General features: G+C 70.2%; 62 protein-coding genes and 1 tRNA gene (2 of these 63 running past the window's edge). 42 read left to right on the forward strand and 21 right to left on the reverse strand.

Going from position 1 to position 53,518, the window contains the following annotated elements:
• Positions 1-38: the 3' end of a hypothetical protein gene (locus G495_RS0106260; RefSeq protein WP_028587105.1), read on the forward strand. It extends 166 nt beyond the left edge of the window; the window shows 38 of its 204 coding nt (coding positions 167-204); its start codon lies off the left edge, out of view; it ends in the stop codon at positions 36-38.
• A 174-nt stretch (positions 39-212) separates the two neighbouring features.
• Here G495_RS0106260 and G495_RS0106265 read toward each other — a convergent pair whose 3' ends face one another.
• From G495_RS0106265 to G495_RS0106295, 7 genes are all read right to left on the reverse strand, one after another.
• Complete coding sequence (locus G495_RS0106265; RefSeq protein WP_028587106.1) at positions 213-1,295, reverse strand: glycosyltransferase family 4 protein; 1,083 nt, start codon at positions 1,293-1,295, stop codon at positions 213-215.
• Positions 1,286-2,401: a glycosyltransferase family 9 protein gene (locus G495_RS0106270; protein ID WP_051445125.1), complete on the reverse strand. Its 1,116-nt coding sequence runs from the start codon at positions 2,399-2,401 to the stop codon at positions 1,286-1,288. The genes G495_RS0106265 and G495_RS0106270 overlap by 10 nt, the downstream gene beginning before the upstream one ends.
• Positions 2,398-3,471, reverse strand: coding sequence for a glycosyltransferase (locus tag G495_RS0106275; protein ID WP_028587108.1), 1,074 nt, complete (start codon positions 3,469-3,471; stop codon positions 2,398-2,400). Before G495_RS0106275 ends, G495_RS0106270 begins: the two co-directional genes overlap by 4 nt.
• A gap of 54 nt (positions 3,472-3,525) precedes the next feature.
• Positions 3,526-4,176, reverse strand: coding sequence for an HAD family hydrolase (locus tag G495_RS0106280; RefSeq protein WP_051445126.1), 651 nt, complete (start codon positions 4,174-4,176; stop codon positions 3,526-3,528).
• Complete coding sequence (locus G495_RS0106285; protein WP_028587110.1) at positions 4,173-5,084, reverse strand: phosphoglycerate dehydrogenase; 912 nt, start codon at positions 5,082-5,084, stop codon at positions 4,173-4,175. The genes G495_RS0106280 and G495_RS0106285 overlap by 4 nt, the downstream gene beginning before the upstream one ends.
• 75 nt (positions 5,085-5,159) lie before the next feature.
• A complete protein-coding gene (locus tag G495_RS0106290) occupies positions 5,160-6,050 on the reverse strand; it encodes a DMT family transporter (protein ID WP_028587111.1) in 891 nt (296 codons plus the stop codon).
• Positions 6,051-6,095: 45 nt separating this feature from the next.
• Positions 6,096-6,773: an LOG family protein gene (locus G495_RS0106295; RefSeq protein WP_035251156.1), complete on the reverse strand. Its 678-nt coding sequence runs from the start codon at positions 6,771-6,773 to the stop codon at positions 6,096-6,098.
• 128 nt (positions 6,774-6,901) lie between these two features.
• On the opposite strand from G495_RS0106295, the gene G495_RS0106300 reads away from it, so the two are divergent.
• Genes G495_RS0106300 through miaA form a run of 4 tightly spaced genes read left to right on the forward strand, consistent with a single transcriptional unit; the run spans position 6,902 to position 10,498 of the window.
• The gene (locus G495_RS0106300) at positions 6,902-8,509 is read left to right on the forward strand and encodes an MBL fold metallo-hydrolase RNA specificity domain-containing protein (protein ID WP_028587113.1); all 1,608 of its coding nucleotides are present in this window, start codon (positions 6,902-6,904) and stop codon (positions 8,507-8,509) included.
• A complete protein-coding gene (gene rsmD, locus G495_RS0106305) occupies positions 8,509-9,078 on the forward strand; it encodes a 16S rRNA (guanine(966)-N(2))-methyltransferase RsmD (protein ID WP_028587114.1) in 570 nt (189 codons plus the stop codon). Before G495_RS0106300 ends, rsmD begins: the two co-directional genes overlap by 1 nt.
• Positions 9,057-9,587: a pantetheine-phosphate adenylyltransferase gene (coaD, locus tag G495_RS0106310; protein WP_028587115.1), complete on the forward strand. Its 531-nt coding sequence runs from the start codon at positions 9,057-9,059 to the stop codon at positions 9,585-9,587. Before rsmD ends, coaD begins: the two co-directional genes overlap by 22 nt.
• Complete coding sequence (gene miaA / locus G495_RS0106315) at positions 9,584-10,498, forward strand: tRNA (adenosine(37)-N6)-dimethylallyltransferase MiaA (RefSeq protein WP_028587116.1); 915 nt, start codon at positions 9,584-9,586, stop codon at positions 10,496-10,498. Before coaD ends, miaA begins: the two co-directional genes overlap by 4 nt.
• A 199-nt stretch (positions 10,499-10,697) precedes the next feature.
• On the opposite strand, the gene G495_RS17935 is transcribed toward miaA, so the two are convergent.
• Positions 10,698-12,005: a calcium/sodium antiporter gene (locus G495_RS17935; protein WP_051445127.1), complete on the reverse strand. Its 1,308-nt coding sequence runs from the start codon at positions 12,003-12,005 to the stop codon at positions 10,698-10,700.
• A gap of 248 nt (positions 12,006-12,253) precedes the next feature.
• Here G495_RS17935 and G495_RS17940 point away from each other — a divergent pair, with 248 nt between their 5' ends.
• The 3 genes from G495_RS17940 to G495_RS0106330 all read left to right on the forward strand — a co-directional run bounded on the left by G495_RS17940 (position 12,254) and on the right by G495_RS0106330 (position 14,963).
• Positions 12,254-13,318, forward strand: coding sequence for a hypothetical protein (locus G495_RS17940; protein WP_035251158.1), 1,065 nt, complete (start codon positions 12,254-12,256; stop codon positions 13,316-13,318).
• A 53-nt stretch (positions 13,319-13,371) separates the two neighbouring features.
• A complete protein-coding gene (locus G495_RS20270; RefSeq protein WP_156939599.1) occupies positions 13,372-14,322 on the forward strand; it encodes a hypothetical protein in 951 nt (316 codons plus the stop codon).
• A gap of 77 nt (positions 14,323-14,399) precedes the next feature.
• Positions 14,400-14,963, forward strand: a complete 564-nt coding sequence (locus tag G495_RS0106330; RefSeq protein WP_028587117.1) for a CDP-alcohol phosphatidyltransferase family protein — start codon at positions 14,400-14,402, stop codon at positions 14,961-14,963.
• Between the two features lie 119 nt (positions 14,964-15,082).
• Here G495_RS0106330 and G495_RS0106335 read toward each other — a convergent pair whose 3' ends face one another.
• Positions 15,083-15,283 carry a twin-arginine translocase TatA/TatE family subunit gene (locus G495_RS0106335; RefSeq protein ID WP_028587118.1) on the reverse strand — a complete coding sequence of 67 codons (201 nt, stop codon included), beginning with the start codon at positions 15,281-15,283 and terminating at the stop codon, positions 15,083-15,085.
• Positions 15,284-15,484: 201 nt separating this feature from the next.
• Between G495_RS0106335 and G495_RS0106340 the strand changes: the two genes are divergently transcribed.
• The 12 genes from G495_RS0106340 to G495_RS17960 all read left to right on the forward strand — a co-directional run bounded on the left by G495_RS0106340 (position 15,485) and on the right by G495_RS17960 (position 23,268).
• Positions 15,485-15,862 carry a hypothetical protein gene (locus G495_RS0106340; protein ID WP_028587119.1) on the forward strand — a complete coding sequence of 126 codons (378 nt, stop codon included), beginning with the start codon at positions 15,485-15,487 and terminating at the stop codon, positions 15,860-15,862.
• A 37-nt stretch (positions 15,863-15,899) separates the two neighbouring features.
• Complete coding sequence (locus tag G495_RS0106345; RefSeq protein WP_156939600.1) at positions 15,900-16,751, forward strand: hypothetical protein; 852 nt, start codon at positions 15,900-15,902, stop codon at positions 16,749-16,751.
• Positions 16,752-16,753: 2 nt separating this feature from the next.
• Positions 16,754-17,458 (forward strand): HAD family hydrolase, encoded by a 705-nt coding sequence (locus tag G495_RS17945; RefSeq protein ID WP_051445129.1) that lies wholly within the window; start codon positions 16,754-16,756, stop codon positions 17,456-17,458.
• A gap of 72 nt (positions 17,459-17,530) precedes the next feature.
• Entirely contained in the window at positions 17,531-17,821 is a 291-nt protein-coding gene (locus G495_RS0106355) for a YggT family protein (RefSeq protein WP_028587121.1), read from the forward strand.
• Between the two features lie 10 nt (positions 17,822-17,831).
• Positions 17,832-18,338: a DivIVA domain-containing protein gene (locus G495_RS0106360; RefSeq protein WP_028587122.1), complete on the forward strand. Its 507-nt coding sequence runs from the start codon at positions 17,832-17,834 to the stop codon at positions 18,336-18,338.
• A 55-nt stretch (positions 18,339-18,393) separates the two neighbouring features.
• Positions 18,394-18,633, forward strand: coding sequence for a DUF167 family protein (locus G495_RS17950; protein ID WP_028587123.1), 240 nt, complete (start codon positions 18,394-18,396; stop codon positions 18,631-18,633).
• Between the two features lie 56 nt (positions 18,634-18,689).
• The gene (locus tag G495_RS0106370; RefSeq protein WP_028587124.1) at positions 18,690-18,917 is read left to right on the forward strand and encodes a hypothetical protein; all 228 of its coding nucleotides are present in this window, start codon (positions 18,690-18,692) and stop codon (positions 18,915-18,917) included.
• A 1-nt stretch (position 18,918) separates the two neighbouring features.
• Complete coding sequence (gene ilvB / locus G495_RS0106375; RefSeq protein ID WP_028587125.1) at positions 18,919-20,616, forward strand: biosynthetic-type acetolactate synthase large subunit; 1,698 nt, start codon at positions 18,919-18,921, stop codon at positions 20,614-20,616.
• Positions 20,617-20,629: 13 nt separating this feature from the next.
• On the forward strand, positions 20,630-21,109 hold the full coding sequence (ilvN, locus tag G495_RS0106380) for an acetolactate synthase small subunit (protein WP_028587126.1): 480 nt from the start codon (positions 20,630-20,632) through the stop codon (positions 21,107-21,109).
• Positions 21,110-21,249: 140 nt separating this feature from the next.
• Positions 21,250-22,239: a ketol-acid reductoisomerase gene (gene ilvC / locus G495_RS0106385; protein ID WP_028587127.1), complete on the forward strand. Its 990-nt coding sequence runs from the start codon at positions 21,250-21,252 to the stop codon at positions 22,237-22,239.
• A gap of 229 nt (positions 22,240-22,468) precedes the next feature.
• Entirely contained in the window at positions 22,469-22,762 is a 294-nt protein-coding gene (locus tag G495_RS17955; protein ID WP_051445130.1) for a type II toxin-antitoxin system TacA family antitoxin, read from the forward strand.
• On the forward strand, positions 22,759-23,268 hold the full coding sequence (locus G495_RS17960) for a GNAT family N-acetyltransferase (RefSeq protein ID WP_051445131.1): 510 nt from the start codon (positions 22,759-22,761) through the stop codon (positions 23,266-23,268). Before G495_RS17955 ends, G495_RS17960 begins: the two co-directional genes overlap by 4 nt.
• 16 nt (positions 23,269-23,284) lie before the next feature.
• Here the strand turns inward: G495_RS17960 and G495_RS0106400 are convergent, their stop codons facing one another.
• Entirely contained in the window at positions 23,285-24,235 is a 951-nt protein-coding gene (locus G495_RS0106400) for a hypothetical protein (RefSeq protein ID WP_028587128.1), read from the reverse strand.
• Between the two features lie 416 nt (positions 24,236-24,651).
• Here G495_RS0106400 and G495_RS0106405 point away from each other — a divergent pair, with 416 nt between their 5' ends.
• From G495_RS0106405 to G495_RS0106430, 6 genes are all read left to right on the forward strand, one after another.
• On the forward strand, positions 24,652-26,868 hold the full coding sequence (locus G495_RS0106405) for a SulP family inorganic anion transporter (RefSeq protein ID WP_028587129.1): 2,217 nt from the start codon (positions 24,652-24,654) through the stop codon (positions 26,866-26,868).
• Between the two features lie 80 nt (positions 26,869-26,948).
• Positions 26,949-27,737: a dimethylarginine dimethylaminohydrolase family protein gene (locus G495_RS0106410; protein ID WP_028587130.1), complete on the forward strand. Its 789-nt coding sequence runs from the start codon at positions 26,949-26,951 to the stop codon at positions 27,735-27,737.
• 16 nt (positions 27,738-27,753) lie between these two features.
• On the forward strand, positions 27,754-27,918 hold the full coding sequence (locus G495_RS22005; RefSeq protein ID WP_169734358.1) for a hypothetical protein: 165 nt from the start codon (positions 27,754-27,756) through the stop codon (positions 27,916-27,918).
• A 70-nt stretch (positions 27,919-27,988) separates the two neighbouring features.
• On the forward strand, positions 27,989-28,810 hold the full coding sequence (locus G495_RS0106420) for a transporter substrate-binding domain-containing protein (RefSeq protein WP_028587131.1): 822 nt from the start codon (positions 27,989-27,991) through the stop codon (positions 28,808-28,810).
• A gap of 135 nt (positions 28,811-28,945) precedes the next feature.
• Complete coding sequence (locus G495_RS0106425) at positions 28,946-29,956, forward strand: amino acid ABC transporter permease (protein ID WP_028587132.1); 1,011 nt, start codon at positions 28,946-28,948, stop codon at positions 29,954-29,956.
• A 1-nt stretch (position 29,957) separates the two neighbouring features.
• Entirely contained in the window at positions 29,958-30,689 is a 732-nt protein-coding gene (locus tag G495_RS0106430) for an amino acid ABC transporter ATP-binding protein (RefSeq protein ID WP_028587133.1), read from the forward strand.
• 90 nt (positions 30,690-30,779) lie between these two features.
• Here the strand turns inward: G495_RS0106430 and G495_RS0106435 are convergent, their stop codons facing one another.
• Both G495_RS0106435 and G495_RS0106440 read right to left on the reverse strand, forming a co-directional pair.
• The gene (locus G495_RS0106435; protein WP_028587134.1) at positions 30,780-31,346 is read right to left on the reverse strand and encodes a hypothetical protein; all 567 of its coding nucleotides are present in this window, start codon (positions 31,344-31,346) and stop codon (positions 30,780-30,782) included.
• 26 nt (positions 31,347-31,372) lie between these two features.
• Complete coding sequence (locus G495_RS0106440) at positions 31,373-31,735, reverse strand: PilZ domain-containing protein (protein WP_028587135.1); 363 nt, start codon at positions 31,733-31,735, stop codon at positions 31,373-31,375.
• Positions 31,736-31,902: 167 nt separating this feature from the next.
• Here G495_RS0106440 and G495_RS0106445 point away from each other — a divergent pair, with 167 nt between their 5' ends.
• Positions 31,903-32,148, forward strand: coding sequence for a hypothetical protein (locus G495_RS0106445; RefSeq protein WP_028587136.1), 246 nt, complete (start codon positions 31,903-31,905; stop codon positions 32,146-32,148).
• A gap of 8 nt (positions 32,149-32,156) precedes the next feature.
• Here the strand turns inward: G495_RS0106445 and G495_RS0106450 are convergent, their stop codons facing one another.
• Entirely contained in the window at positions 32,157-32,591 is a 435-nt protein-coding gene (locus tag G495_RS0106450; protein ID WP_028587137.1) for a thioredoxin family protein, read from the reverse strand.
• Positions 32,592-32,682: 91 nt separating this feature from the next.
• On the opposite strand from G495_RS0106450, the gene G495_RS0106455 reads away from it, so the two are divergent.
• A complete protein-coding gene (locus G495_RS0106455) occupies positions 32,683-32,961 on the forward strand; it encodes a hypothetical protein (RefSeq protein WP_028587138.1) in 279 nt (92 codons plus the stop codon).
• 18 nt (positions 32,962-32,979) lie between these two features.
• Positions 32,980-33,186 carry a hypothetical protein gene (locus G495_RS0106460; protein ID WP_028587139.1) on the forward strand — a complete coding sequence of 69 codons (207 nt, stop codon included), beginning with the start codon at positions 32,980-32,982 and terminating at the stop codon, positions 33,184-33,186.
• Between the two features lie 80 nt (positions 33,187-33,266).
• On the opposite strand, the gene G495_RS17965 is transcribed toward G495_RS0106460, so the two are convergent.
• A complete protein-coding gene (locus G495_RS17965; RefSeq protein WP_051445132.1) occupies positions 33,267-34,181 on the reverse strand; it encodes a LysR substrate-binding domain-containing protein in 915 nt (304 codons plus the stop codon).
• A gap of 98 nt (positions 34,182-34,279) precedes the next feature.
• On the opposite strand from G495_RS17965, the gene G495_RS0106470 reads away from it, so the two are divergent.
• Together G495_RS0106470 and G495_RS0106475 are read left to right on the forward strand one after the other, a co-directional pair.
• On the forward strand, positions 34,280-34,675 hold the full coding sequence (locus G495_RS0106470; RefSeq protein WP_028587140.1) for a carboxymuconolactone decarboxylase family protein: 396 nt from the start codon (positions 34,280-34,282) through the stop codon (positions 34,673-34,675).
• Complete coding sequence (locus tag G495_RS0106475; protein WP_028587141.1) at positions 34,660-35,145, forward strand: NHL repeat-containing protein; 486 nt, start codon at positions 34,660-34,662, stop codon at positions 35,143-35,145. Before G495_RS0106470 ends, G495_RS0106475 begins: the two co-directional genes overlap by 16 nt.
• 198 nt (positions 35,146-35,343) lie before the next feature.
• Here G495_RS0106475 and G495_RS0106480 read toward each other — a convergent pair whose 3' ends face one another.
• Positions 35,344-35,625 carry a hypothetical protein gene (locus G495_RS0106480; protein ID WP_028587142.1) on the reverse strand — a complete coding sequence of 94 codons (282 nt, stop codon included), beginning with the start codon at positions 35,623-35,625 and terminating at the stop codon, positions 35,344-35,346.
• A gap of 305 nt (positions 35,626-35,930) precedes the next feature.
• Here G495_RS0106480 and G495_RS17970 point away from each other — a divergent pair, with 305 nt between their 5' ends.
• Positions 35,931-36,881: a hypothetical protein gene (locus tag G495_RS17970; RefSeq protein ID WP_051445133.1), complete on the forward strand. Its 951-nt coding sequence runs from the start codon at positions 35,931-35,933 to the stop codon at positions 36,879-36,881.
• 107 nt (positions 36,882-36,988) lie between these two features.
• The gene (msrB, locus tag G495_RS0106490) at positions 36,989-37,582 is read left to right on the forward strand and encodes a peptide-methionine (R)-S-oxide reductase MsrB (RefSeq protein WP_084457939.1); all 594 of its coding nucleotides are present in this window, start codon (positions 36,989-36,991) and stop codon (positions 37,580-37,582) included.
• Between the two features lie 89 nt (positions 37,583-37,671).
• On the opposite strand, the gene G495_RS0106495 is transcribed toward msrB, so the two are convergent.
• Positions 37,672-39,390 carry a SulP family inorganic anion transporter gene (locus G495_RS0106495; RefSeq protein ID WP_245588380.1) on the reverse strand — a complete coding sequence of 573 codons (1,719 nt, stop codon included), beginning with the start codon at positions 39,388-39,390 and terminating at the stop codon, positions 37,672-37,674.
• 713 nt (positions 39,391-40,103) lie between these two features.
• On the opposite strand from G495_RS0106495, the gene G495_RS17975 reads away from it, so the two are divergent.
• Both G495_RS17975 and G495_RS0106505 read left to right on the forward strand, forming a co-directional pair.
• A complete protein-coding gene (locus tag G495_RS17975; protein ID WP_245588381.1) occupies positions 40,104-41,933 on the forward strand; it encodes a methyl-accepting chemotaxis protein in 1,830 nt (609 codons plus the stop codon).
• A gap of 191 nt (positions 41,934-42,124) precedes the next feature.
• Positions 42,125-42,697, forward strand: a complete 573-nt coding sequence (locus G495_RS0106505) for a hypothetical protein (RefSeq protein ID WP_028587145.1) — start codon at positions 42,125-42,127, stop codon at positions 42,695-42,697.
• Positions 42,698-43,059: 362 nt separating this feature from the next.
• Here G495_RS0106505 and G495_RS0106510 read toward each other — a convergent pair whose 3' ends face one another.
• The 3 genes from G495_RS0106510 to G495_RS0106515 form a co-directional block, all read right to left on the reverse strand.
• Positions 43,060-44,235, reverse strand: coding sequence for an FprA family A-type flavoprotein (locus G495_RS0106510; RefSeq protein ID WP_028587146.1), 1,176 nt, complete (start codon positions 44,233-44,235; stop codon positions 43,060-43,062).
• A gap of 468 nt (positions 44,236-44,703) precedes the next feature.
• A complete protein-coding gene (locus tag G495_RS21645; protein WP_156939602.1) occupies positions 44,704-45,765 on the reverse strand; it encodes a DUF3644 domain-containing protein in 1,062 nt (353 codons plus the stop codon).
• 124 nt (positions 45,766-45,889) lie between these two features.
• A tRNA-Ser gene (locus G495_RS0106515) sits at positions 45,890-45,985 on the reverse strand.
• A gap of 381 nt (positions 45,986-46,366) precedes the next feature.
• Between G495_RS0106515 and G495_RS0106520 the strand changes: the two genes are divergently transcribed.
• Complete coding sequence (locus tag G495_RS0106520; RefSeq protein WP_169734359.1) at positions 46,367-46,921, forward strand: hypothetical protein; 555 nt, start codon at positions 46,367-46,369, stop codon at positions 46,919-46,921.
• Between the two features lie 225 nt (positions 46,922-47,146).
• Here G495_RS0106520 and tadA read toward each other — a convergent pair whose 3' ends face one another.
• A complete protein-coding gene (gene tadA, locus G495_RS0106525) occupies positions 47,147-47,635 on the reverse strand; it encodes a tRNA adenosine(34) deaminase TadA (RefSeq protein ID WP_245588382.1) in 489 nt (162 codons plus the stop codon).
• A 64-nt stretch (positions 47,636-47,699) separates the two neighbouring features.
• The gene (locus G495_RS0106530) at positions 47,700-48,509 is read right to left on the reverse strand and encodes a phosphoribosylformylglycinamidine synthase subunit PurQ (protein ID WP_028587149.1); all 810 of its coding nucleotides are present in this window, start codon (positions 48,507-48,509) and stop codon (positions 47,700-47,702) included.
• Between the two features lie 311 nt (positions 48,510-48,820).
• Here G495_RS0106530 and G495_RS0106535 point away from each other — a divergent pair, with 311 nt between their 5' ends.
• The 6 genes in view from G495_RS0106535 to lptB are tightly spaced (at most 4 nt apart) and all read left to right on the forward strand, a layout consistent with a single transcriptional unit that may run on beyond the window.
• Positions 48,821-50,476 carry a CTP synthase gene (locus G495_RS0106535; protein ID WP_028587150.1) on the forward strand — a complete coding sequence of 552 codons (1,656 nt, stop codon included), beginning with the start codon at positions 48,821-48,823 and terminating at the stop codon, positions 50,474-50,476.
• A 3-nt stretch (positions 50,477-50,479) separates the two neighbouring features.
• Positions 50,480-51,307 carry a 3-deoxy-8-phosphooctulonate synthase gene (gene kdsA / locus G495_RS0106540; protein ID WP_035251164.1) on the forward strand — a complete coding sequence of 276 codons (828 nt, stop codon included), beginning with the start codon at positions 50,480-50,482 and terminating at the stop codon, positions 51,305-51,307.
• The gene (locus tag G495_RS0106545) at positions 51,288-51,821 is read left to right on the forward strand and encodes a KdsC family phosphatase (protein WP_051445135.1); all 534 of its coding nucleotides are present in this window, start codon (positions 51,288-51,290) and stop codon (positions 51,819-51,821) included. Before kdsA ends, G495_RS0106545 begins: the two co-directional genes overlap by 20 nt.
• Positions 51,818-52,387, forward strand: a complete 570-nt coding sequence (gene lptC, locus G495_RS0106550) for an LPS export ABC transporter periplasmic protein LptC (protein WP_028587153.1) — start codon at positions 51,818-51,820, stop codon at positions 52,385-52,387. The genes G495_RS0106545 and lptC overlap by 4 nt, the downstream gene beginning before the upstream one ends.
• Positions 52,388-52,391: 4 nt before the next feature.
• Positions 52,392-52,937 carry an LptA/OstA family protein gene (locus G495_RS0106555; protein ID WP_051445136.1) on the forward strand — a complete coding sequence of 182 codons (546 nt, stop codon included), beginning with the start codon at positions 52,392-52,394 and terminating at the stop codon, positions 52,935-52,937.
• Positions 52,938-53,518, forward strand: the 5' portion of a protein-coding gene (gene lptB / locus G495_RS0106560) for an LPS export ABC transporter ATP-binding protein (protein ID WP_028587155.1). It continues 142 nt past the right edge of the window; only the first 581 of its 723 coding nucleotides appear in the window; its start codon is at positions 52,938-52,940; its stop codon lies off the right edge, out of view. It abuts the gene before it with no gap.

Below are 53,518 nucleotides of genomic sequence, written 5' to 3' on the forward strand. Positions count from 1 at the left end.
CGGGCCGCGTGTTTGCCGACGGGGAGACCCAGGCCTAGCCAGCCGGATTCCTTTCTTTTTTGTTGTGTCGCGACGCGCGAAGGCCCCGGCCCCGGTTCACCGGGGGGCGGGGCCTTTGTCGTCGCGGCCCGGGGAGCAGGGCCGCCGGGCGCCGGGGCAGGCCGCCCCGCAGGCTGGCCGAGCGGGGCGCGGGCGGCGGCTGCCGCCCGGGGCTAGACGCGCGCGGCGAACCCGCGCCGGGCCAGCAGCTCGTTGTAGACGGTCACGCTGTTGGCCAGCTTGGTTTCCAGGGTGAAGCCCCCGGCCTTGGCCGCGCTGGCGCGCCCGAACACGCGGCGCAGTTCCGGGTCCGCCGCCAGCTTGGCCATGGCCCGGGCGATGGCCCCGGGGTCGGCGGGCGGCACCAGCAGCCCGTTGTCGTCGATGAGCTCGGGCACCCCGCCCACGTCGGAGCCTACCACAGGCAACCCGAAGAACAGCGCCTCCAGCAGCACGTTGGGCATGCTTTCCGAGAGCGAGGGCAGGAAGAAGACGTCCATGACCTGGAGATGGTCGGCCACGTTTTCCACGCGCCCGGTGAAGGCCACGCGCCCGGCCACGCCCAGTTCGGCGGCCAGGGCGTCCCAGCGCCCGGCCCGCGCCCCGACCACCACCAGTCGCGCTTCCAGGCCCTGGCCCACGGCCAGGGCGAAGCCGCGCAGCAGATGCTCCACGCCCTTGACCGGCTTGTCGCCCGCCACCGAGCCCAGCACCAGCTGCCCCGGGGCGATGCCCAGGGCCGCGCGCATGGCGTCGCGCGGGGTTTGCGGCACGACGCGCGCCCGGGGGATGCCGTTGGGCACCACCGCCGTGCGCCGGGCGGACAGGCCCACCGAGCGCAGCACCCGCGCGCAGGCCCGGGAGTTGACCGTGAAACAGTCCATGCCCGGCGACCAGTATGGCAGGGGGTTGCCGGGCCGGTAGACCACGCCCCGGTAGCCCAGGCACACGCAGCCCCGGGCGCGCCAGAAAAGGCTCCACCAGGCCAGGGCCTTGTTGGCCCGGTTGTGGAAGGCGTGGACGATGCAGGGCTCGCCCCGGGGCGGCAGGGCCGCGGCCACGGCGGCGCGCCAGTCCCCGGGCCGGGGCGGCAGGCGCCGCCAGTCCAGGTCCTGGTCCAGGTCGGCGATCTGCGCGTCGTGGGGCACGAAGAAGGCCAGCTCGTGCCCGCGTCCGCACAGGCCCCGGGCCAGGTACATGGCCTGGCGCGTGCCGCCCGACAGCGACGAGGACGAGGTCAGGAAGATCAGGCGCATGGGGCCTTGCCTCCCTCGGGCTGCCCCAGGCGGGCCAGGAGCGCGGGCAGCACGGCCTCGGGGGCCAGGTCCGTCAGGCAGCGGGTGTACCCCAGGGGGCAGGTGTTCTCGTTGCAGGGCTGGCAGTCCAGGCCCAGGCGCAGGTCGGCGTGGTCCGGCCCCGGGAAGGTCCAGGCCGGGCTGGTGGAGCCGAGCACGGTCAGGGTCGGGGTGCCCACGGCCACGGCCATGTGCCGGGGCGCCGAGCAGTTGCCCAGGTGCAGCCGGGCCCGGGCGATACAGGCGGCCATCTCGCGCAGGGTGAGCATCCGCCCGGTGACCACGCAGGCCGGGCTGCCCGCTGCGGCGGCCACGGCCTCGGCGTCGGGCCGCTCGCCCGGGCCGTAGAGCACCAGGAAGCGCAGGGCCGGATTGTGGGCCGCAGCCAGGGCCACGAGCCGCCCGAAGTGCGCGGCGGGCCAGCGCCGGGTGTCGCGGCGGTGGGTGGGGTCCACGGTGATGAGGGTATGCTGCGGGCCGATGCCGTGCTCGGCCAGGATGGCGTCGGCCCCGGCCAGCTCCTCGGGTGCGAGGTGCAGGCGCGGCGCCTCGCCGTTCCAGGCGATGCCCAGGGGCCGCAGCACGCTGGCCTTGGTCATGGCCGCGTAGCCGCCCAGGGGGCGCACGGTGTGCGTGTACAGCCAGCCGTTGTACCACGGCGCGCTGTACGACAGGCGCACCTGGGGCCCGCCCGGGGGCGGGAAGAGCCGCGCCAGGGCCACCACCCAGCGGATGCGCGGCAGCTGCTGGAAATCCACCACCAGATCGTAGCGGTTTTTGGCCACGTCCAGGTAGAAGCGCAGCTGCGCGCGCAGGTCGCGGTGGGCCTTGCGGTCCACGGCGTGGACGCGCGCGATGTCCGGGTTGCCCGCCACCACTGCCACGGCCTTGGCCTCGGTGAGCAGGTCGATTTCGGCTTGCGGAAAGCGCTGGCGCAGCAGGTGGATGGCCGGGGTGGCCAGCAGCACGTCGCCGATCTGGCGCAGCTGGCAGACCAGGATGCGCCGCACGCGGGCGGGGTCCAGGTCGATGCGGGCGGTGGGTGCGGCGGTGGTGTCGGGGCTCATGGCCTGCGCATCTCCCGGATGAAGTGCTCGAATTGCGTGGCCCGGGCCTCCAGGGAATGCACGGCGGAAAACCACTGCCAGACCCCGGCGCGCAGGGCGCCCAGGGCCGCGTCGTCCAGCCCCAGCAGGGCGTCCAGGGCCTGGGCCAGCCCCTCGGGCCCCCGGGCCACGGGCACCAGGGTCCGGTCCAGGGGCGGCAGGTGCCCGGGCCAGGCCTCGCTGATGCCGCCCACATCGCGGGCCACGGGCGCCAAGCCCCGGGCCATGGCCTCCAGCAGCGTGTTGGGCAGCCCTTCGGACAGGGACGGCAGGCAGAAGATGTCGGCCTGGTCCAGCACCGTGCCCACGTCGGCCACAAAGCCGTGCCAGGTGACGCGCCCGGCCAGGTCCAGGCTCTGGGCCAGGGCCTTGAGGGCCGCCTCGTCGCAGCCCGTGCCCGCCACATGCAGCCGCACGTCGCGGCCCTGGTCGGTGAGCAGGCGCAGGGCGCGCAACAGGTCGGCGTGGCCCTTGTCGGGGTTGAGCTGGCTGGTGACGGCGATGGCCCGGGGCCTGCGCGGGGCGGGCGGGGCCTGCGGCGCCGGGGCCTTGCCCGTGGGGATGACGGTGATCTCCCCGGGGCGCAGGAAGCTCATTTCGGCCAGCAGGCCGTCCTTGATGTCCTGGCAGGGCACCAGCAGGGCCGGGCGCGTGAAGCGGTGCGTGCGGCGGACCTTGGGCGTGTCGCGCATGTCGCGCGGCAGGCCCACGCGGTGCACCACCGGCACCCCCGTAAGCCGCGCGGCCACCCCGGCGATGCGCAGGTCCTTGCCGACGTTGGCCACCAGGGCGTCCACGGCGTTGGCCCGCAGGAAGCGCGCGAAGCGCCACACGCTCACGGGGTTGTAGTCGAAGCCGAACCAGCCCGGGCGCGCGTTGAGGCCCAGGGCCAGGGCGCGGTCCAGGAACGGGCCGGGGCGGGCGAAGATCCAGGTCGTGTGGCCCCGGGCGTCCAGGGCGCGGCACAGGTCCAGGGTCCAGGCCTTGACCCCGCCGAAGCGGCGTGTGGCGTTGACGAAGGCGATGTTCATAGTTCTTCAGGGGCGGGGAGGGCCGGGACGGCGGCTGCGCCCGGGCGCTCCCGTTCAGCCCAGGCTTGCGATGTATCCGGGCAGGCCCGTGAGGTCCGCCATCCAGACCACGGGCTCGGGGAAGGGCCCCACGCCCAGGAAGCGCGTGCCCACGGCCCGCGCGGCGGCCAGGTCCGTGTTTGCGTCGCCGATCATCAGCACCCGCGCGGGGTCCGCGCCCTCGGCCTGGACGATGCGGCGCAGCACCTCGGCCTTGGCGGGCGGCGCGCCGCAGATGGCCTTGAAGCAGCGGGCCAGGCCCATGGCCCCCAGCACGGCGTCCAGCTCGTACTGCGGCGCGCCCGAGGCCACGTACAGCGGCCAGGTGGCGTGGTGGGCCTCCAGGAATTCGCGCGCGCCGGGCAGGGTCGGGGTGCGCAACAGCTCCTGCATGGCCAGCTCGGCGAAGCGCCGGTCCAGGGCGGCGGATTCCTCGGGCGTCACGGAGCGGCCATGGAATTTCTGGTAGAAATGCTCGAACTTGACGTAGCGCGACACCCCGGCGTGCTCGACGTGGTAGGCCCGGACGTAGGCCGAAGCCTCGGGGCCGAGGTCCTCGAAGAGCCGCCCGAAGGTCGTGGTCTTCAGGGGCATGGAATTCAGGATCACGCCGTCGAAGTCGAAGACGATGACGTCCAGGGCCGAGCCCCGTGCGGTGGCGGTCATGGCTGTGCCCCCAGGGCGGTCAGCAGGTTGCGCACGGCGTCGGCCTCCATGCGCACCCGGCCCTCGCGGGCGTAGGAGCCGATGTGCGGGGTCAGGATCACGGTGTCCAGCCCGCGCAGGGGCCCGGTGTAGGGCTCCTGGTTGAAGCAGTCCACCGCCGCGCCTGCCAGGTGGCCCGAGTCCAGGGCCGCGAACAGCGCGTCTTCGTCCACCAGCCCGCCGCGCCCGCAGTTCACCAGCCAGGAGCCCGGGCGCATCCGCGCCAGCTCGGCGGCGCCAAGGACCGCGCAGCCGCCCTCGGGCTTGGAGCAGTGCAGGGTCACGATGTCGGCCCAGGCCAGCAGGTTGTAGAGCGGCAGGCAGGGCGTGGTGGGGCAGGTGGGCCGGGGGTCGAAGCTGGCCACCTCGCAGCCCACCGCACGCAGCAGCTCGCCTGTGGCGCGGCCGATGCGCCCGTAGCCGATCACGCCCACGCGCTTGCCCGCCAGCTGCCAGCCCATGCGCTTCTTCCACGTGCTGGCGCGCAGCTCGCGGTCCATGCGCGAGACGTTGCGCAGCAGGTCCAGGATCAGGCCCAGGGTCAGCTCGGCCACGGCCAGGGTCGGGCCCTGGGGCGTGCTGAGTACGGCCACGCCGTGGGCCTCGCACCAGGCCAGGTCCACGTTGTCCAGGCCCACGCCGCAGCGCGAGATGGCCGTAAGCTCCGGCAGCTGGGCGAGCACGGCGGCGCCCAGGTCTTCCGTCCCGGCGACCACGCCCGCGCAGCCCGCCAGCAGGGCCACGGTCTCCTCGGGGCGCAGCTTGCGGCCGTGGGGGTTGGTCACGATGTCCACGCCCGCCCGGGCCAGCAGGTCCAGCGGCTCGGAGCCGTAGGCGGCGAAGGACGAGGTGGTGATGGCGATTTTCATGACGGTCCTTGTTGCGGTGAAAGGTCGTTCGGCCCGCCTTGGTACCAGAAACCGGCGCGGCCCACAACGCCGGGCTCAGGCCCCGGTGCGGCGTCCCCCCGTCTGTTGCAGGGCGATGCCCGCCACGATGAGCCCGAGCCCGGCCAGGGTCGAGGGCAGGATGGCCTCGCCCACCAGGGTGCTGATGAGGAACAGCGACAGGAAGGGCGACAGGAAGATCAGGTTGCCGACCTTGGCCGTGCTCTCCGACAGGCGCAGGGCCGTGAGCCAGAGCACGAAGGTTACGCCCATCTCGAACACGCCCACGTAGGCCGCCCCGGCCAGGGCCCGCCAGTCGGTCACCACAGGGTCGGAGAACACCAGGGTGGCCGCCAGCACGTAGAGCGTGCCCCAGGCGAAGTTGGCCGCCAGCCCGGCCACGGGGTCGCGCGTGTCGCGGGTGTTGAGGATCCAGTACAGCGCCCAGATCACCGTGCTGCCCAGGGCCAGCCCCACGCCCAGGGGGCTGGTGAAGCGCAGGGCCAGGGGCTCGCCCTGGGTGGCGATGCAGACCACCCCCGCGTAGCTGACCAGCAGCGCCGCCACCTGGCGCCCCCCCAGGCGCTGGCCCAGCAGCGGCACCGAGAGCAGCGACAGGGTCACGGCCCAGGTGTAGTTCAGGGGCTGGGCCTGCTGGGCGGGCAGCAGGTCGTAGGCCGAAAACAGCACCACATAGTAGAGGAAGGGGTTCATGAACCCCAGCCCGGCGGACACCAGCCACTGGCGGCGGCCCATGGCCGCGAGCAGCCCCAGGCGCCCCTGGGCCGCCAGGATGAGCAGCAGCGTGGCCAGGGAAAAGACGCAGGACCACAGCAGCAGCTGCAACGGGTCCATGACCCGCAAAGAGAGCTTGAAGGCCGAGGCCACGGTGGACCACAAGAGCACCGTGGCCAGGCCGTAGAGGGTGGCCCTGGTCTGCCTGCGCATGGAGACTCCGCCTTCGCCGGGCCGGGCCCGGGTCCGCCGCCGGTGCTACACGATGACGTGGCGCTTGATGTAGGAGACCACCTCGTCGGGCGTGTCGCGCACGGTGATGAGGTCCAGGTCGGCCTCGCCCGCGAAGCCGTCGGCCACCATGCGCTCCTTGAGCCAGTCCAGCAGCCCGCCCCAGTACGCGCTCTTGTACAGCACGATGGGGAAGTGCTTGATGCGCCGGGTCTGGATGAGCACCAGGGCCTCGAACAGCTCGTCCAGGGTGCCGAAGCCGCCGGGCATGGCCACGTAGGCCGTGGCGTACTTCACGAACATCAGCTTGCGCACGAAGAAGTAGCGGAAATCGACCTTGGTGGTCAGGTACTCGTTGGTGGCCTGCTCGAAGGGCAGGTGGATGTGCAGGCCCACGGACTCGCCCCCGGCCTCGAAGGCGCCCTTGTTGGCGGCTTTCATGAGCCCCGGCCCGCCGCCGGAAATGACCGAGAAGCCCGCCTGCACCAGCTTGGCGGCGATCTCTTCGGTGTCCTTGTAGAGCGGGTCTTCGGGCTTGACGCGCGCCGAGCCGAAGATGGACACGCCGTTGGATATCTCGCTCATGGCGTCGAAGCCGTCCACGACCTCGGCCATGATCTTGAACAGCCGCCAGGATTCGCGCATGGACAGCTCGTCGATGAGAAACTGCTTCTTGTCGGGCACGGGCCCCTCCTTGGGGAGCATGAGATTCTTTACAGGACTGGTCCGCGTTGGGTAAAGGAAATGGTTCGCCCGGCCCTGATAGCCTGTTTTTCCCCGCGAGGGAACCACCCCGCCGCCGCCCGGGCCCCCCAATCCAAGGAGAACCCTGCATGAAAATTCAGTTTCTCGGCGCCGCGCAAACCGTGACCGGCTCCTGCCACATGATGGAGACCGCCGGGCACCGCTTCGCGGTGGACTGCGGCATGCACCAGGGCAACGCCGAGATGGAGAAACGCAACTACGACACCTGGAAATACAAACCCAAGGACGTGGAGTTCTTCCTCGTCACCCACGCGCACATCGACCACTCCGGCCTGCTGCCGCGCATGGTCAAGGAGGGCTTCTCGGGGGCCATCTACTGCACCCCGCCCACCCGCGACCTGCTGGAGATCATGCTCGAAGACAGCGCCCACATTCAGGAGATGGAAGCCGAATGGCGCAACCGCAAGCGCCAGCGCTACGGCACGGAGCTGACCACCCCGCTGTATACCGTGGCCGACGCCCGCCGCGCCGTGGAGCTCATCCGCACCGTGGAGTACGACACGGCCTTCGAGCCCTTCCCGGGCATGACCGTCAACTATCGCGACGCCGGGCACATCCTGGGCTCGGCCTTCATCGAGCTGAGCGTCAAGGAGAACGGCGGCGGCTTCAAGGCCGTGTTCTCCGGCGACCTGGGTCGGCCCGACCAGCTCCTGCTTCAGGACCCGGCCATCATCAAGGACGCCGACTACCTGTTCATCGAGTCCACCTACGGCGACCGCGACCACAAGGACGAGTCCACCAGCCGCGACGAGCTGGCCCAGGCCATCGCCTACGCTTACGGCAACAAGGAGAAGGTCATCATCCCGGCCTTCGCCGTGGAGCGCACCCAGGAGGTGCTCTACAGCCTGAACCTGCTGCGCCGCGAAGGCCGCCTGCCCGAAGACATGCCCGTGTTCGTGGACAGCCCCATGGCCATCCGGGCCACGGAGGTCTTCCGCAAGTATCCGAAGTACTTCGATCATCAGACCAACGAGATGATCCGCAACGGCGACGACCCGCTCAAGCTGCCCAACCTCAAGTACACCCTGTCCACCACCGATTCCCAGGCCATCAACGAGCGCGGCGGCCCGGCCATCGTCATCTCGGCCAGCGGCATGTGCAACGCGGGGCGCATCAAGCACCACCTGCGCCACAACCTCTGGCGCCCGGGGGCGGCGGTGGTCTTTGTGGGCTACCAGGGCCGGGGCACCCCGGGCCGCAAGATCGTGGACGGCGCCCAGACCATCCGCCTGTTCGGCGAGGACATCGCGGTCAAGGCCAAGGTGTTCACCATCGGCGGCTTTTCGGCCCACGCCGGGCAGAGCGAGATTCTGGCCTGGCTCACGCACTTCACCTCGCGCAAGATGAAGGTCTTCCTGGTCCACGGCGAGCAGATGAAGCAGCGCATCCTGGCCAAGCTGATCCGCGAGCGCTTCGGGCTGGACGTGCATATCCCGGACTACCTGGAAGTCTGCACCATGGTTCCCGGCCAGCCCCTGGAGGCCGTGGTGGACAAGGAAGCCGCCACCCCGCGCATCGACTGGGCCTTCCTGCTCGGGCAGACCGAGGCCCAGCTCGCCAACCTGCGCGGGCGCCAGGAGGCCATCGAGGGCCGCCCCTGGCTGGACCAGACCGAACTGCGCGACCGGCTGCTGGAGATCAACAAGAACCTGATGACCCTGGTTTCCGAGGCGTGATGCGCCTGATCAGCGGCCAGTTCGGCGGGCGCGAGGTGCGCTCGGTGTCCGGCCCGGGGTATCGCCCGGCGACCTCCAAGGTCCGCCAGGCGGTGTTCTCCATGCTCGAGGCCCGGGGCGTGCTCTGGCCCGGGCTGCGCGTGCTCGACCTGTTCGCGGGCACGGGCAGCCTGGCCCTGGAAGCCCTGTCGCGCGGGGCGGCGTTCGCCGCCTTCGTGGAGAAGAACCGCAAGGCCGCCCTGGCCATCCAGGGCACCCTGAAGGATCTGGGCCTGGGGCCGGAGCGCGCCCGGGTCCATGCGGCGGACCTCTTCGCCCTGCTCAAGGCCCGGCCCGAGGCGCCCTTCGGGCTGGTGTTCATCGACCCGCCCTACGGCCAGGGCCTGCTGCTGCCCGCCCTGGACCTGGCCCTGGCAAACGGCTGGGTGGCGCCCGGCGCCGTGGTGCTGGCCGAGGTCGAGGCCCGGCTGGGGCTGGACCCCGGCGCCGCGCACCCGGCGCTTGCGCCGCTGACCGACAAAACCTACGGGCAGACGAGGATTGTGGCATGGACAAGCTCTGCTGCGTGACGGCGATCTATCCCGGCAGCTTCGACCCGCTGACCAACGGGCATGTTTCCATCGTGCGCCGGGGGCTCAAGCTGTTCCAGACCGTGGTGGTGGCCGTGGCCCGCGACTCGGGCAAGACCCCGCTGTTCACCCTGGACGAGCGGGTGGCCATGATCCGCGAGGTCTTCAAGGGCGAGCCCCGCGTGCAGGTGGACAGCTTCACCGGGCTGTTGGTGGACTACGTGGCGCGCCGGGGCGCCGGGGCCGTGCTGCGCGGCATGCGCGCGGTGTCCGACTTCGAGTACGAGTTCCAGCTCGCGCTGATGAACCGCCGCCTGCACCGCGACATCGAGACCGTGTTTTTGATGACCGACTACAAATGGATGTACATCAGCTCCTCGATCATCAAGGAGGCCGCGCGCCACGGCGGGAACATCCAGGGCCTGATCCCCAACGCGCTGGTGCCCGAGGTCTACAAGAAGTTCGCCGAGCTGGAGCGCCAGCGCCAGGAGAACCCCGGACCCCCATGAGCACCGCCCTGATCTGCGTGCCCGGCCCCACGGGCGCGGGCAAGACCGGGGCGGGCATCGCCCTGGCCGAGGCCCTGGGCGGCGAGGTGGTCAACTTCGACTCGCGCCAGCTCTACGCCGATTTTCCCGTCATCACCGCCCAGCCGACCCCCGGGGAGCGCGCCCGCTGCCCGCACCTGCTCTACGGCCTCTTGGGCCTGACCCAGACCATGACCGCCGCCGCCTACGCCGAACTGGCCCTGGAGACCGTGGCCGGGGTCCGCGCCCGGGGGCGGGTGCCCATCCTGGTGGGCGGCACGGGGCTGTACCTGCGCTGGCTGCTGCAACCCATGGCGCCGATCCCCGACATCCCCGAGGCCGTGCGCCGGGGCGTGCGCGAGGACTGCGCGCGGCGTGGCGCGCCCGCCCTGCACGCCGACCTTGCGGGCATGGACCCGGCCCTGGCCGCGCGCCTGCACCCCAACGACAGCCAGCGCGTCATGCGCGGGGTGGAGGTTTTTCTGGCCTCGGGCAGGCCGCTGTCGCAGTGGCAGGCCCTGACCCCGCCCCCGCGCGACCTGCGCGTGCTCAAGCTCGGTGTGGGGCTGGACCTGGACGAACTGACGCCGCACCTCGTGCGGCGCATCGGGCTGATGCTCGACGCCGGGGCCCTGGACGAGGCCCGGGCGGCCATGGCCGTGAACGCCGACCCCGCGGCCCCGGGCTGGACGGGCATCGGCTGCGCCGAATGCCTGGCCCACCTGCGCGGCGAGCTGGACCTGGAGCAGTGCGTACGGCAGTGGGGCGCCAACACCCGGGCCTACGCCAAGCGCCAGTTGACCTGGTTTCGCGCCGACGCGGACATCGCCTGGCACCGCCCCGGGGAGCACGCGGCCATGATCGCCGCCGCGCGGCGTTTCCTGGACGCCTGAAGCTCCGGGACGCTGGATGCATCCCTGGTGCGCGCCGCGCGGGGCTTCCCGGGCGACTGCGACCCCGGGAAAGGCCTTTCCGGGGCTTCAGAAAGTCTGGATAATCATTAGGATATTTTAAAAAGTCTGCAAATTTAGGCTGTTGCCGTGCGGGTGGGCCGGGAGGGCCCGGGCTGCGGCCTGCGGGCGCGTTGGGGGCTCAGGAATCGCCCTTCGGGCCCTTGATCCGCGCGCGCAGCATGGCCCAGCGGGCCTTGAGGCGCTCCAGCAGGGCCCGGGCCCAGGCGAATTCGCTGGCCAGGATGACCAGCCCCAGGGCCATGGCCGCCAGCCCCGGGCCGGGGGTGACCAGCATGACCACCCCCGCCAGGAGCACCAGCGTGCCTGCGGCCAGCACCGCGATCTTGCGCAGGGCCTGGCGCGTTCCGGCCTCCAGGGTATGCAGGGCGCCCAGGCTCTGCCCCAGGGCCAGGATGTAGACCAGCCCCGTGGCCGCCAGGGCCGTGGCCAGGGCGTGCTCCTGCACGGCCAGCCCCCAGCCCTGGCCGAGGTCCATGGCGATGCGCGCGGCCAGATAGGCCCCGAAGAAGAGGGTGAACAGCAGGCCCTCGGCACGGCTGATGGTCGCGCCGGTGACGAACACCGGCAGGCAGACCAGGGCGGCGGCGACCATCACCGGCAGGTCGAAGGCCGCCTGGGGCGGCAGCACGGCGGTGCCCGCCGGGGCGGCCAGCCCTGCGGCAGCCAGCACCACCAGGATGTTGAACAGGTTGCTGCCCACCACGTTGCCCACGGCCAGGTCGCGTTCGCCCTTGAAGGCCGCCAAGGCCGAGGTTGCCAGCTCGGGCAGCGAGGTGCCTGCGGCGGCCACCGTGGCGCCGATGAGCGCCTCGGACACGCCCATGTCCGCCGCCAGGGCCGCCGCCGCGCCCACGAAGGCGTTGGCCCCCAGGCCGAGCAGAGCGATGCCGCCCGCCGCCATCAGCCCGGCCAGGGTCAGGGCCTTGGCCCCGCGCGGCGGCGGGGGCGCCGTTTCGAGGACCATTTCGGGCAGGGCGCCCGGGCCCAGGGTGCTGCGGCGCAGCAGGGTCAGGGTGTAGAGGGCCATGCCCGCCAGGAGCAGGGCGCATTCCCACGGCGCCAGCGCGCCGTCGGCCAGGGCCAGCCAGCAGGCCAGGGACGCGGCGATCATCACCGGCACGTCGAAGCGCACCACCTCGCGCTCCACGGCCAGGGGCGCGATGCAGGCCGAAATGCCCAGCACGGCGAAGACGTTGAAGATATTGCTGCCCAGCACGTTGCCCGTCGCCAGGGCGAAGCGGCCTTCCAACCCCGCGCCCACGCTGACGAACAGCTCCGGCGCGCTGGTGCCCAGGGCGACCACGGTCAGCCCCGTGACCAGGGGCGAGAGCCCGGCGGCCAGGGCCAGGCGCGAGGCGCCGCGCACCAGCAGCTCCGCTCCGATGAGCAGGACCGTCAGCCCGAGAACCAGGATCAGCCAATCCACAGGTTGCCTCCATGCCGCACTCAGGGTTGTGCTGCCCATGATGGGCATTTCCCGCGTCCGTGGCAAGGCCGGGGTGCCCCGGTCCGCTGGCCAGGGTCCGGGCCTTGCGCCCGCCGGGGCAAAGTTCCGGAGCGCCCGGCGCGGGTTGTGCTTGCACTCCCGGGAAATCGTTGCGAGAACAGGGCGCGGCGCGGGCTCCGCAGCGGGCCCCGCGCACCGCGTCGTGCCACTACCCGAGGAGCATCGCCATGCCCAGCGTCCTGCGGGCCGCCCTGGCCTGTGTTTTCGCCCTGTCCGTCCTGCTGGCCCAGGCCGGGGGCGCCCGGGGGCAGCAGCCCCCCGCCGCCGAACCCGCGCCCCCCGCGCCCGTTCCGGCGCTCTCCCTGCCTGCGCCCCCGGCGCCCGCTCCCGCCCTGCCCGCGCCCCCGGCGCCCGGGTTCGCGGCGCCGCCCGCCGCCGGCCTGCCCGTGCCGCAGGGGCCCTACCAGGAGCAGTCCCCCGCCGGGGTCATCGACTGGGAGGCCGGGACGGTCACGGCCCGGGGCCAGGGCGTGGCCCCGGCGGGGGTGGACGGCCAGGAGCAGGCCCAGGCCCTGGCCCGGCGCGCGGCGACCATGACCGCCCGGCGCAGCCTGTTCGGCCTGCTGTGCGACATGCAGATCGACTCCGCCAGCACGGTGTGCATGGCCATGAACGCCGATGGGCGCGTGGCCGCGCGCGTGCAGGGGCTGGTGCAGAACTCGCACCTCGTGGACGCGGCCCCGCTGCCCGATGGCCCGGTGGTGGTCACGGTGGACCTGGGGCTGCGCGGGGCGCTGGCCGACGCGCTGCTGCCCCCGGCCTCGCGCTTCGGGGCCAGGGCCGGGGCCGCCGCCCAGGCACAGCCCGCCCCCGGTGCCGCCCCGGCCCCCGGGGCCGAACCGGGCGCCACCCCGGGGCCGGAGGCCGATGCCCCGCCCGCCGAACCCATGGCGCCGTACACCGGACTGGTGGTGGACGCCCGGGGCCTGGGCGCGCGCCCGGCCCTTGTGCCGCGCCTGGTGGACGGCCAGGGCCGCGAACTGTACGGCCCGGGGTCCGTCAGCCGCGAGCTGGCCGTGGGCAGCGGGCTGGCCGTCTATGTCCGCGACCCGGGCACGGCCGTCGCCCATTCGCGCGTGGCGGGCAACCCCCTGGTGCTCAGGGCCCGCGCGGCCAGCGGCCCGGGCCGCACGGACCTCGTGCTGCCCGACGAGGCGGCCGAGGGGCTGCTGGCCCTGCCCGAAGCCGCCCGGCTGCTGGCCCAGGCCCGGGTGCTGCTGGTGCTCGACTGAGGCCCTGCGGGGCGGGTTCCCTTTTGCGGGCAAAGGGTGTACTGGCGAGCATCATGAGCAGCGCACGAATCCCCCGTTTCCTGATGGCCTGTTGCGTCGCGGCCCTGGCCGTGGCGCTGTCCTGGAGCCTTGCCCCGGCCCGGGTGGTCGAGGTGCCGTGGGCCCCCGGCGGCGAGGGCGACGGCCCGCACACCCGCGAGCAGGCCCGCGAGGCCGCTTTCCGCAACGCCGTGCTGGCCGAGGCCCTGGACCTGTTGCCCGGCGCGCTGTCCGTGCCGCGCCAGGAGCTGTTGCGCCAGTACCTGCTGCCGCGCGCGGCGGACTATGTGCAGAGCTACGCCGAGGCCGGTTCGGCCCAGGCCGGGCCGGGGGCCGCCATGGCCGCCCCCGGGGGGGGCTCGGTCCTGCGCCTGGACGTGACGGTCAACCGCCCGGCCCTCAAGCGGACCCTGCAACGCATGGGCACCTATTACACCGTGCGCGGCGCCCGCGAGTACGACTTGGCCCTGGCCAGCGGGGCGGGCGGTGCCCTGGACGAGGTCGCCCGGCTTCAGGAGCTTTCGGGCCTGACGGTGCGCCGGGGCGCGACGCCGCTGCTGACCCTGTCCTCCGACGGCCCGTCGGCGGGCTGGGGCGGGCGCCTGGAGCAGGGCGGCCAGACCTGGGCCGCCACGGGCGCCGACCTGGCCACGGTCTGGTTCGAGCTGTGGGGGCACTATTTTTCCGGCCCCGGGGCCGGTGCCGGAGTGGTGGACCAGGTGCCGCTGACGGTGCGCGGCTGGTCGTCCACCGACGGCGTCAAGGCCTTCGACGCCGAGCTGGGCTCCTGGGACGGGCTGGTGGAAAGCCGTTCCCTGGTGCGGGTGCTGCTGCTGCCCGAGGGCGTGGCCGGAGTCTGGACCGTGCGCTCCCTGAGCCCCGACGCCCTGGCCCGCAAACTGGAGCAGACCCTGCCCGGGCGCGGGCTGACCTGGGAAGGCCTGCCGGGCCGCACCAGCCCCTGACCGAGGCCCCCGGTGCGGCGCGAGGGCAATTCCCGCGCCACTGCTGCAAACCCTTGCCCCTCTGACCGAGGCCCCCGGTGCAGCGCGAGAACAACTGGACCATCCCCAACATCCTGACGGTGTTCAGGATTCTGCTCACCCCGGTCTTCGTGATGAGCTTCATCGCCGGGCATGTGCAACTGGCGCTGCTGGTGTTCACCCTGGCCGGGGTGACCGACGCTCTGGACGGCGCCCTGGCGCGCATCCTGCACCAGCGCACCCGCCTGGGGGCCATGCTCGACCCCCTGGCCGACAAGGTGCTCATCGTCACCGGGTTCTTGTGCCTGGGCATCGTGGGCTGGGCGCCCGACTGGCTGGTGGTGCTGGTTATCAGCCGCGACGTGATCATCGTCGGCGGGCTGGGGGTGCTGCATTTCTGGGGCGTGGACGTGCGCGCCACCATCCGCCCCAGCCCCCTGAGCAAGGTCAACACCACGGCCCAGCTGGCCTTCCTGTTCATTGTCCTGGCGGGGCAGGCGCAGTGGTTCGCCGTGCCCCGGGTGGAGCTGGGCGTGGTGGCGCTCATCAGCATCCTGACGGTGTTTACCGGGGTGAGCTACGTCATGCGCGGGCTGGCGCTGTTCCCCAGCCAGGAGGACTGAGCCGCGCGCCCCGGGGCTCCGCGGGGCATGCGGACGGAAAAACCCGGCAGCCAGAGGGCTGCCGGGTTTTTTCGTCCGTCGCAAGGTGCGGGGAAAGCAGAAGGCGGGGCGCGGGGCCGCTAGTCCTTCTTCTTCTCCTCGGTTTCGTCCTTGGCCTTGGGGGTCACGTCTATCTCGTCGGGCTGGGTGGTCGCCTTCTTGAAGTTGCTGATGGCCTTGCCCAGCCCGCCGCCGATCTCGGGCAGCTTCTTGGCGCCGAAGATCACCAGCACGATGAGCAGAATTATGATCAATTCGCCAAAGCCCGGGGTGCCGAACATCATGGGTGAGACCTCCACTTGGGTGTTGGTTGGCGTATACACTCGCCCCGGGGGCAGGTCAAGGCGCGCCCGGGTCGGCGCGGGAAAAAGCGGCTTGCTATTTTAGGAGAATGTGGGAGGATTCCCCCCTCCGGGCCGCCGGGGGCGCCCGGGAATCCGGGCGCGGCCCGCCCGCCCGCAGACCACGACCGCGCGACGATCATGACTGCACCCATCCGGCGCCTGCCGGGAAACGAATGCCGCCATTTCGCCGGGGGGCGCTGCCTCTTCGAGGAGCGGCGCAACCCGGGCTACAACCGCAGCTGGCAGTGCCGCGTCCTGCTGCAGTGGGAGGCGTGCTACGACGACTTCCTGCTGCGGGCCGAGGCGTTCCGCCTGGAGGCCGCCAGCGCCGCCGGGCTCTGGGAGCGCCGCGTGGAGCGTCTGGTGGCCCAGGCGCCGGACTGCGCGGAGTTCCGCCGGGGCGGCGGCTCCGCCACCGGATGCGCCAACGCGGTTGGCGAACTGTGCCTGCTGCGGCTGCCCCAGTGTCCGGGCCGCTGCAGGCATTTCGCGCTCTGCCCGGAGGCCGGAGCGTGACGGCCCCCCGGCCCGCAACCCGCAACGAGGTTTCGCCATGGATGATACGACGATGCTGATTCATTTTCCGGAGCTGTTGCCGTCTTCGCGCTGCGAGGCCGTGCCCGGGGTGCGCCACCTGGACCCGGGCTTCCCCGCCGGGCTGGCTCCCGAGGTGGGCTACCTGCCGCCCGGGCTGCCCCTGGACGCCCGGGCCGCCGCCCGCTGGCTGGCCCAGGCCACGGGCTACGCGGGTCTGTTCGCCCCCGGGGCCCTGCGCGCCGCCGAGGCCGCGGCCAAGGCCCCCGGAGCCGACCCCTACGGCGACCCCACCCGCGTCATCGTCGGCGAACTGGCGGCCCTGGAGGGCCTCGGGCCCGCGCCCCAGGGAGCCGCGCCGGGCGCGGACACCTCGCGGCTGCGCGCCCAGGCCGTGCTGCTCCTGGCCTGCGAGCGCGAGCGGGCCCTGGCCGAGGTCCGCACCCTGGGCGCCGCCCATGGGGGCGCCGTGGAGCGCCTGGGCGCCACCCTGGGCCTGGAGCCCGAGGACATGGACGAGCTGGCCGCCGCAGGCGGGCTGGCCCTGGATGACGGGGAGGAGCCGGCCTACGCCGAGCCCGCCCAGTGGCAGCCCGTGCTGGGGGCCATGCTGCGGCTTTTGCCCCCGCAGGCCGTGCTGTACGCCGACGCCGCGCCGGTGGTCGAGGCGTGGCGCGAGGCCGGGGTGCCCCTGGCGCCCGTGGCCGGGGCGGAGCTGGCGCGCCTGCTGCCCGGAGCCCCGGCGGGGGGCTGGCTGCTGGCGCGCTGCCCGGGCTACGTGCTCATGGGCGCGACCCGGCCCCTGGCCGAGGCCCCCTGGCTGGACGGGGAGCGCACGGTGCTTGCGCGCGCCGCCGGGGCAGGGCAGTAGCCATGCGCCTGTGCACCGATTTCACCGACCCCCGCTTCCTGGAGGGGCTCACCGGGCTGGTCTTCGACTGCGACGGGGTGCTCTTCGACTCCTGGGAGGTCAACAAGGCCTACTACAACGCCATCCGCAAGGGCCTGGGCCTGGAGCCCATGGACCCCGAGATGGAGCACTACGTCCACGCCCACGCGGTGAACGAGTCCGTGGCGCGCATCACCCCCGCCGGGCGGCTGGACGAGGCCCAGGCCGTGCGCGCCTCCCTGGACTACCGCGAGCTGATCCACCTCATGCGCCCGGCCCCCGGGCTGGCGCACATGCTGGACGCCGCGCGGGGTGCGGGCCTGCGCCTGGGGGTGTTCACCAACCGTACCACGACCATGGAACTGGTGCTGGACACCTTCGGCCTGGACCATTTCTTCGAACCCGTGGTCACCGCGCGCGACGTGGCGCCCAAGCCTGCGCCCGACGGGCTGCGGCGCATCCTGGGCCGCTGGCGCGCCACGGCGGGGCAGGTGGCCTTCGTGGGCGATACGGTGCTGGACCAGCGCGCCGCGCGCGGGGCCGGGGTGCGCTTCTGGGCCTACCGGGCCCCGGCCCTGGCGGCGGACCTGCACATCGACGATTTCTGGTGCCTGGGGCGCCACCTCGCCGGGCGGGGCAAAGGCCCGGGGGTCGAGGCGCACCGGGTGGTGCGTGGAAATTTCCCTTGATTCGCTGTTGTGTCTGTGCGAACTAAATTGGTACCCGCGTGCCGCCCCGGCGCGGCGTGAAAGGAGGCTGCATTGGGATACTTCCTGTTGGCGGTGGCGAAAGTCCTCGGTCTGGCCCTGAACCTGTACATGTGGATCGTCATCGCTTCCGCGCTGTTGACCTGGGTCAACCCCGACCCCTACAACCCCATCGTGCGAACCCTCAGAGGCCTGACCGAGCCGGTGTTCTACCGCGTGCGGACGTGGCTGCCCTTCGTGCGCGTCGGCGGGTTCGACCTCTCGCCCATCGTGGTCATCTTCGCCGTGGTGTTCCTGGATACCTTCCTGGTGAACAACCTGATGGCCCTGGCCCAGCGCTTCTAGCGGAGCCGACATGAAAGTCAGCAAGATCGACGTGCTGAACAAGATCTTCACCCGCTCCTTCCGGGGGTACACCTGTGCGGAGGTGGACGCCTTCCTGCAGGACACGGCCCAGAGCCTGGGCGACCTGGCCGAGGCCCGGGAGGCCCTGGAGGCCCGCGTGGCCGCGCTGGAAGAAGCCCTGGGCGAGCACAAGAGCCGCGAGGCCACCCTGCGCGACACGCTCATGACCACCCAGCGCATGATGGACGACATGAAGGCCAACGCCCAGAAGGAGGCCCAGCTGATCATCGATGCGGCCAACCAGAAGGCGGAGGTCATGCTGAACCAGACCCACCAGCGGCTGGCCCAGCTGCACGGCGACATTTCGGAGCTCAAGAAGCAGCGCACCCAGTTCGAGATCAAGCTGCGCTCCATCCTCGACGCCCACGTGCGCATGCTCGAGGCCGACAAGGAGGAGCAGGAGAAGCTCGACGACGCCGAGTCCAAGCTGAAGTTCCTGACCAAGGCCGGTGCCTAGCCCCGGGGCCGATGCGCCGCCGTATGCCAGCCGGTCCGGGCCCGGACAGTGGCGGGTGCTGGTCCGCGTGGTGCCCGGCGCCAGGAAGGACGAGGTGGACGGGGTCCACGACGGGCGGCTGAAGATCCGCCTCGCGGCCCCGGCGGTGGAAAACAAGGCCAACAAGGCGCTCATCGCCTTCGCGGCACGGATCTTTCAAGTGAAAAAGAGCGGCGTCAGCATCGCAAGCGGCGAGAAAAGCCGCGAGAAGACGCTGCTCATAGCGGCAGAAACGTCACTGCCGTGGCCCGTCTAGCGGAACGAGGACGGGCCCGGCCAGCGCGAACGCCAACTACCAAAGGAGAAGGACCCATGGAGAAGAAGGACCTCGACCTGATTGCCGAGATGGCCGACAAGAGCCCCGAAGTCAAGGCCCTGTGGGAAGAGCATCTCCTCTATGAAAAGCAGCTGGAAAAGCTGGAGAAGAAGACCTACCGCACTCCCGAGGAGGAGCGCGTGGTGAAGGAAATCAAGAAGAAGAAGCTCATGGGCAAGACCAAGCTGCAAAAGGTTCTGGACCGGCGTCTCGAGGAGGAATGACATGGAGCTCACCGGGGCTCAGATCCTCTTCGAAAGCCTGAAGAAAGAGGGCGTGGACGCGGTGTTCGGCTTCCCCGGCGGGGCCGTCATCGACATCTACGACGAGATGCCCAGGCATCCGGAGATCAGGCACTATCTGGTGCGCCATGAGCAGGGGGCCATCCATGCAGCCGACGGCTACGCCCGGGCCACGGGCAAGGTCGGCGTCTGCCTGGTGACCTCCGGCCCCGGCGCCACCAACACCGTCACCGGCATCGCCAACGCCTACATGGACTCCATCCCCGTGGTGATCTTCACCGGGCAGGTGCCGTCGCCGCTCATCGGCAACGACGCCTTCCAGGAAGTGGACATCGTGGGCATCACCCGGCCCTGCACCAAGCACAACTACCTGGTCAAGGACGTGACGCGCCTGGCCGGGGTCATCAAGGAGGCCTTCTACCTGGCGCGCACCGGGCGCCCCGGCCCCGTGCTGGTGGACCTGCCCAAGGATGTGATCCAGGCCAGGGCCGAGTTCAAGTATCCGCGCCAGGTGCGCATGCGCAGCTACAACCCGACCCTCACGCCCAACGCCAAGCAGGTGGCCCGGGCGCTGGAGGCCATCTGCCAGGCCGACCGGCCCCTGTTCTACGTGGGCGGCGGCGTGGTTTCGTCGGATTCGCACCGCGAGCTGACCTGGCTGGCCAAGAAGCTCAACGTGCCCGTGACGGCGACGCTCATGGGCCTGGGCTCCTTTCCCGGGCACGAGCCGCTGTGGCTGGGCATGCTCGGGATGCACGGCACCTACGCGGCCAACCGCGCCGTGCAGGAGTGCGACCTGCTCATCGCCGTGGGCGCGCGCTTCGACGACCGCGTGACCGGCAAGCTGGCGACCTTCGCCCCGAACGCCAAGGTCATCCACATCGACGTGGACCCGACTTCCATCCGCAAGAACGTGCGCGTGGACGTGCCCATCGTGGCCGACTGCCGCGAGACGCTGGTGGCCCTCAAGGCCCAGGTGGAGGCCGCAAGCGACCCCAAGGGCCTGTGCCGGGCCCGCAAGGACTGGACCGCCACCCTCAAGACCTGGAAGATCGACCACCCGCTGACCTACAACGGCGGCGACTCGGGCGAGATCAAGCCCCAGGCCGTGGTGGAGACCATCTACGAGCTGACCAAGGGCGAGGCCATCATCAGCACCGAGGTCGGCCAGAACCAGATGTGGGCCGCGCAGTTCTACAACTACCACAAGCCCCGCACGCTGCTGACCTCCGGCGGGCTCGGCACCATGGGCTACGGCTTCCCGGCGGCCATCGGCGCGCAGGTGGCCTTCCCCGACAAGCTGGTCATCGACGTGGCGGGCGACGGCTCCATCCAGATGTGCATCCAGGAAATGGCCACCGCCATGTGCTACGACCTGCCCGTGAAGATCGTCATCCTCAACAACGGGTACCTTGGCATGGTCCGCCAGTGGCAGGAGCTGTTCTACAAGAAGAACTACTGCGCCACCTGCATGGACTGGGCGCCGGACTTCGTGAAGCTCGCCCAGGCCTACGGGGCCGAGGGCTACCGCGTCACGGACCCGGCCCAGGTCAAGCCCGTGCTCAAGCAGGCCTTCGGCAACGGCAAGCTGACCATCGTGGACGTGGTGGTCTCGCAGGAGGAGAACGTCTATCCCATGGTCCCTGCCGGGGCCTCGCTGCACGAGATGCTGCTGGTCTAGGAGGAGCGCGGGCATGAGACATGTGTTATCCGTTCTGGTGGAGAACGAGCCGGGAGTCCTGTCACGGATCGCCGGGCTGTTCAGCGGCCGGGGCTACAATATCGAGACCCTCAACGTCGGCCCGACCCTGGACCGCGAGGTGTCGCTCATGACCATCGCCACCTCCGCCCCGGAGGTGGTCATCGAGCAGATCATCAAGCAGCTGCGCAAGCTGGTCACGGTCATCAAGGTCGTGGACATGAACGACCACGTGGCCGTGGAGCGCGAGATGATGCTGGCCAAGGTCGGCGCCGAGGGCGACAAGCGCGCGGAAATCCTGCGCATCGTGGACATCTTCCGCTGCAAGGTGGTGGACGTGTCCCCCGATGAACTGACCATCGAGGCCACGGGCGACCGCGGCAAGCTGGACGCCATCGTCGCGCTACTACAGCGGTTCGGCATCAAGGAGATTGCCAGGACCGGCGCGGTGGCCATGAAAAGGAGCATGCAGTAGGAATGACGCCGCGCCGGTCGGGCCCGACCCGGCGCAGCGAACGATCAGCCGATACGGAAATCAGCCGCGCGGGGAGCCTCCGGCGGCTGATTTCTCGTCTGCATTTTGGTTTCACCCTCAACGATTTGGAGAGGCACGCGATGAAAATCTACTACGACCAGGACGCCGACCTCGGGCTGCTCAAGGGCAAGACCGTGGCCATCATCGGCTATGGCAGCCAGGGCCACGCCCATGCCCAGAACCTGCGCGACTCGGGCGTGAACGTGGTCATCGGCCAGCGCCCCGGCGGGGCGAACTACGAGCTGGCCAAGGAGCACGGCTTCGAGCCCCTGTCCGCCGCCGAGGCCGCCAAGAAGGCCGACTGCATCATGATCCTGCTGCCGGACCAGACCCAGGCCAGCGTCTACAGGAACGACATCGCCCCGAACCTTGCGCCCGGAAAGGTGCTGTTCTTCGCCCACGGCTTCAACATCCACTACACCCAGATCGTGCCGCCCAAGGATGTGGACGTGGTCATGGTCGCCCCCAAGGGCCCGGGGCACCTGGTGCGCCGGGTGTACACCGAGGGCGGCGGCGTGCCGTGCCTGGTGGCCGTGCATCAGGACGCCAGCGGCAAGGCCCAGGACATCGCCCTGGCCTACGCCAAGGGCATCGGCGGCGCGCGCTCGGGCGTCATGGAGACGACCTTCAAGGAAGAGACCGAGACCGACCTGTTCGGCGAGCAGGTGGTGCTGTGCGGCGGCCTGACCTCGCTGATCCAGAAGGGCTTCGAGACCCTGGTGGAGGCCGGCTACCAGCCCGAGGTGGCCTACTTCGAATGCCTGCACGAGGTGAAACTCATCGTGGACCTGATCTACGAGGGCGGCCTGGCCAAGATGCGCCACTCCATCTCCGACACCGCCGAATACGGCGACTTCACGCGCGGCCCGCGCATCGTCAACGACGCGGCCAAGGCCGAGATGAAGCGCGTGCTCCAGGAGATCCAGGACGGCCGCTTCGCCAAGGAGTTCATCCTCGAAAACGTGGCCGGGCAGGCCTCCATGCACGCCATGCGCAAGATGACCGCCGAACACCCCATCGAGAAGGTCGGCGCCAAGCTGCGCGGCATGATGACCTGGCTCAAGAAGTAGCGCGCCCGGCCCGCAACCGGGCCGCGCACGGCAAGAAAAGGCCGCACCCGCGAGGGTGCGGCCTTTTTGCGCCGGGGGGCGATTGCCCCTGCGGCAACGGTGCCGGGCCCGCCACGGGGCAGGGGCGAGGTGCCTCGCCTTCGCCCTGGCAGGCCGAGCACTGCGCAACGGTTCGCCCCGCTTGCCTTGTACGGAAAAAATCCGTATACAGGCGGAAGAGGGCACTGCCATGACACACCAGACTGAAAATTCCATGTCCCGGATTGACGCCCGGATTCCCCTGTCCGTCCGCGAGGTCATTGACCGCGCCGCCGCCATGCAGGGCAGAACCCGCACGGACTTCTTGATCGAAGCGGCGCTGGAAAAGGCGGAAAGGGTCATCGCGGAGCAGGCGGTCCTGCGGCTGGTCGTAGCGGATCAGGAAGTGCTCGCCAAGGCTCTTTTGGATGAGCAGGTCACGGAAGCCACGCCTTTCATCAAGGGGCTGGCCGCCGAGTACGCCGCGCGGATACGCCATACATGAGCCTGCTGTTCGGGCTGCTGACGCCGGAATTGGACAGGAGCGGCTTTGCCTGCGGCGAACCCGCCCTGGACGCCTACCTGCACAAACAGGCCGGGCAGGACATGAAGCGCGGCTTCGCCACCGTGGTGGCCGCCTGCGAGAGTTCCAGCCCCGCGGTGATCGTCGGCTATTACACCCTGTGCGCCGCGTCGATCCTCCTGACCGCCCTGCCGGAAGAGACCGCCCGCAAAATGTCGCGCTATCCAGCCGTACCGGCCATTCGCCTGGGGCGGCTGGCGGTGTCCACCGCCATGCAGGGCCAGCACATCGGCAGCCTGCTGGTGCTGGACGCCGTGCGCCGGGCCTGGCGCAACGAACTGGCCTGGGCCGCGTTCCTGGTCGATGCCAAAAACGAGCGCGCCGCCGCCTTCTACGAGAAATTCCTCTTCCAACGCTTCCGCGAAAACACGCTCACGCTGTGGATGCACCGCAAACAGGCCGGAGCCCTGATCGCGGCTCTGGGCTGATTCAGCCTTGTTCCCCTTACTTCCCCCTGTGCAACAAAAACCCGGCGTCGAACGCTTTCGTTTGGCCCAGGGTCTGGGGGGTTTCCAGTTTGGCTTGGAAGGCCACTGCGTCCGAGTCCACGGGTTGGGCGCCGATGGCGGCGAAGGTCAGGGGCTGGGGGCAGCGGATGCGCAGGGCGGCGAGCTTGGGGTCCTTGAGGAAGGTCTGGATGCGTTCGACCATGTCCTGGTCTGCCGCCGGGAACATTTCGGGCACCAGGCCCTGGGCGAAGCCGGTGACGATGCGCCGCAGGATGGGGGCGCTTTCCGCGCTGCCGTTGGCGGTGGCGTAGGCGGTGAAGAGCTTGTCCACCAGCCCCCGGTCTTCCAGCTCCAGGCCCAGTTCCGTCAGGGTCAGGGCGTCCAGGGCGGCGCGGAACTGCGGGCTCTGGGGGGCGGCGGTCAGCCCGGGGGCAAGGTTCTGGAACGCGCCGTCCAGGGTCAGGCGGTAGAGACCCTCTGCCGTGACGGTCAGTTCCTGAAGGTTCAGGGTCTGCGCGGCGGGGTCGTGGATGTAGCGCACGTCGCAATCGGTCAGGGCCTGCTCCAGCCCCAGGGCCTCGACCACGGGCCGGGCCTGCTCCGGGGCTTCCAGCGACCCGGGGGCCACCCCGGACAGCTTCAGCCGCGCGGCATGGGGGAAGTCCAGCCAGTGTCCGGACAGGGGCGCCAGGGTGGCCTTGGCGATGCGCATCGGCTCCTGGCTGTCATTTGTGCTGATTCTTATTTTTTCCAGGCGGATGACGCTGTCCAGGGAGAGGACGTTGACCCGCTTGGTGGCGCGGATGGTGGCCCCGCCCGCGCTGGCCTCGGCCAGCCAGCCGTCCAGCATGGCCGCGACGCGGTGGTTGGCGTACAGCCAGCCCGCAAGGAACAGGGCGGCGGCCAGGGCGAGGGGGATGGCGAGGGCGAGGGTGCGTCGTGTCATGGCGGCCTTCCTGGTGTCGGAGGTGGCGAGCGGGCGGAGTGCGTCGGGCCGGGGCGCCTGGTTCCGCTACAGTTCCCAAAGATTCACCATGTCCACAACGCGAGGTCAACAGGAAGTTTCCCCCCGCGCGGGCGCGATACTCTCTCCCCGGCTGGGCCCTGGCGGCAAGTTTCCCCCGCGTGGGCGGGATGCTCGCGCAGCACCACAGCCGCCACGGCGCTCCGCCCAGGTTTCCTCCGCGTGGCTGGGATGCTCCACCTCGCGCCCGCCGCGCCCGCCTTTCCCCCGCGCCGCAGGGCAAGGCGCGCCGCTCGTTGCCAAGTGCGCATAAAACAGGCACAGTGCCCGGCGGTGGCGGGTGCCTTCCGCGCCCGCTCCGCCCCCACAGCGCAGCCAGACCGGCAAAGGGCGTGCCCATGAACAGCCTCCGCGACATCCTCGCCGACCTGCGGTCCCCCCGGGCCATCCCCGCCCTGAGCTACGGGGTGGTGGTCGGCGTGCTGCTGGTCGTCATCGAAATCTCCCTGGCCAGCATGGTCTTTTCCGGCCCTCTGGCGCCCCTGGCGGCGCGCGCGGCGGGGCTGACGCTGTTCGGCACGGTGGTCATGTCCCTGGCCTGCGCGCTGTTCAGCTCCTTTCCCGGGCTGGTCAGCCAGCCGCAGGACGCGCCCGTGGCCGTGCTGGCCGGGGCGGCGGCAGCGGTGGCGGCGGCCATGGCCGGGGCGGGGCTCGACGCCCATTTCGCCACCGTGGTGGCGCTTATGGCCGTGTCCTGTCTGGTCACGGCGGCGCTGTTCGCCGTTGTGGCCCGCTTCCGGCTGGCCAACCTGGTGCGCTTTTTGCCGTATCCCGTGGTGGGCGGCTTCCTGGCGGGCAGCGGGATTTTGCTGGCTGCGGGCGGCCTGGGGGTGATGACCGGGGTCGGCCTGTCCACCGACACCCTGGGCGCCTACCTCTCCTGGCCCGTGGCGCGTTTCTGGCTGCCGGGGGCGGGCTTCGCCGTGGCCGTGTACGTCGCCCTGCGGGTGCGCCCGCATTTCCTGCTGCTGCCCGGGGCCCTGGTGCTGGGCATGGTCGCCTTCCACGTCTGGCTGCGGGCTGTGGGCCTGGACCCCGAAGCCGCGCGCCAGCAGGGCTGGCTGCTCGGCGGCCTGCCCGCCGGAGGGCTGTGGCCCGTGCTGGGCATGGGCGACTTGGCCCTGGTGCGCTGGGACGTGCTCCTGGCCCGGGTGCCCGACATGCTGACCATGGCCCTGCTGGCCCTGGTGGGCCTGTTGCTCAACGTGGGCGGGGTGGAGCTGGGCGCGCGCCGCGACGCGGACATGGAGCGCGAGCTGTACACCGCAGCGGGGGGCAGCGTGGCCATGGCCCTGGGCGGCGGCTTCCCGGGCTATCCGTCCCTGGCGCTGTCGCTGCTGGGGCCGCGCACGGGGGTGGTTTCGCGGCTGATTCCGGTGGTCACGGCGCTGCTCTGCGCCGGGGTGTTGCTGGCGGGCGGCGCGGTGCTGTCGCTGTTCCCCCGGGCGCTGCTGGGCGGGCTGGTCACGCTGCTGGGGCTGCTGTTTCTGGACGATTGGCTGGTGGCGGGCTGGAAGCGGCTCACGCGCCTGGACTACGCCATCGTGGCCGTCATCGCCGTGACCATCGCCCTGGTGGGCTTTCTCCACGGGGTGGGACTGGGGCTGGGGCTGGCGGTGCTGCTGTTCGTGGTGCGCATGAGCCGGGTGCCGGTCATCGCCTGGGAGCGCAGCGGCACCGAGGCCGCCAGCGTCCGGCACCGGCCCGTGACCGACCGGGTGCTGCTGCGCTCGCGCGGGGGCGACCTGCGCGTGTTCGGGCTGCGCGGGTTCCTGTTCTTCGGCTCGGCCAGCCTGCTGGGCGACCGGGCCCGGGCCCTGCTGCGCGACTCCCGCGCGCCGCGCTTCCTGGTCGTGGATATGGCCGGGCTCGACGGCTACGACATCTCGGCGGTGAACACCTTCCAGCGCATGGCCCAGCAGGCCCAGGCCCGGGGCGTGACGCTGCTGCTGGCCAAGCCGCCCCGGGGGCTTTTCGCGCTGCTTGGGGCCAACACGGCGCCCGAGGCCATGGCCCATGTGCGCGAATTCGCGGACCTGGACGCCGCCCTCCAGTGGGCCGAGGACCGGCTGCTGGAGGCCGAGCACGCCGCCCTGGCCGCCGGGGGCCAGGGCCGACGCGACGCGCTCTTCGACATGGCCGGCGACGACGTGGCCCGGCATCTGGACGATCTGGCGCGCTTCGAGGACCTGGCCGAACGCCTGGGCCCGGTGCTGGAGCGCCGCGAGCTGGCCGACGGGCAGGAGCTGTTCCGCCAGGGCGAGGACCCGCTGGGGGCGTTCATGGTCCTGCACGGCACCCTGGGCGTGGTGGCCACCTACGGCCAGGGCGCGCAGCAGCGCATCCGCACCCTGGGGCCGGGCGGGCTGGCCGCGCCCATGGCCGCCCTGCGGCCCTATGTGGCCCCGGGCACGGCGCGCGCCGAGGGCCGGGTCGTGGTCGGCTGGGTGCCGCGCGAGGCCTTGGCCCGCCTGGAGGAGACCGATCCGCATACGGCCCTGGCCTTCCACAAGCTGGTGGCGCGGGTGCTCGGGCGCCGGGCCGAGGGCCGCTGAGGCCGCCCCGGGGGTTTACAGCCGCCCGGGGCGCGGATACAACCCTGCCTTTGTCACCGGATCGACCCATTGGAGCCCCCATGTTCACCCACGCCATCGTCCGCGTTCCCTGCGAGAATTTCGCCGCCGGGCTGACCACGTCCACCCACCTCGGCGCCCCCGACTACGACCTGATGCTGCGCCAGCACGACGCCTACGTGGACGCCCTGCGCGGCGCGGGGCTGACGGTCATCACCCTGCCGCCGGAAAACGACTTTCCCGACGCCCATTTCGTGGAGGACACCGCCGTGGTGGTGCCCGAGGTGGCCGTGATCACCAATCCCGGCGCCCCGGCGCGCCAGGGCGAGGAGCGCACCGTGGCCCCGACCCTGGGCCGCTACAAGCGCCTGGCGCGCATCGAGGGCCCCGGCACCCTGGACGGCGGCGACGTGCTGCTGGTGGACCGGCATTTCTTCGTCGGCCTGTCCGAGCGCACCAACGAAGAGGGCGCGGGGCAGTTTGCCGAGATCGTGGCCGCCTACGGCTACACCGTGGACGCCGTGCCCGTGGGCCGGGGGCTGCATTTCAAGTCCGGCGTGAACCATGTGGGCGGGCGCGCGCTGCTGGTGACCCCCGGCTTCGCCGACCTCCCGGCCCTGGCGGGCTACGATGTGCTGGTGACGCCCGAGGGCGAGGACTACGCCGCCAACACGCTGTATGTGAACGGCACCCTGCTGACCCCGGCGGGCTTCCCCGGGGTGCGCGGGCTGCTGGACGGGCTGGGCCTGCCCGTGGTTGAACTGGACATGAGCGAGACGCGCAAGATGGACGGCGGGCTGACCTGCCTGTCGCTGCGCTTTGCCGACCAGCCCGGAACCAGGGGCGCGTAGGGCGCCCGGAGGACCCATGAAGACCCTCAAGGACCGCTACAAGCGCGAGATCGTGGAAGTGCATTGCCCCATCCACAAGGTGTCCAAGATCATCTCCCTGCCCGAGGAGAAGATGCCCGTGTGCCCGGTGTGCAAGAAGACCATGATCCTCAAGGAGGTGCTCACCGAGGGCAAATACTGACCCGCACGACCCCGGCCCGGAACGGCTCCGGGCCGAAAACGGATAACCCTCATACCAGGAGTCACGTTCCATGCAGTGCTTCAAGAAACTGATGCTGGCCGCCTTCTTCATCGCGGTGCTGGCGTCCCAGGCCTTTGCCGCAGACTTCGAACTGGCCCAGAAATCCACCCTGGAGACCATCCTCAAGCGTGGCGAGCTGCTGGTGGGCCTGGACGCGGGCTACCAGCCCTTCGAGATGGTGGACAAGAAGGGCGAGATCATCGGCTTCGACGTGGACCTGGCCAAGGAGCTGGCCAAGGCCATGGGCGTCAAGCTGACCATCGTCAACACCGACTACGACGGCATCATCCCCGCCCTGCTGGCCGACAAGTTCGACATCATCCTCTCGGGCATGACCCTGACCCAGGAGCGCAACCTCCAGATCAACTTCGCCGACCCCTACATCGTCGTGGGCCAGGCCGTGATCCTGAACAAGAAGCTCGCGGGCGAGATCAAGTCCTACAAGGACCTGAACGATCCCAAGTACACCGTGGCCTCGCGCATCGGCACCACCGGCGAGATGGCCGTCAAGCGCATGATTCCCAAGGCCAAGTACAAGTCCTTCGACAAGGAGGCCGACGGCGCCCTGGACGTGGTCAACGGCCAGTCCGACGCCTTCGTCTACGACCTGCCCTTCTGCGTGGTCTTCATGGCCCAGCAGAACAGCCCCAGCGTCGTGCTGCTCGACGAGCCCTTCACCTACGAGCCCCTGGCCATCGGCCTGAAGAAGGGCGACCCCGATTTCCTGAACTTCCTGAACAACTTCATGGCCCAGATCAAGGCCGACGGCCGCTACGACCGCATCTACGACAAGTGGATCAAGAGCACGAGCTGGTTCCAGAACGTGCAGTAGCCTTGCCCCGGGCATGACCTGCCCATGCCCCCGCGCGCCGCAGCCCGGCGCGCGGGGGCGGCTTAGTGGCTTCGCCGTGCCGGGCCCCCGGCGGCCGCGCCCCGGCAAGCACCCCCAACGGGAGCAGCAACCGATATGACTCTCTACTCCGGCCTGGACAAACCGCGCAGCCCCCTCTACCGCAAGTTCTGGAGCGGTGTCTTTTTCGCGGGCGTGGCCCTGTGCGTGCTGGGCATCTACGCGGCCACCCAGTATGTGGACTACACGTGGCGCTGGTACCGCGTGCCGCAATATTTCTTCTACCAGGACGTGGTGCGGGTCGCCGCCGAGATCGAGGGCGAGGTGGTGGCCGTGGCGCCCCAGGGCGCGGACGCCGTGGTCACCGTGCGCCAGTGGGACGGCGACGCAACCGAGGACTACCGCGTGCCCGGCGGCGACGTGCGCGTGCACCAGGGCGATTTCGTCTACCCCGGCGACACCCTGGGCTCGCATTCGCAGTGGAAGACCGGGCTGTTCCTTTCGGGCCTGTGGCTGACCCTGAAGATCAGCGCCATCGCCATCGTCATCGGCATGGCCATCGGCATGCTCACCGGCCTGGCGCGCATCTCCGACAACCCGGCCTTCAAATGGACGGCCATCACCTACATCGAGCTGGTGCGCGGCTCGCCGCTGCTCGTGCAGCTCATGATCTGGTACTACGTCATCGGCACGCTGGTGAACCAGATCCTGACCAACGCCGCCCTGCCCAAGGTTCCGGCCTTCTGGTACGGCGCCCTGGGGCTGGCCATCTTCACCGGCGCCTACACCGCCGAGATCGTGCGCGCGGGCATCCAGAGCGTGGACATGGGCCAGATGGAGGCCGCGCGCTCCCTGGGCATGACCTACGCCCAGGCCATGCGCAAGGTGGTCATGCCCCAGGCCATCAAGCGCATCCTGCCCGCCCTGGCCGGGCAGTTCATCAGCCTGATCAAGGATTCCTCGCTGCTTGGCGTCATCGCCATCCGCGAGCTGACCAAGGTCACCCGCGAGGTGGTCACGGCGTCGCTGCAAACCTATGAGATGTGGATCGTCTGCGCGGTGCTCTATCTCGTCATGACGTTCACCCTGTCGCTGTTCGTGCAGCGCCTGGAGAGGAGGGCGATGTAGGATGATCACCGCCAGGAACGTGCACAAGTATTTCTACGTGCCGGAGAAGATCCACGCCCTGAACAACGTGTCCCTGTCCGTTGCGGCGGGGGAGACGGTGGTGGTCATCGGGCCCTCGGGCTCGGGCAAGTCCACCTTCCTGCGCTGCCTGAACCGCCTGGAGTACGCCGACGCGGGCGAGATCACCATCGACGGCATGGACGTGCTGCACCCCGACAGCGACATCAACGCCATCCGCGCCGAGGCCGGGATGGTCTTCCAGCAGTTCAACCTGTTTCCGCACAAGACGGTGCTGGACAACCTGACCATGGCCCAGATGGTCGTGCGCAGGCGCGGGCGCGAAGAGGCCGAGGCCAAGGCCCGGGGGCTGCTGGCCAAGGTCGGCATCGGCGACAAGGAGGCCGTGTACCCCGACCAGCTCTCGGGCGGCCAGAAGCAGCGCGTGGCCATCGCCCGCGCCCTGTGCATGGACCCCAAGGTCATGCTCTTCGACGAGCCCACCAGCGCCCTGGACCCGGAGATGGTCGGCGAGGTGCTCGACGTGATGAAGGACCTGGCCCGGGGCGGCATGACCATGGTGGTGGTGACCCACGAGATGGGCTTTGCCCGCGAGGTGGCCGACCGCGTGGTGTTCATGGACCAGGGCGCCGTGGTGGAGCAGGGCACCCCGGATCATTTCTTCCAGAACCCGACCCACGAGCGGACCAAACTGTTCCTGAGCCAGATTCTCTAGGCTGGCGGAACGCAGGGCCGCGAAACGGCGCGGGCCGCGCCCCCAGGGAGGGGCGCGGCCCGCGTTGCGTTTGCCGGGGCGCGAGGGGGGTCAGGCCAGGGTTTCGTACCAGGCCCGGGCCCGGCCCCGGGGGGCCTGGGCGGGCGCGGCGGCCGCGACCCTGGGGCCGCAGGCGCCCGCGCGGCAGACCAGGGCCGCCAGCCGGTCCACCCCGCGCCCGCGCAGGTCGAACAGGTGCAGGGCGCCCGCCGCCTTGACGAAGCGCGCCCGGGCGATGAACTCCAGGGCCAGCTCGGCGCCGCCGCTCACGGCCTCGGCCCGGCGGACCTCGGCCAGCAGCAGCAGGGCCAGGGGCGCCCCGGCGTCGTCGAGCTCCAGGCGGACCAGGAAGCGCCGCCCGGCGAAGGCTCCGGCCCGGGTGGCGGCGAGCCTGCGGCTGGTGATGCGCAGGCCCATGCCCCCGGCGGAGAGGTTGGCCAGGTGCAGGCTGTAGGCCCGCGACGCGTCGCGGCCAAGCTGCGGGGGGCCCAGGGTGGCGGGGTCGGCGATGTCGCCCGGGCCCAGGGTGTCGGCGAACCACAGGGCCAGGTCGAGCACCTGGGCAGGGGCAATGGCCGCGCGGTAGTCGCGGCGCCGGGGGACGGATGCGGCGGTCATGGCGGAACCCTGGGTGCTGCGCGCGGCTAGCGCCCCCACTGCGACCAGGGCAGCAGGTGGTTGTCGCGCAGGGTCTGCTCCAGAGTGGCGTCGGCCACCTCCAGCGGGGGAGCGAGGGCCACGCCGCAGCGTGAGCCGTCGGTCCAGACCACGTGCCCGGCCTGGCCGCCCAGCAGCGCGTCCAGGCCCCTGGGCAGCTCGGCCAGGGACACGCGGTCGCCGGGCGCGGGCTCGGCCTCGGGGCCGGTGGGCAGCAGGGTCATGTGCAGCCCGGTGCGGCTCAGGCCTTCCAAGGTGCCCATGATTTCGTAGGTGTCCTTGAGGTTCAGGGTCACGAATCCGATGCCTTCGACGGTCATGCGCGGGCTGCGTCTGCGTTCGGTCTGCATGGGTCTGTCCTGTGGCTGTACGGCGGTTGAGATCGCGCAGGTCGTTGTGTTCCAGTATATACGCGCGGCGGGCTTCCAGGTCAACGGCCCGGAACGGGCTGGCGGGGGCGCGCTGGCGGCTTGCCCGCAGCCGGGCCTTGGGCTATCCTGGCGGGCAGGAGGCGGCGATGTCGGCATTCGAACACCCCGTGACCGTGGGCTGCGAGGCCTCGCGGGCAATCATGCGCTGGACCGTGGCCACCCACGAGGGCCTGGGCCTGTTCGACCGCACGGCCATCGGCTTCAAGGCGCTGCTCTCGGGCGAGCGCCTGGCCCGGGTGGGCACGCCCGACCTGGGCGACCCGCACCCGACCCCCGGGGCGGCCAAGGTGCCCGAGCTGGTGGAAGGCGCCATCCTCGACGCCCGGGCCTGAGCCCCCGGCTACAGCGCCCCGCGCACCCAGGCCGCGATGTCCCCGGCGGGCAGGGCCCCGCTGATGCGGCCCGCCTCGCGCCCCTGGCGGAAGAGCACCAGCGTGGGCACGCTGCGTATGCCGTGGCGCATGGCGGCGTCCTGGGCGGCGCTCACGTCGCACCTGGCCAGGAGCACCCCCGGGGCCAGGGCCCGGGCGGCCTGCTCGAACTGCGGGGCCATCATCCGGCACGGCCCGCACGACGGGGACCAGAAATCCACCACCACGGGCAGGTCGTTGCGGGCCACGAGGCGCTCCAGGCCGGGGCCGTCCAGGTCCCGGGGCTGGCCCGGCAGCAGGGGCGCCTGGCAGCGCCCGCACAGCGGGGCCTTGCCCAGCCGGTCGGCGAGCACCCTGTTCACCCCCGCGCAGGCGGGGCAGGTGACGTGTACGGTGCCTTGCACTTGACTCGCTCCTTGTTCTCGTGTGTGCTGCCCTTGGAGCTAATCATTTCCGGCGCGGGCGCAAGCCCGCCCGGCCATCCGGAGGTGCCCCATGCGCCTGTTCGTCCCCTCCCTGGCCCTGGCCGCGCTGCTGGCGGCCTTCTGCGCCGGTCCTGCCCTGGCGCAGACCGATTCCTTCGCCCGCACCAAGCTCGCGGCCCAGGACAAGCGCATCGAGACCCTGGAGGCCCAGATCCGCGCGCTGACGGTGCTGGCGGAGAGTCAGAAGACCCAGATCGCCGAGTTGCAGCGCAAGTCCGAAGCCAACCTGAAGCTCATCAAGGCCCTGGCGGGCGCCCTGCCCCCGGCGGCCCAGCCCGACGCGCCCTGAGCCGCGCGCATCCAGGCCATGACCACCGACCGCGACCTGCTCACCGTGTGGACGGCCTCGGCCCTGTCCGAGTCCAGTTCCAGCAGCATCTCGCAGGCGCTGCGTCGCTACGCGGGCGACCTGCTGCGGGCCGAGCTGCGCCACGAGCCGCTGTTCACCGACCTGCGCGAGCGCAAGACGGCCATTGAGGCCGAGGCCGGGCGGGTGTTCCAGGGCTGGGCCTGAGCCCGGCGCGGGCTGCGGCGGACTGGGCTGGGCCGCAACGGACGCGAAAGACCCCGGGGGAACCAGGGGTCTTTCGCGTTTCAGGCCGGGGGGGCAGCCTCGCAGGCCTGGGCGTGGCTGGCCAGGATGGCGTCCACGAAGCGGCGCACCAGCGGGGTTTCGCGCTCCCGGGCCCAGGCGATGGAAAACTCCACCGGGGGCAGGCGGCCTTCGATGGGCCGCAGCAGCACCCCGGGCCGGGGGATGCTGGTCATGCCCCGGGGCAGCAGGGTGATGCCCAGCCCGGCGGCCACCAGGGCGGTCATGGTGTGCTTGACCAGCGAGACGTGGATCAGGTCCGGGCAGACGCCCGCCTCGCTGAATGCGGCCACGATGGCGTCGTAGAGCGCGGGGTTGGCCCGGCGCTGGAAGATGAGCAGCGGCTCGCCCTCCAGGTCGGCCAGGCGCACCGTGTCGCCCCCGGCCAGGCGGTGGCCCTCGGGCAGGGCCATGATGTAGGGCTCGCTGGCGTAGCGCCGCACGACGAGTCCCTTGGTATGTTTCTGGAACAGGCGCACGAAGCCCACGTCCAGGCAGCCCTCGCGCAGCATGGCCAACTGCTCCATGGAGTTGAGCTGTTCGAGCTGGATGCAGACCTGGGGGTTGTCCTGGCGGAAGGCGCGGATCAGGCAGGGCAGGCGCCCGCCCTCCAGGGCCGGGCCAACCAGCCCGATGCGCAGGGCGCCGCCCCCGCCCTGGGCCATGAGCCCCACGGCGCGCGCGGTTTGGTCCACCCGGGCCAGGATGCCCCGGGCCTCGGCCAGCAGGTAGCCGCCCTCGGCGGTCAGGGCCACGCTGCGGCTGGTGCGCACCAGCAGCCGCGCGCCCAGGGCCTCCTCCAGCCTGCGGATGGACTGGGACAGGGGCGGCTGGGAAATGTTCAGCCGCTGCGCGGCCTTGCCGAAATGCAGCTCCTCGGCCACGGCCACGAAGTGGCGCAACTGGCGCAGCTCCATATCAATACGCTCCGTGTCTTGATTGTCGCTGTAAAATATATTGGATGTCTTGATAGCCTGGGCGTAGCGTCCCGTCAAGACCTGCCAAGGAGGCGCACATGGACGACGGACGCTATGCCAGAGGGTTGCAACGGCTGGGGGAAATCGACGGGGACGCCGGGCGCAAGGTGATGGAATCGCTGGCGGACATTGCGCCCGATCTGGCGCGCTACATCATCGAGTTCCCCTTCGGGGACGTGTATTCGCGCCCCGGCCTGGGCCTGCGTGAGCGCGAGATCGCCACCGTGGCTGCCCTGGCGGCCATGGGCAACGCCGCGCCGCAGCTGGCGGTGCACGTCCACGGCGCGCTCAACGTGGGCGTGCAGCCTGCCGAGATCGTGGAGGTGGTCATCCAGATGGCCGTGTACGCGGGGTTCCCGGCGGCGCTCAACGCCATGGCCGTGGTCCGCGAGGTGTTCGCGCAGCGGGGGGTGGGGCCATGCGCCGGGGCGTGAGCGCGGCGCGGGCGGGCGCCCTGGCGCTGCTGCTGGCCCTGGGGCTGGGCGCCTGCCAGGGGCCCGAGGGCGGGCCGCTCCGGTCCGGGGGCGGGGTCGGGGTCGTGCTGGAAGGCTTCGAGCAGCCCCGGGCCCTGGCCGTGGACGCCCACGGGCTGCTCTACGTGGCCGATGGCCGTGGGCGGGTGGCCTGCGTCATGGCCGACGGCCAGCGCGTGTGGCTGGACGCCGCCCAGGCCCCGGGCTCCGGCCTGGCCATGGCGGTGTCCGCCGTGGTCGTGGATGGCCGGGGGCGGGTGGCCGTGGCCGACCCTGCCAGCGGGCAGGTGCTGCGCCTGGAGCCCGGGGGCGCACGCCGGGTGCTGGTCAGTGGACTGGCCGAGCCCGTGGCCCTGGCCTGCGACCGCGACGGCGGGCTGTACGTGGCCTGCCAGGGCGACGGCACCGTGCGGCACATCCCGGCCCCGTAGGCGCGGCGGGCGGCGCCCGGGGCGGTCTGGCCTTTGGGGCGCGCTGCCCGGCGGGGCAGGGCCGCCTCGGGCGTCTTGCGGCGGCAGGGCCCCGCGCGGGCGGGCCGCCCGGGGGACGCAACTCGCCCGCGCCCTCGGCGGGCGGGCGCCCGGGGCGAGGTGAGCGGTGCCGCCCCGCGCGGGCGGGCCGCCGGGGTGTTACGCCGCGCGGCGGGCGAACAGGCGCGCGGCCTGGTCCGCCGCCAGGTCCGAGGCGGGCAGGGCGGGCTCCCGGCCCGGCAGCACGCGGGCGTCGGGGGTGATATCCCCGCCCAGGTTGGCCTGGGCGCCGCGCGCGAAATGGGCCCGGAAGCAGCGGCGGCAGCCCTGGGCGCTGGCGCAGTAGCGCAGGACCAGCGCGGCCAGGGCCGGGCTGGCGCCCCGGGCAGCGGTGCGGTGGAAGTTGCAGGCGGCGTGGTGCGGGCAGTGCGGCGCGGGCATGGGGCCTCCCTGGTGCGGTGGTGCGAGGTGGGTCTTGCTCCGTATTCTCCGGTCCTTTCAGGGCCGCCCCGGTGCGGCAGCCCGGCTTCATCCTGCCCCGGGCGGGTGACGGGCCTGCGCGCGGCGGGTGACGATTGCGCGCCCGGCCCGCAGGACGGGATTGTCGGCTTCCTGCCCGGGCCTTCCTTTTGGTCGGCAAAGCCTACGTTTTTGTAGGTTTCTGCACGGCATGCACGGGTTTATCCATTAGATTCAAGCCATTGCTCTTTGGCATCGCCCTTGCTCCTGTTGCCCAGGAGGCACCGATGCGAACCGTCAGCACCCCGTACGGCGCGATCCCCGTGGCCGGACCCGTGGAGTTCCACCCCGGGGGCGGGGTGCGCGCCTGCATCCCGGCGGCCCGGGTCACGCTGCACACCGCGCTGGGGCCGCTCGTGGCGCAGCATTCCACCGACGACCTGCGGCGGCGCGAGGTCGCCGCGCTGACCTTCCACGGCAACGGGGCCCTGCGCGGCCTGTCCCTGGAAGAGCGCACCACGGTGCCCACCCCGGCGGGGCCGGTGGACGCCGAGATGCTGACCTTCCACCCCTGCGGGGCCCTGGCGCGCGTGTTCCCCCTCAACGGCCGGCTTTCGGGCTACTGGACCGAGCAGGACGAGGCCCGGCTGGCCGGGCCCCTGGCCCTGCGCACGCCCCTGGGGCCGCTTGCGGCGCGCGTCATCTGCCTGCGCTTCGGGCCCGGCGGGCAGTTGCTCGGGCTGACCCTGTGGCCGGGCGAGGCCGTGGCCGTGCCCACCCCGGCGGGCGTGGTCGCGGCGCGCATCGGCGTGGCCCTGCGGCCCGATGGCACCTTGCGCAGCCTGGAGCCCGCCGCGCCCGTGGCCGTGCCCACGCCCGTGGGCCCGGTGCTGGCCTTCGACCCCGACGCCGTGGGCGTGAGCGGCGACGTGAACTCCCTGGCCTTCGGCCCGTCCGGCGCCGTGGAGCGCGTGGCCACGGTGCGCACCGAGGTCCACGCCCGGCGGGCGGGGGACTGGCGCGCCGTGTACGCCCCGCGCAGCCGCGAGAGCCTGTGCGGCGACACCGAGCGCGAGCCGGTGCCCATGGTCCTGGAATTCGGCCAAGGCGCGCTGGGCCTGCGCTGGGGCGCGGGCCCGCCCGAGGCGCGCGTGCCCCTGGCAGGCACGGAATTTTCCACCCGGCCCCACCTGGCCTTCCTGGACGCGGGCCTGGCGGCCCTGCGCTGCGGGGTGTAGGCGCCGGGCGCCGTATCGCCCCGCGCCGTGGCATCCCCCGCATTTGACGCGCCGGGGTTTCGTGCTGATTCTTTGTTGTGGGCGCCGATGCGCCCCGGGAGAGAACCATGCACCCGAGAATGCTGCTCATTGCCCTGGCCCTGCTGGCGGCGGCCCCGTGCCTGCCCGGGGCCCGGGCCGCAGCCCAGGAGGCGGCCCCGCCCGCCCGGGAGAATGCCATGACGCAAAACGACAACGGCGCCGGGGGCGGCGCGGCCAGCCCCACCGCCCGGCCCGATCCGCAGCGGCTGCGCGAGACGCTGACCCCGCTGCAATTCCATGTGACCCAGGAGGGCGGCACCGAGGCGCCCTTCGAGAACCCCTACTGGGACGAGCACCGCCAGGGCATCTATGTGGACGTGGTGTCCGGGGAGCCGCTGTTCGCCTCCACGGACAAGTTCGACTCCGGCACCGGCTGGCCGAGCTTCACCCGCCCGCTGGCCCCCGGCGCCGTGACCAGCCACGAGGACCGCAGCCTGTGGGCCGTGCGCACCGAGGTCCGCAGCCGGGGTGCGGGCAGCCACCTGGGGCACGTCTTCGACGACGGCCCGGCGCCCACGGGCAAGCGCTACTGCATCAACTCCGCCGCCCTGCGCTTCATCCCCCGCGAGGACATGGAACGCGAGGGCTACGGCAGTTATCTGCACCTGTTCGAACCCTAGCGCGGGCCGGGGCCCGCAAACGCGAAGGGACGCCTCCCCCGGGGGAAGCGTCCCTTCTCGTGCTTCTGGCGCAAAGGCCGCGCGCGGCCTCAGGGGCATTCCCGGGGCTTGATGCAGGCCAAGGCCGCGTCGTAGTCCGGGAAGATGTTTTCCCGCCCCACCAGGGCCTCGGTGCCCATGCGCTCAAACACGGTCTGCACCCGGGGCTTGACCCCCGAAAGCACCACCCGGATACCCCGGGCCTGGGCCTGGCGGACCACCGTCTCCAAGGCCTCTGCGCCTGTGGCGTCGATGCTCGGCACCTGGCACATCCGCAGCACGAGGATGTCCGGCGCGTTGCGCGTGAAGCGGATCACGTCCATGAACCGCTGGGCCACGCCGAAGAACAGCGGCCCGCCGATCTCATAGACCAGCACGCGCGGGCAGCCCCGGGGCGCCGGGTCGCCCTGGGCTGCGGCCTCGGGCGCGGGCATGGGATGGATGTCCGCCAGCTCGACCATGCGCTTCATGAACAGCATGGCCGCCAGCACCACGCCGACCTCCACGGCCACGGTCAGGTCCACCAGCACCGTGAGCAGGAAGGTCGCCAGCAGGACCACGGAGTCGGACCGGGGGGCGTGCAACAGGCGCCGGAACCGCTGGGGTTCGCTCATGTCCCAGGCCACGAGCATCAGCACGGCGGCCAGGCTGGCCAGGGGGATGCGCGCGGCCAGGGGCGCACAAGCCAGGATGAAGAGCACCAGGGTCAGGGCGTGGACGATGCCCGCCAGGGGCGAGCGGGCCCCGGCGCGGATGTTGGTGGCCGTGCGGGCGATGGCCCCGGTGGCCGGGATGCCGCCGAAGAGCGCCGCGCCGATGTTGCCCAGGCCCTGGGCCACCAGCTCGGTGGAGGAATCGTGGCGGTCGCCGGTCATGCCGTCGGCCACCACGGCGGAGAGCAGCGATTCGATGCCCGCCAGCACGGCGATGGTCAGCGCGTCGGGCAGCACGGCGCGCACGGCGGCGGCCAGGTCGCCAGCCGGGAGCTGCGGCGGGGAGAACTGCGGCAGGGTGGCGGGAATGCCGCCGAAGCGGCTGCCGATGGTCTGTACGTCCAGCCCCAGGGCCCAGACCGCCGCCGTGGCCGCCACGATGCCGACCATGGGCGCGGGGATGCGCGGGATGAAGCGGCGCACCAGGAGCATGACCACCAGCGACCCCGCGCCCAGAGCCAGGGTGGCGGGGTGCAGCGTGGGCAGGGCCATCAGGCAGGCGTGCATGGTCTCGATGAACCCCGCCGGAGCCCCGGCCACGGCCAGCCCGAGGAAGTCCTTGAGCTGCGAGGAGAAGATCAGCACGCCGATGCCGGTGGTGAACCCCGTGGTCACGGGGTAGGGGATGAATTGCAGGAGCTTGCCGAAGCCCAGCAGGCCCATGAGCACCAGGATGCCCCCGGCCAGCAGCGCGGCCAGCACCAGCCCCTCGTAGCCGTGGCGGGCGATGATCCCGGCCAGGATGATCACGAAGGCCCCGGTGGGCCCGCTGATCTGGTAGCGCGAGCCGCCCAGCAGGGCGACGATGACCCCGGCCACAATGGCCGTGAACAGCCCGCGCTCGGGCGTGGTGCCCGAGGCGATGGCGAAGGCCATGGACAGGGGCAGGGCCACGACGCCGACGGTGACGCCAGCCATGAGGTCGTGGCGCAGGCTGGCCGGGGTGTAGCCCCGGCGCAGGGCTTTGAGCAGGGCGGGGGCGTGCGCGCGCAGGCGCGGCGAAGAGGAGAACAGCACAAGATCGCTCCGGGGATCGGTGGTGTCTCCGTGGGGCACAGGCGATGGTCTGCCGGGAAGCGGCGGGGTGGCCAGGGTCTGGAGGCTCGCGCGGAAGTTGAAGAGCAGGCACATAGGCCTTGGAGCGGTGCGTGTCAAGGTGGCCGGGCCCGTGCCCCGCCGGATGCCTCGCGGCCCTGGCGGCCATGTATCACCGGCCGCCAGGGGTTGTTGGGTCTTGAAAGGATGCCCTGTATTTTGCGCCGTGATTATAGACGCATTGTTCCCTTTTCTTTTCTTGACGCTTTGTGCCTTCCCGCATACTACACTAGGGTTTCCCCTTCCGGCTTGGGCCGGGAGGCGCGGCTTGCCTGGCGTGGGGCCGGGCAGGGCGCACAGCGGGCCGCCCTCCGGCGGGAGCATTTCGGAGGGCCGGGATCACGCCCGCGACGCACGGCGGCTCTGCCGGGCCGCCTGGCGCGGGTGCCGGATGGCGCGCGGGCGTGTCTCTGGATGGGGATTTGCGTAATCAATATTGGACACATCAAGGAATAAGGAGTCACCGGGTATGAAGAACCTCCCAGTCGGCGTGAAGATGGTCGGAGGGTTTTTGCTTTTGCTGTCCCTGGTCTGCGGCGGGCTGGGCTACATCGCCTACGAGCGCGCCTCCGAGGCGGCCCTGAGCCAGGTCCAGGAAAATATCCCCGAAATGGCCAAGAACGGGGCGCGCCAGGTGCGCGCGCCTGGACTACCACCTGCTGGCCATCCAGGCCGTGGCGGCGCGCAACGTGATCCGCTCCATGGACTGGGCGGTGCAGCTTCCGGGCCTGGTGGCCGATGCCAAGCGCCTGGGCTACCAGCGCTTGGGCGTGGTCACGCCCGACGGCAAGGCCCGCTTCAACGACGGCTCGGAGAGCGAAGTGGGCGACCGTGACTACTTCCGCCAGGCCATGGCCGGGAAGACGGCCATGTCCGACGTGCTCATCAGCCGCACGACCAATGAGCCGATCATGGTTTCGGCCACGCCCATTATGGGCGCCCAGGGGCAGGTCGTCGGCGTGGCCATGGCCATCATGGACGCGACCGTGCTCAGCGAGATCACCGACGGCATCGGCTACGGCAAGAAGGGCTACTCGTACATCATCGACTCCAAGGGCGCGATGATTGCCCACGGCAACCGCGAGTTCGTGCTCAAGCAGCGCAACTTCATTGAGGAGGCCAAGACCAACCCGGACTTCGCGGCCCTGGCGGCCATGTTCCAGCGCATGACCCGTGGCGAGTCGGGTTTCGACGAGTATCCCTTCATGGGTACCGACCGCTTCTTCGGCTACGCGCCCATCGAGGGCACGGGCTGGTCCATCGGCGTGGGCGCCATGAAGGACGATGTGTACGCCATGGTCTACTCCCTGCGCTGGGCCATCTCCATCGCCACGGCGGTCTGCCTGGTGCTGGGCATGGTCGTGGCGCTGCTCATCAGCCGCCTGATCACCGTGCCCGTGGGCCGGCTCATGCGCTATGCCGAAGCCGTGGCCGGGGGCGACCTGGGGGCCACCTCGGGCATTGACCAGAAGGACGAGATCGGCAGGCTGAACAAGAGCATCCAGGTCATGGTCCAGGCGCTGACCGAGAAGATGCAGGAGGCCGAGCGCCAGACGGAAGTGGCCCAACAGGAGACCGAGAAGGCCCAGGTGGCCACCCGCGAGGCCGAAGAGGCCCGCGCCCAGGCCGAAGTGGCCAAGCGCGACGGCATGCTCCAGGCCGCCCACAGCATCGAGGGCGTGGTGGAGCGGCTGACCTCGGCCTCGGAGCAGCTGGCTGCCCAGGTGGAGGAGGCCAGCCGGGGCGCCGAGGAGCAGAAGAACCGCACCAGCGAGACCGCCACGGCCATGGAAGAGATGAACGCCACGGTGCTCGAGGTCGCCAAGAACGCCTCCCAGGCCGCCGAGGGCTCCGACAAGGCCCGGGCCAAGGCCCAGGACGGTTCGCACGTGGTCGGCCAGGCCGTGCAGGCCATCAACAAGGTCCAGACCCAGGCCCAGGACATGACGGGTAACCTCTCCAAGCTGGGCCAGCAGGCCGAGCAGATCGGCCGGATCATGACCGTCATCGAGGACATCGCCGACCAGACGAACCTCCTGGCCCTCAACGCGGCCATCGAGGCCGCGCGGGCGGGCGACGCGGGCCGCGGCTTCGCCGTGGTGGCCGACGAGGTGCGCAAGCTGGCCGAGAAGACCATGAACGCCACCAAGGAGGTCGGCGAGGCCATCACCGCCATCCAGGGCGGCACGCGCAGCAACATCCAGGGCATGGAGCACGCGGTGCAGGCCGTGGTCGAGGCCACCAAGCTGGCCAACAGCTCCGGCGAGGTGCTGCGCGAGATCGTGGTGCTTGTGGAGCAGGCCGCCGATCAGGTCCGCTCCATCGCCACCGCCGCCGAGGAGCAGTCCTCCGCCAGCGAGGAGATCAACCGCAGCGTGGAGGACATCAACCGCATCTCTTCGGAGACCAGCGAGGTCATGGCCCAGTCCGCCCAGGCCATCGCCGAACTGGCCACCCAGGCCACCGACCTGCAGGACCTGGTGCAGGAGCTCAAGCGGAGCTAGGCGCAGCAGCGCAGACGGGACCGGGGCCGGGAAGCAAACCGACCCCGGCCCCGGCTCCGGAACGGGACATCCGGGCTGCGGCGCAAAAGGGGCCGGGCCAGCGCAAGCTGGCCCGGCCCTTGTGGTTTTCAGGGAGAAATGTCAGGGAATACCAGTTGGTAAACAGCGACGTTTCTCGTGGGGAGGGGGGTATGAAGTTCCTGCTGTGCGCGCTTGTCGTGTTCGTTTCCGCCGCCACGGCCCTGGCCCAGGAGTGGAAGGGCAATTGCCCGGAGTTTCCCGACGTCAACGAGCGGGTGATGATGTGCGTCGCCGACACCCTCAGTGCCGTTGACCTGCTGTTCCAGGAAAACAACACCGGCCTGGAGCGCGACAGGCAGAAGTACGAAGCCCTGATCCGCTCCGCCGCCCTGCGCCACTTCCCGGCCCTGCGCCAGGAGACGCTCGGGAAATACGACGCCTTCGACCAGTTCGGCACCGACCCGGGCGCCCTGGAGCTGAAGCGCCGCGTGGCCCTGACCTTCCACGTCTGGACCGTGGGCCACGCCAGCGGCTTCCCCGTGGCCTACCACATCAGCGCCCGCATGAACTCCTACGGCGCAACCCGCTTCGACCCCGTCGAGGACGCGACGCTCGGCTACTGCTACGCCGACGGCCTTGGCGCCGTGCTCGAAGAGGCCATCGACAGGCTCATGAAAGGCATGGCCGAGCAGTTCCGCCAGGGCATCGGCGATTTCGAGGCGCAGGCGGGGGTGCGGCAATAGGGCACGGCGGGATTGGCCTTGCCCCGCGCGGGGCCCTGACCTTCGTGTGGACACCGGATGCGGCCAGGCCTTTTGTTTCGTGCCGTCCGGCGGAACGATCCGATGCGGCGGCCAGGTGGCGCGCCAGCAAGAAACACCCCCTGGGGGCCAGGGGTTGTCTGGGTTCGCCTTGTCTTTTGGGGCCCCTGCGGGCCTCCTCCCGCTTTTTCCCCTCCGGATGCCTGGAAGGTTTTCGCCGGTGAGCGTTGCGCCGGGGCGTCCAGATGCCGCGCGTTCCATCCGGCACTCCTGCGCGGGCCGTCAACGCGGGCTTTCCGCGTCCGGGGCTTGAGCCGGGCTGCGGGGCCGCCGTGGTCCTGCGCTCAATTGCGGAAGCCGCTTTCCCGGTGCTTCGTGGCGATGGTGTCCGCCAGCCTGTCCAGGGCCTCGAGGGTGTCCTGCTTCGGCAAGCCCTTGCACAGCACGGGGTCCAGCACCTCGACCTTGAGGTTCGGGATCATGCTGGCCAGGGTTTCGACGGTCTTGCCGCCCCAGCCGTAGGAGCCGATGATGGACAGGTATTGCGCCTTGGGCCGCAGGGCGTTGGCCAGGAAGGCCGCGTAGGCGGCCAGAGGGTGCGGCCCGGCCAGCACCGTTGGGGTGCCGACCAGTATGGTGCCGGCATCGACCAGGGCCATGGCCAGCTTGCCGATGTCCGTGACCGCCAGGTTGAAAAGCTCGACCTGCACGCCCTTTGCGGACAGCGCCGCGGTCAGGTGGTCCACCATGCGGCCCGTGCTGCCGTGCATGGAGACGTACGGCAGGGCCACGAGGTTGCGCGGCGGGGCCGACACCCACTCCCGGTAGGCCTCCACGATCCAGCCCGGATTGTCGTAGATCTGCCCGTGGCTTGGCGCGATCATGCCGATATCGCAGGCCGCGAGTTTGTCCAGATTCTTGGCCAGGATGCTGCGGAAGGGCATCATGATCTCCGCAAAGTAGCGCTTTGCGGACTCGTGCACCCGGCACTGGTCCGTGACGAAGAGGTCGCTGCTGGCGATGTGCGAGCCCAGAAAATCGCAGCTGAACAGGATTTTGTCCTCGACCAGATAGGTGGACATGGTCTCCGGCCAGTGCGCCCACGGCGTGTGGATGAACCGGAGCGTCTTGTCGCCCAGGGACAGGCTTTCCCCGTCGGCCACGACCACGAACTTGTCTTCCGGGATGTGCAGCAGGTCCATGAGCATGGGCTTGGCCTTCGCCGTGGCCATGACCTTGGCCTCGGGGTAGCGCGCCAGCACCTGGGGGATGGAACCCGAATGGTCCTGCTCCGCATGCTGGGACACCACGTAGTCGATGCGCTCGACTCCATCAAGCGAGGCCAGGAGCGTCTGCGCGAATTCGGGGTCAACAGCGTCCAGGAGCGCCGTCTTTTCGGAGCCCTGAATCAGGTAGGCGTTGTACGTTGTTCCGTCAGGCAAGGGGATGAGCGAATCGAAAAGCCTCCTGTCCCAATGCACGGCACCAACCCAGTACACGGATTTTGCGATTGCTTTCATTGTCCACTCCCTTGGCTCAAGCGTTCATCGTGGGAACATCTTTCATGGGTTTTGTACCCCGGATCAGCCCCAAAGGCCAGCTTGCGGGAACACTTTGGGGCATCTTTCGCGCGGGGAGGGGGACGGACGGCAAACCACGCTCCGCCAGCCGCAGCCCGCCCCGCCGTCCCCGCACGGGGGCCGGATACGGTGTTGATCCGCCTCGACCCCGTCGAGGACGCGACCCTGAGCTATACCGCTACGCCAACGGCCTTGGCGCCGTGCCCGAAGAGACCATCGACAGGCTCATGAAAGGCATGACCAAGCAGTTCCGCCAGGGCATCGGCGATTTTGAGGCGGAGGCGGGGGTGCTAGGAAAATACTATCTCTTTACAGGTAGGGGGGGTGCGTCAGGTGAATACTATCTCTGTACACTCTTCAGCTCCTGCAAAAGGTATTATTAATCGATATATTGCAAGAAATTTTGACTCATTTTCGTCCTAACACTTTGTCTTTGTGTTTTTCCCATATTTCATCTTCTGGATATTGGGCCACCGCTGCCCGTAAGGCGTTAAGCGCCTTTTGTGTATATCTTTTATATCGCTGTGATTTGATCTTTTTTTCACCATACATTTCCGGATCATTCCAAATGTTGATCTCGAACATGTATGCTCTTGTTTTGGGAGGCGTCTTCTCGAGTTTTTTTGCCACATCATTAAGCGAGAGATTGAATTTATCGAACCAATCTCGATCCCTTATAATTAAGGCGTCTTCACCTTCACCCGCTGATCGTACAGGCATGCCCTTGCGAATCCGTAGGGAGAAAAGCATCCCTTCTCCCTCTGTATCTAGTCTTAGCTGACCAATTTCCGGGAAAATAACTTTCCACTCTTCGCCTTTTCTTCTACGTTGCACAGCCCTACGCAATTCACCTTCAGTAACTCGTTCGGCATCGTCTCTGCTCGCTGTTGCAAGTGCCATAATTGAGCGCAATCGGGCTGTAGCCTGAATTCCTCTCCGGTTGCCAGCGCCAAGAAGATCATCGACCTGAGTCAACTCGCTATCGATTAGGATTTGGATGTCTTTGGGAGGCCTTGTTGAAACCGGAAGAATTCGTTCAGGAATAAAGTCGGCTAGTTTGACGCCAAAAGACTTACCCAAGATATCGTCAAACAATGTAACGGCGGATTGGGATTGTAAGTAGAGCAAATCTTCCGAAACATCCTGATAGTAGTGAACGGCTGTGTCTCGATGAGCATCAAGAATTGAAAGCGCAGATCGTTCATCTTTTGATAGAATTTTCAATTCGTTTTGGGCTATTTCTAGACATTTATCAAACCCAAATGAATATTTTTCTCCTTTGCCATGGACCGTTCCTTTTTTGTCTTTAATTATAGCTTTCAAAAGCATTTCAAAAGCATGATGTAAAAAAATCAAGGTTCCTTCAGGACGACCATTTCCATGAGGCCTATTGAATAATTCAATAGCGAGAACGAGCGAGTGAATAGCGCGTTGCTTCAACTCTTTCACGTCACGCTTTTCTCGGGGCATGTTTTTTCTCCTCCCATCTTTAGGTTGAATTCCTAACTGTTGGGGCGGATAAACTGAGCCAAAGGAAACCCCGAATTCTCTTGCAGGGCTTGCAAGGGAGTTCGGGGTTCCTGAGGGTTTTTTCTGGCGGAGAGGGTGGGATTCGAACCCACGTACGGGCTATGAACCCGTAACTCGATTTCGAGTCGAGCGCGTTACGACCGGGCTTCGCTACCTCTCCGCTTTGGGGTGGGCGCTGTGAGGCGGCCCGGCGGATCGTCGAACCGGTGTGGTGTGGTTCACGGATACGCATTGGCGAATCGTAGACCAGGGCACGCGGTTTGGCGAGGGGTTTATTTAGGGAAAAACGGGGCGGGATGCAAGCCCATTTGTGGGGGGGGGGCGATTTTGGGGCGGGCGGGCCGCAGGGGCGGGGCGCCGGGGCTGCCCGGGTGCCGTGCGTGGGAGGCGGGTGCGGCAGGGGGCGCGGCCCTCCCGGTCCTCCCGGCCCGCCCGGCCACTCCCCGGCGCTGCGCCGCCGCGCCCTGGCGCGGATTGTCCGCGAAAAGCCGTTGCCAGGGGCGCAGGGAGTGCGCATAGTAGGAGCATGGAGGACCAGCCCATGGCATCCACGGACCGGACGCAGGAATTCTACGAGCGCGGCATCAGGGCGGCGCGGCAGGGGCGGTTCATGGCTGCGGACCACTTCTTCCAGCGCGCCGTGGCGCATGTCCATGGCCCGCAGGGCGTCGAGGGGCGGGTGCAGGGCGCGCGGCACATCGCGCGCATCTACACCGAGCTGGGGCTGGCGCGCATGGCCGCGCGGCACTACCGGCGGGCCCTGGCCATGCTGGAGCGGGCCGGGGCGCGCGGGTCGGTGCTGTTTGCGGCCATCACGGCGCGCCTGGAGGAGCTGAACGGCGCGAACCTGTCGCAGGCGCTGGCCGGGCTGGGCATCCTGTCGCCGGGCAACGGCCCGGTGACGCTGCTGGAGCTGCACGCCGCCGCCGTGCTGGACGAGGTGCGCGCCCTTGCGGCCCGGGGCGCCCCGGACGAGCAGGCCTGCGCCCGCGCGGCCCGGCGCCTGAACAGCGCCGAAGTGCCCACGGGCAAGGGCGGCGCCTGGACCGCCCAGCTCATCCTGGACCTGTGCACAGGCGGCGCCTCCGGGGAGTAGCCTGCGTCCGCCGCCCGGAAGCGGGGGCAACCCGTGACCGGCCCGGCGTTCCCTGGGCGCGGGGGCCCTGACCGCACCCGTTCGCCCCGGCTCCGGCCAGCGCCGCGTCTGAACCTTCCGTCATGTCTTCCAAAAGAGAAACGCCGCGAGCCTTCGCGCCGCGTGCAGGGCGTGCCCCGCTGCCCTGCGCGCGCCTGTGTCCCGCTGCGCTGCGCGGGCGCGCCGCTAGCGCCGGGCGCGGAAGAACTGGCGCAGCAGGTCGCCGCAGTCGTCGGCCAGTACGCCGCCCAGGGCGGCGAGGCGGTGGTTGACGAAGCCCAGGCTGGCCGCGTCGAGGCAGGAGGCCACGGCGCCGGATTTGGGGTCGGGCGCGCCGTAGACCAGGGCGGCCAGGCGCGCGTGGACCATGGCCCCCAGGCACATCAGGCAGGGCTCCAGGGTCACCACCAGGGTGCAGCCCGTGAGGCGGTAGTTGCCAAGGGCCAGGGCGCCCTGGCGCATGGCCAGGATTTCGGCGTGGGCCGTGGGGTCGGCGCTGGCGATGGGCGCGTTGGCCGCGCGGGCCAGCACGGCGCCGTCCGGCCCCAGGAGCACGGCGCCCACGGGCACCTCGCCCGCCTGGGCGGCGCGGCGGGCTTCGGCCAGGGCCTGGCGCATGGGCTCGTCCCAGGAGTCCAGGCCCGGGGGCAGGGTGGGGCGGTCGGGTGTGAGCATGGGGCCTTGGGCCCGGGGGCGGGCGCGGCGCCCGGCGGGGGCGCCGCGCCGCTCCGGCCCGGAGCTACTGGGCCCGCAGGTGGGCCACGGCGTTGTCGATGAGCACGGTGCCCAGGCGGGTGGCCTCGCCGCGCGTCCAGCCCGGGTGGTTGGTGACGTGGTTGTACGCCTCGGGGTGGGGCATGAGGCCCAGCACGCGGCCCGTGGGGTCGGTGATGCCCGCGATGCCCAGGGGCGAGCCGTTGGGGTTGGCCGGGTAGTCGGTGGTCACCTGCCCGGTGGCGGGGTCGGCGTATTGCAGGGCCACGAGGTTGGCGGCCACCAGGTCGCGCAGCACGGCGTCGTCCATGGGCACGAGCTTGCCCTCGCCGTGGCGCACGGGCAGGTCCAAGGTGTCCACGCCCCGGGTGAACACGCAGGGGCAGGCGGGGTTGGCCTTCAGGCGCACCCAACGGTCCTCGAACTTGGCGGAATCGTTGAGGGTCAGCGACACCTGGCGCTCGAAGTAGCGCCCGCCGATGGCCGGCAGCAGCCCGAGCTTGACCAGGAGCTGGAAGCCGTTGCAGATGCCCAGCACCAGCCCGCCCGCGTCGAAGAAGGCGCGCAGCTGCGCCACCAGGGGCTCGCCGCCCTTGGTGCGGGCAAACCGCCAGCGCAGGGCCGCGGCCTGGGCCGCGCCCAGGTCGTCGCCGTCCAGGAATCCGCCGGGGAAGATCAGGAAATTATAGTCCGCAAGGCGCACCCGTCCGGCGACCAGGTCCGAAAAATAGGTGATGTCGGCCTTGTCCGCTCCGGCCTGGCGGGCGGCATGGGCCGATTCCACCTCGCAATTGGTTCCGTATCCGGTGATGACCAGCGTCTTCACCTGGGCCATGGTCTCCTCCAATGTTTTCTTGACAGGCGAATGCCCGTTGACTAGCGTACCTGAAACACGAGGGACCATAATGAGACATCCACAAAGCGTCAACATGGAACCGTGATGACCCGGGCCCTCAAATTTCTGATTTTGCATGATAAATTAGCCAGATACAGAGGTTTTGCCACCGCCGCAACCCGCCAGGACCCTCCGGTTCCGGCGGGTTCGCACTTGAATGGCGCGCAGGCGGCGGCCCCGCGTACGACACGGGCGCGCGGCGCCTGGCCGCACGCACCGAGGACAATCAGCAAAGAGGGCAGGTCCTGACCATGAAGACCAAGTTCATTTTCGTCACCGGCGGCGTTCTCTCCTCCCTGGGCAAGGGGCTCGCGGCGGCTTCCATCGGGGCGCTGCTCAAGGCCCGGGGGCTCACCTGCACCATCCAGAAGCTCGACCCCTACATCAACGTCGATCCCGGGACCATGAACCCCTTCCAGCACGGCGAGGTCTACGTTACCGACGACGGCGCCGAGACCGACCTCGACATGGGCCACTACGAGCGCTACCTCGACGTGCCCATGAGCCAGCGCAACAACTACACCTCCGGCTCCATCTACCACACCGTGATCACCAAGGAGCGCCGGGGCGACTACCTGGGCGGCACGGTGCAGGTCATCCCGCACATCACCGACGAGATCAAGCGCGCCGTGCTCTCCCTGGGCGGCGACAACCTCGACGTGGCCCTGGTGGAGATCGGCGGCACCGTGGGCGACATCGAGGGTCTGCCCTTCCTGGAGGCCATCCGCCAGCTGCGCAGCGACCTGGGCAAGGAGAACGTCCTCTACATCCACCTGACCCTGGTGCCCTACATCAAGACCGCCGGCGAGCTGAAAACCAAGCCCACCCAGCACAGCGTCAAGGAGCTGCGCTCCATCGGCATCCAGCCCGACATCGTGCTGTGCCGCTCCGAGTGCGCCCTCGACGAGTCCGTGAAGGCCAAGATCGCCCTGTTCTGCAACGTGGACAAGGACGCCGTGTTCTGCGCCGTGGACGTGGACAATATCTACAAGGTGCCGCTCAAGCTCTACGACGAAGGCCTGGACCAGAAGGTCGCCATCATGCTCAAGCTGCCCGCCAAGAACCCGGACCTTTCGGCGTGGCACGCGCTGGTCCAGCGCCTGGACCACCCCCAGGGCGAGGTGACCATCGGCATCTGCGGCAAGTACGTGGACCTCAAGGAGGCCTACAAGAGCCTGCACGAGGCCCTGGTCCACGGCGGCGTGGCCAACGAGGTCAAGGTCAACCTGCGCTACATCAACTCCGAGGAGATCGACTCCAAGTCCGTGGCGGGGCTGCTCAAGGACTGCGACGGCGTGCTCGTGCCGGGCGGCTTCGGCTCGCGCGGGGTGGAGGGCAAGATCAAGGCCATCGAGTACGCCCGCAAGAACAAGGTGCCCTTCTTCGGCATCTGCCTGGGCATGCAGTGCGCGGTCATCGAGTTCGCGCGCAACGTGGCCGGGCTCGCGGGCGCCAACTCCGAGGAGTTCGACCAGAACACCGCGCATCCGGTGATCTACCTGATGAAGGAGTGGTACGACTTCCAGAAGGGGCGCATGGAAGTGCGCGACGCGCTGTGCAACAAGGGCGGCACCATGCGCCTGGGGGCCTACCCCTGCCGCCTGGTGTCCGACACCCAGGCCTACGCGGCCTACGGCCAGGACGATATCGACGAGCGCCACCGCCACCGCTACGAGTTCAACAAGGCCTACTTCGAGCAGCTCAAGGCCAAGGGCCTGACCTTCTCGGGCCTGTCGCCCGACGGCGAGCTGGTGGAGATCGTCGAGCTGGCCGACCATCCCTGGTTTTTGGGCTGCCAGTTCCACCCCGAGTTCAAGTCCAACCCCATGCGGCCCCACCCGTTGTTCCGCGAGTTCATCGGCGCGGCCAAGCGGCTGAAGTACGGCGCCAAAAAGAAAAAGGACTGACCCATGCCCCCGACCCCGGAAGAACTGCACCGGCTGGCCGAGGCCGGGCCCTTCGTCATCGCCGGGCCCTGCGCCCTGGAGAGCCGCGACGTGGCCCTGGCCGTGGGGCGGCGCCTGGCCGAGATCGGGAGCGCCCTTGGGCTGCCGGTCATCTTCAAAAGCTCCTTCGACAAGGCCAACCGCACCTCGGTGGAGAGCTTCCGCGGCCCGGGCCTGGAGCGGGGCCTGGATCTGCTGGCCGAGATCAAGGCCGAGACCGGCCTGCCCGTGCTCACGGACATCCACCTGCCCGCGCAGGCCGCGCCCGTGGCCGAGGTGGCCGACGTGCTCCAGATTCCGGCCTTCCTGTGCCGCCAGACGGACCTTTTGGTGGCCGCCGGGCGCACCGGGCGGGTGGTCAACGTCAAGAAGGGCCAGTTCGTCGCCCCGTGGGACATGGCCAACGCCGTGGGCAAGATCCGCAGCACCGGCAACGCCATGCTCTGGCTCACCGAGCGCGGGGCCAGCTTCGGCTACAACAACCTCGTGGTGGACATGCGCGCCATCCCGGCCATGCAGGCCCACGGCTGCCCGGTGGTCTTCGACGCCACGCATTCGGTGCAGCTGCCGGGCGGGCAGGGCGCCAGCTCCGGCGGGCAGCGCCAGTTCGTGCCGACCCTGGCCCGGGCCGCCGTGGCCGCCGGGGCCGACGGCGTGTTCCTGGAAACGCACCCCGACCCCAACCGCGCCCTGTGCGACGGCCCCAACTCCTGGCCGCTGGACCAGTTGGAGCCGCTGTTGCGCGACCTGCTTGACCTCTGGGGGGTGGCCCGTGCCCGGCGCGTCCGCTAGGCAGCGCGCCGCCGGGGTGCGGCTTCTGGTGCTCGACGTGGACGGCGTGCTCACCGACGGCGGGTTGTACTACGACCCCAAGGGCAATGTTTCCAAGCGCTTCAACGTGCAGGACGGCCTGGGCATCAAGGTCGCCCAGGGCGCGGGGCTGGAGATCGCCGTGATCACCGGGCTCAAGTCCGAGGCCGTGGAGAAGCGCGTGCGCGAGCTGGGCATCGAGGAATACCACGCCGGGCATCTGGCCAAGGCGCCGCTGCTGGACGGCATGCGCCAGGCGCGCGGCCTGGAATGGGCGCAGATGGCCTACCTGGGCGACGACTGGGTGGACGCCGGGCCCATGGGGCTGGTGGGCCTGCCCATGGCCGTGGCCAACGCCCAGCCGGAGATTTTGGACCTGGCGGCGTGGGTGTCCACGCGCCCGGGCGGACACGGCGCGGTGCGCGAGGCCGTGCGCTTCATCCTCGACGCCCGGGGCGACCTGGGGGCCCAGTGGGCCCTGTGGCGGTCGCGATGAGACGCTGGCTGCCCTGGGTGCTCCTGGTGGCCCTGGCCGTCGCGGCGGTGGCGGGCTGGTCGGCCTATCAGGCCCGGCAGGCCTTGCAGCGCGCCGCCGAGCTGCTGGACGACGTGGACGTGGACGTGTCGCTGCGCGGGGTGGAGCTCTCGCGCGGGGCCGACGGGCGCACGGAATGGCGCCTGAAGGCCGATGGCGCGCACTACGCCCAGGACACGGGCGTCGTGGCGGTGGACAATCCGCGCATCGTCTACTACCTCAATGACGGCACGGGCGAGGTCGCGGTCAACGCCACCAGCGGCGAGGTGAACCAGGCCTCGGGCGACGCCAGCCTGTGGCCGGATGTGGACATCGTTTCCGGCCCCAACCGGGCCCGGGCCGAGCGGCTGGACTACAGCAGCGCCGAGCGTCGGCTCGTGCTTACGGGCACTGTGCGCCTGTCGCGCCCCGACATGACCCTGGACGCGCCCCGGGTCGTGATGGACCTGGACACCAACGACATCCAGGCCGACGGCGGGATAGAAAGCGTGCTCACCGGCACCCTCGCCCCCGGCCCAAAGGAGTGATTCCGTGCAGCGAACCGCGAGAGCTTTTTGCGCCCTGTGCCTGCTGGCGCTGACCCTGTGCCTGGCCTGCGGCCCCGTCCTGGCGGCGGACAAGGGCAAGGCCAAGGGCGACCAGGTGCCGACCCGCATCACCTCCGAGAAGGTGCGCTACGAGCAGGGCGACCGGGTGGTGATCTTCGAGGGCCAGGTTTTCGTGCAGCGCCCGGACATGACCATCCGCTCGCGCAAGCTGACGGTGCACATGGCCAAGGGCTCCGCCGCCAAGGCCGCCCCCGGCCAGCCCGCCGGGCCCGGCGAGGTGGAGCGCATCGTGGCCGAGGGCGACGTGCAGCTTGAGCGCGAAGGCCGCCAGGGCACCTGCGCCACAGCCACCTACCACGTGCAGACCGGGGTGCTGGTCATGGAGGGCGAGCCCCGGCTCACCGACGGCGACAACCACATCACCGGGCGCATCATCCGCCTGTATCTCAAGGACAACCGCAGCGAGGTCGAGGGCGGCCCGGGCAAGCAGGTGGAGGCCATCTTCATGACCCCGCCGGAGGCCCAGTAGATGGCTCTGCTGGCGGCCAGCGGCCTGTGCAAGCGCTACGGCCAGCGCGAGGTGGTGCACGACATCGCCCTGGACGTGGCCCAGGGCGAGGTGGTCGGGCTGCTCGGGCCCAACGGCGCGGGCAAGACGACGACCTTCTACATGCTGGTCGGGCTCATCAAGCCCAACGGCGGCGAGGTCAGCCTGGACGGCGCCCAGCTCGCGGGGCTGCCCCTGCACGAGCGCGCGCGCCTGGGCCTGTCGTACCTGCCGCAGGAAAGCTCGGTGTTCCGCAAGCTTACCGTGCGCGAAAACCTGGAAATCATCCTGGAAAACACGAAGCTCTCGCACCGCGAGCAGAAGGCCAAGGCCGACGCCCTGCTGCACGAGCTGGGCATCGCCAAACTGTCCGCGCAAAAGGCCATGCACCTGTCCGGCGGCGAGCGCCGCCGTCTGGAGATCGCCCGGGCGCTGATCCTCGACCCCAAGTTCATGCTGCTCGACGAGCCCTTCGCGGGCATCGACCCCATCGCCGTGGACGATATCCAGGGCATCGTGCGCGGGCTGCGGGACCGCGGCATCGGGGTGCTCATTTCCGACCA

Source organism: Desulfocurvus vexinensis DSM 17965, assembly GCF_000519125.1.
Classification (GTDB): Bacteria; Desulfobacterota; Desulfovibrionia; order Desulfovibrionales; family Desulfovibrionaceae; genus Desulfocurvus; species Desulfocurvus vexinensis.

Coding starts and splice junctions, on each gene's coding strand:
- G495_RS0106480 (WP_028587142.1), bottom strand. CDS start 35,625: ATGCCCGCGCCGCACTGCCCGCACCACGCCGCCTGCAACTTCCACCGC.
- G495_RS0106295 (WP_035251156.1), bottom strand. CDS start 6,773: ATGCTCCCCAAGGAGGGGCCCGTGCCCGACAAGAAGCAGTTTCTCATC.
- G495_RS17940 (WP_035251158.1), top strand. CDS start 12,254: ATGCCCAGCGTCCTGCGGGCCGCCCTGGCCTGTGTTTTCGCCCTGTCC.
- G495_RS0106425 (WP_028587132.1), top strand. CDS start 28,946: ATGACTCTCTACTCCGGCCTGGACAAACCGCGCAGCCCCCTCTACCGC.
- G495_RS0106335 (WP_028587118.1), bottom strand. CDS start 15,283: ATGTTCGGCACCCCGGGCTTTGGCGAATTGATCATAATTCTGCTCATC.
- msrB (WP_084457939.1), top strand. CDS start 36,989: ATGCACCCGAGAATGCTGCTCATTGCCCTGGCCCTGCTGGCGGCGGCC.
- ilvN (WP_028587126.1), top strand. CDS start 20,630: ATGAGACATGTGTTATCCGTTCTGGTGGAGAACGAGCCGGGAGTCCTG.
- G495_RS0106520 (WP_169734359.1), top strand. CDS start 46,367: ATGGCATCCACGGACCGGACGCAGGAATTCTACGAGCGCGGCATCAGG.
- G495_RS17965 (WP_051445132.1), bottom strand. CDS start 34,181: ATGGAGCTGCGCCAGTTGCGCCACTTCGTGGCCGTGGCCGAGGAGCTG.
- G495_RS0106445 (WP_028587136.1), top strand. CDS start 31,903: ATGTCGGCATTCGAACACCCCGTGACCGTGGGCTGCGAGGCCTCGCGG.
- G495_RS0106505 (WP_028587145.1), top strand. CDS start 42,125: ATGAAGTTCCTGCTGTGCGCGCTTGTCGTGTTCGTTTCCGCCGCCACG.
- G495_RS0106475 (WP_028587141.1), top strand. CDS start 34,660: ATGCGCCGGGGCGTGAGCGCGGCGCGGGCGGGCGCCCTGGCGCTGCTG.
- G495_RS0106470 (WP_028587140.1), top strand. CDS start 34,280: ATGGACGACGGACGCTATGCCAGAGGGTTGCAACGGCTGGGGGAAATC.
- G495_RS22005 (WP_169734358.1), top strand. CDS start 27,754: ATGAAGACCCTCAAGGACCGCTACAAGCGCGAGATCGTGGAAGTGCAT.
- G495_RS0106535 (WP_028587150.1), top strand. CDS start 48,821: ATGAAGACCAAGTTCATTTTCGTCACCGGCGGCGTTCTCTCCTCCCTG.
- G495_RS0106370 (WP_028587124.1), top strand. CDS start 18,690: ATGGAGAAGAAGGACCTCGACCTGATTGCCGAGATGGCCGACAAGAGC.
- coaD (WP_028587115.1), top strand. CDS start 9,057: ATGGACAAGCTCTGCTGCGTGACGGCGATCTATCCCGGCAGCTTCGAC.
- G495_RS0106420 (WP_028587131.1), top strand. CDS start 27,989: ATGCAGTGCTTCAAGAAACTGATGCTGGCCGCCTTCTTCATCGCGGTG.
- G495_RS0106285 (WP_028587110.1), bottom strand. CDS start 5,084: ATGAAAATCGCCATCACCACCTCGTCCTTCGCCGCCTACGGCTCCGAG.
- G495_RS0106290 (WP_028587111.1), bottom strand. CDS start 6,050: ATGCGCAGGCAGACCAGGGCCACCCTCTACGGCCTGGCCACGGTGCTC.
- G495_RS17955 (WP_051445130.1), top strand. CDS start 22,469: ATGACACACCAGACTGAAAATTCCATGTCCCGGATTGACGCCCGGATT.
- G495_RS20270 (WP_156939599.1), top strand. CDS start 13,372: ATGAGCAGCGCACGAATCCCCCGTTTCCTGATGGCCTGTTGCGTCGCG.
- G495_RS17945 (WP_051445129.1), top strand. CDS start 16,754: ATGCGCCTGTGCACCGATTTCACCGACCCCCGCTTCCTGGAGGGGCTC.
- ilvB (WP_028587125.1), top strand. CDS start 18,919: ATGGAGCTCACCGGGGCTCAGATCCTCTTCGAAAGCCTGAAGAAAGAG.
- G495_RS0106275 (WP_028587108.1), bottom strand. CDS start 3,471: ATGAACATCGCCTTCGTCAACGCCACACGCCGCTTCGGCGGGGTCAAG.
- rsmD (WP_028587114.1), top strand. CDS start 8,509: ATGCGCCTGATCAGCGGCCAGTTCGGCGGGCGCGAGGTGCGCTCGGTG.
- G495_RS0106360 (WP_028587122.1), top strand. CDS start 17,832: ATGAAAGTCAGCAAGATCGACGTGCTGAACAAGATCTTCACCCGCTCC.
- miaA (WP_028587116.1), top strand. CDS start 9,584: ATGAGCACCGCCCTGATCTGCGTGCCCGGCCCCACGGGCGCGGGCAAG.
- G495_RS21645 (WP_156939602.1), bottom strand. CDS start 45,765: ATGCCCCGAGAAAAGCGTGACGTGAAAGAGTTGAAGCAACGCGCTATT.
- G495_RS0106410 (WP_028587130.1), top strand. CDS start 26,949: ATGTTCACCCACGCCATCGTCCGCGTTCCCTGCGAGAATTTCGCCGCC.
- G495_RS0106530 (WP_028587149.1), bottom strand. CDS start 48,509: ATGGCCCAGGTGAAGACGCTGGTCATCACCGGATACGGAACCAATTGC.
- G495_RS0106340 (WP_028587119.1), top strand. CDS start 15,485: ATGACTGCACCCATCCGGCGCCTGCCGGGAAACGAATGCCGCCATTTC.
- G495_RS17960 (WP_051445131.1), top strand. CDS start 22,759: ATGAGCCTGCTGTTCGGGCTGCTGACGCCGGAATTGGACAGGAGCGGC.
- lptC (WP_028587153.1), top strand. CDS start 51,818: ATGAGACGCTGGCTGCCCTGGGTGCTCCTGGTGGCCCTGGCCGTCGCG.
- tadA (WP_245588382.1), bottom strand. CDS start 47,635: ATGCTCACACCCGACCGCCCCACCCTGCCCCCGGGCCTGGACTCCTGG.
- ilvC (WP_028587127.1), top strand. CDS start 21,250: ATGAAAATCTACTACGACCAGGACGCCGACCTCGGGCTGCTCAAGGGC.
- G495_RS0106400 (WP_028587128.1), bottom strand. CDS start 24,235: ATGACACGACGCACCCTCGCCCTCGCCATCCCCCTCGCCCTGGCCGCC.
- G495_RS17970 (WP_051445133.1), top strand. CDS start 35,931: ATGCGAACCGTCAGCACCCCGTACGGCGCGATCCCCGTGGCCGGACCC.
- G495_RS0106345 (WP_156939600.1), top strand. CDS start 15,900: ATGGATGATACGACGATGCTGATTCATTTTCCGGAGCTGTTGCCGTCT.
- G495_RS0106510 (WP_028587146.1), bottom strand. CDS start 44,235: ATGAAAGCAATCGCAAAATCCGTGTACTGGGTTGGTGCCGTGCATTGG.
- G495_RS0106405 (WP_028587129.1), top strand. CDS start 24,652: ATGAACAGCCTCCGCGACATCCTCGCCGACCTGCGGTCCCCCCGGGCC.
- G495_RS0106270 (WP_051445125.1), bottom strand. CDS start 2,401: ATGAGCCCCGACACCACCGCCGCACCCACCGCCCGCATCGACCTGGAC.
- G495_RS0106280 (WP_051445126.1), bottom strand. CDS start 4,176: ATGACCGCCACCGCACGGGGCTCGGCCCTGGACGTCATCGTCTTCGAC.
- G495_RS0106265 (WP_028587106.1), bottom strand. CDS start 1,295: ATGCGCCTGATCTTCCTGACCTCGTCCTCGTCGCTGTCGGGCGGCACG.
- G495_RS0106455 (WP_028587138.1), top strand. CDS start 32,683: ATGCGCCTGTTCGTCCCCTCCCTGGCCCTGGCCGCGCTGCTGGCGGCC.
- G495_RS0106430 (WP_028587133.1), top strand. CDS start 29,958: ATGATCACCGCCAGGAACGTGCACAAGTATTTCTACGTGCCGGAGAAG.
- G495_RS0106300 (WP_028587113.1), top strand. CDS start 6,902: ATGAAAATTCAGTTTCTCGGCGCCGCGCAAACCGTGACCGGCTCCTGC.
- G495_RS0106435 (WP_028587134.1), bottom strand. CDS start 31,346: ATGACCGCCGCATCCGTCCCCCGGCGCCGCGACTACCGCGCGGCCATT.
- kdsA (WP_035251164.1), top strand. CDS start 50,480: ATGCCCCCGACCCCGGAAGAACTGCACCGGCTGGCCGAGGCCGGGCCC.
- G495_RS0106460 (WP_028587139.1), top strand. CDS start 32,980: ATGACCACCGACCGCGACCTGCTCACCGTGTGGACGGCCTCGGCCCTG.
- G495_RS0106440 (WP_028587135.1), bottom strand. CDS start 31,735: ATGCAGACCGAACGCAGACGCAGCCCGCGCATGACCGTCGAAGGCATC.